Genomic DNA, 57,671 nt, shown 5'->3' with positions numbered 1-57,671 from the left:
GTGTCTAAAGGTACGCGATACCATTTCGGGTGTAATTGATCCATTGGACCTAAAACTAACTTAGCAATCCGAATATTGGAGATCACAATATCCCAAAGCACAACAAAAAATAGCTTAATTGCTGCCTTCCAATGAATATTAGGTGTCTGCTGAATAAAGGGTTGTACTAAGAGTGGAATAATCAAGGCAAGTAAACTTGCCATGACCAATGTTGCTGCATCTAAACTATGTGCCAGCATAATCCAAGTGATCGCAACCAAAACCGAAACAAAAGGATGAGGTAGCCATCGATTAAGGAAAGATTTTTTTTGCATCATTATGGCCCCACTGGTTTAAGTTGAGCATCATCAGGAATCAACATTTCATGTGTCTGTTGTTCTTGAATTTGACGTAACTTGTACGGTGAAATGTGCTCGCCAGACAAAGTATCTTCACTGATGGTATATGGAATAAGATGTGCATTAGGATCGAGTTCTTCACCACCGTATTTGGTTTCGGGTAAGTTTTCAGGATCAAAAGGCTGCACACTAATGACTTGATTCAGCTCATCCTTCTTCAATATAGTCGCTTCATACAAGGCATTATTTTGAATTTGTAATGCAGTATTCTGAGTATATTGCTGTATAGGTCCTGCCGCGACCATATAACAAATCAGACTAGCCAATAAGACATAGATGGCTATGTCGTTGCGTGGAGGAGCTTTTTCTGGAGTTGCTTGGTAAGCTGTATATTCTGCATCAATATGTGCAATTTCTTCAGGTTTGCTGGCACGCCAGAACAGAATAAAACCCACACGAGTAAATGCGAGAATACTGAGCAAACTTACAACCAGAATCACTGTAATCACAATACCTTGATAAGGTTCATTTACAGTGGCTTGAAGAATAAATACCTTGCCAAGAAAGCCACTGAAAGGGGGTAATCCCGCCATCATTAATGCAATAAGGAAATAGCAAATCGAAAGCACATGATGTTGTTTCATCTGTGGTGCGATTTTTAAATGATCCTTGTAGACACCACGTTGCGAGGTAATCCAGCCACAAAGCAGATAAAAAGCGGCTGCAATCAGCGTGCTATGTACCAGATAATACAGCGTTGCTGACCATGCTTGGGTATTAAACAAGGCAATAGCAGTGAGTAAGGTTCCAATGGAAGATAACACCATAAAACCGACAAAACGGCGTAAACGTTCCGCACCAATGGCACCAATCACACCATAGAGTGAGGTGATTAAACCGATAGGCAATAACCAGTTTTGTAGAATGGATTGACTTAAAGCATCATCAAATATGGTACCGTTAACCCGTAAAATGGCATAAATGCCGACTTTGGTCATGATGGTGAAAATGGCGGCAACAGGGGTGGTGGCTACGGCATAGGTTTTGGGTAACCAGAAGCCGACAGGTAACATTGCGGCTTTAATTCCAAATACCACAAATAATAATAGTCCACCTGCTACAGCTAATTTGTGCTCATCAGGTTGTAAGCTCGGTAGTAAGCGTGCGACATCTGCCATATTCAAACTGCCGACGCTACCATAAATCATGCCCAGACCAATCAGGAACAATGCAGAGGCCAAGAGGTTGATGGTGACGTAATGAATACCGAGCTGAAAGCGTGCTTTGCCTTGTCCATGCAAGAGCAACACATAAGATGCCATCAATAGAATTTCGAAGAACACAAACAGGTTAAACAAGTCGCCTGTGAGGAATGCTCCGCATAATCCCATTAATAAGAAATGGAACATGGTATGAAAATAACGACCACGGGTATCCCACTCACGGCTTGCAAACCACAAAACAGGCACTGCAAGTGCATAGGTTAAGACTAGCATTAAGGCAGAGAGTTGGTCTAAAACCAAAACGATCCCGAAAGGTGCCGTCCATTCACTCAGGTTATAGCTGCTGATTTGTCCATGACTGGCCACCATTAAATAGCAAATTGCAGTAGCGAGCCCTAAGAGTGCAGAAATCAGACTGATGCCACGACGCCAAGGTTGACGCCAGTCGTAGGCAAGTGAACCTGAACCTGGATTGCCCAGTAAAACCAGAATAAAGCCAGTAAATGCAGGAATGATGATGCTGAAAATTGGTGTATGCTCGGCCCAAAATTGGATGAAGTTATGCATTAAGGCTCATCCTCGCGTGGGTCAACAAGACTAATTTCTTCTTTTGAGTCAACGTGGTCGGTCCCTGATTCATAGCGGCTGCGTAAAGCCAGTTGTACAATAAAGGCTGTGGTGGCGAAACCAATCACAATGGCTGTAAGGACGAGCGCTTGTGGCAATGGGTCCGTGGACTTGGACGCTTCAGTCAATACTGCAGGCGAGTTGATTTGGACCCGCCCCATCGCAAACAGAAACACGTTTACCGCATAACCAATCATGGCTAAGCCAAGTACCACTGGAAAGGTACGCGCGCGCAGAATCAGATAGATGCCTGTTGAAACTAACAGTCCAATCGCAGAGGCAATAAGAAATTCTAGACTAATCATATTATTTCCCCTTTGGTAATGGACCAGACATGCTTGAGTGGCGCGAGTCACCCAGAACAGAAATCATGAGCATGGTTGCACCGACCACTGTGACATAGACCCCAACATCAAATGCAGCCGCAGAAGCCAAGTGCATTTCACCTAAAATTGGGGGTGAAACGTAGATGTGTGCACTGGTCAGAAACGGGCGTCCCCAGAACCATGCTGCAATAGCTGTTAGTCCTGCAATGCTTAGACCTGCACCAATCCAGATTTCGTATAGGCGTCCAGATTTGGCGCGAAGCAATTGTTCGGCTTGGTCTTGGCCTAATGCAATATATTGAATGATCAATGCCAAAGAGGTAATTAAGCCTGCAATAAAACCACCACCAGGTTCATTGTGTCCACGTAGGAAAATATACAAGCTGATGACCAAAGCCAGCGGTAAAATCCAAGAGGATGCGATACGGAGCATTAAAGGGGAGGGGTTAAAGCGATAAGTTAAACCTTGTGTGATGGTTGTACCATGTGTACGCATACCATCCATTAAACAGAGTGTGCCGATACCTGCAATACCCAATACCGTGATCTCACCGAAGGTATCGAAACCACGGAAATCGACTAGAATCACGTTAACAACGTTTGAACCACCGCCCAGAGGTATCGACTGTTGTAAGAAGAACCAAGAAATTGAATTATGGTCACGCGTCAGAATCAGCCAAGTGATCCAACCAATGCCAAGTCCACCGACAATAGAAAGAATGGCATCGCGCCAACGACGTGCTTGACTGGATTCATAAGGTGTAAGCTGAGGTAAGAGTGATAAGCTCATGAGCAGCAACACCGTGGTCACAACATCCACAGTAATTTGCGTTAGGGCCAAATCTGGTGCTGACAAAGTGACAAACACCATGGTCACAACTAAACCAATGGCACCACTAATCAGGACAGCTTTAATGCGTTCATGATGGAACCAGAGCATCATCCAGCAGGCAGAGAATAACAATAGCCATAGCACAATTGCGAGCATAGGAGCATGAGTCAGTTCACGTGTACCTGTGGTCAGCCCTTGACCCATCAGAGGAACAGCGACCAAGACAATACTAAACGCTACGATCCAGAGCAGGTAAGTTTGCAAGGAGCCTGTTTCTGTTTTACGTTTAATTTTTCGTGATTTAAGAAGCAAGTGTTTGAGTAGAGACTCAAAGATAAGTTTACCTTGAAAAGGTCCCAAGGCTGGGTCTAGGTCAATACTACGAATTTTACGGTTCTTTGCTAGAACGAAGTAAAAGCTTAAACCGCCAACTAGAGCAATTAAACTCATCACTAAAGGTAAATTAAAACCATGCCAGATGGCCAAATGTGTTCCCGAGAAGTCATGTAACTGCGTACTGGCGCGCGCCGTACTATTGACAATTTGCTCAACAGTGAGCGCAGGGAAAATGCCCACCACAATACATAGAATTGCCAAGAGAATTGCAGGCGCACGCATGCCAATAGGCGGTTCATGTCCATCTTTATTAGGAACTTGCTCACCAAGTGAACCATCAAAAAACACGCCATGCACTAAACGTACAGAATAAGCAACTGCAAAAATACCTGCCAAAGTCGCAATAGCTGCGGACAGCACCAGTACTGGGCCATTTAAGTTTGCCAATAACTCGGTAAAGAACATTTCTTTAGACAAGAAACCATTGGTCAGTGGAACACCTGCCATAGCCGCTGCGGTGACTATAGTCAGGGTGGCTGAGAACGGTAATAATTGCCATACGCCACTTAATTTACGTAAGTCACGCGTTCCTGTTTCGTGATCAACAATACCTGCAATCATAAACAGCGCCGCCTTAAAGGTGGCATGGTTGATGATGTGGAAAATGGCAGCAGCGACAGCCAATGGTGAACCAATCCCCAATAGGCAGACGATTAAACCCAGATGACTGATGGTCGAGTAGGCCAGAAGCCCTTTCAGATCTTCTTTGAAAATGGCAAAGAATGCCGCCATGCATAGGGTGAATAAGCCAACAAAAGTCACAATATTGTGATAAAGCGCAGCACCTGCAAAGATTGGGAGTAAGCGTGCCAGCAAGAAAATTCCCGCCTTCACCATGGTGGCCGAATGCAGATAAGCGGACACAGGTGTTGGTGCAGCCATGGCATTCGGGAGCCAGAAGTGGAAGGGGAACTGCGCACTTTTGGTAAAGGCACCGAGTAGAATCAGCAATAAGGTTGGGGTAAATAAGGCATGATTTTGAATATGTTCTGACATGGTCAGAATCTGGTCAATTTGATAGGTGCCTGTAATTTGCCCCAGTAAAATAAAGCCCCCCAGCATGGCCAAGCCACCCATTCCTGTAATGGTGAGTGCCATACGCGAGCCACGTTGTGCAACATCATAGTTGCTCCAGTAGCCGACCAAGAGGAAAGAAGAAATACTGGTCAGTTCCCAAAAAATTAACAGCAGAATTAAATTATTGGAAAGAGAGATACCCAACATTGCTGCCATAAACAACATGAGCAATAGATAGAGTTTGCTCAATGAGTTTTTTGGGCTGAGGTAATAATAGGCATAAATAAAAATGAGCGTGCCGATACCTGTGATCAGCAAAGAGAAAAGTAGACCTAAGGCGTCCAGACGGAAACTGAGATCAATGCCCAGTTGTGGTAACCAAGACCAACTTTGAGTAATGACTTCGCCATGAAAGACCTGCTTTGCTTGAGTCAGTAACAGAATTAAACTACTTAGACTGACTCCGATAGCCCCGAAAGCCGTTACCCCGCGCGAAAAATTTTTCAGCCACGAGACAAGGGTTGTGCCCAGTACTAACGGTAACAAGATAATAATTGGTAGCACACTTGTATCCATTGTCGTGATAGGTCGAAACCTATGGGTGAATCTTATCTTTCAAGGATTACAGGACAGCAAAGAGATATCCAAAAAATTCAATCTTGAAAGCCGTAAAGAAAATAAAAAAAGCGAAAAGCAAGCTGTGTTGCGCAACTTGAAAACTATAGCAAAACAAAATTTTACTATAAAAAAGCTGAATAAATCTGATCTTATTACATGAATAAAACAACATCAAACCTTTTCGTGCACACCGATTGAATTATCTGTTTTGAGGTCAAAATTGAACTTAAAGTAATTCTTTTCTTGCAAAAAAACTAGGACGACGGGTTCTGAAAAGAAGAATCGTGCTCTTGTTGCCACAGTTGCTGAAACTCAGCTTGTGCTTCTGGTGAGAGTTGTTGAATTTGTGCATACAATTGCTGAACCGCAGAAGTGGAGGGGGTATCAGATAACTGCTCGAGTTCAGTCGTGTCAGATAATGAAATTTGACTGAGTTCTGCATAAATTTGATCAAATTGTTGTTGTAGTGGTTGCAGTGCGATGTCTTGCACTCCCTGCGCAGAAAGTTGCAGGCATTGATAGGTGGCCGCATTTTCAAGGAGTTCTGTTCGGTTACCCGTTGCGATAATTTGTAACTGTGGAAAGGCTTGATGTAGCTGTTGCAAAATCTGGCTGCAATGTTGTTGATCTAGCTGCTCATCAATCGCATCGATGAGTAAGATCCCATCACCTTCTAAGCACGGATAGAGACTGAAAGGATTGAGCAAGCACATGCGTCGAACAATATCACCAATCAACGCTATCCAATTTTTTTGACTGCTGGAAAGCTGTTGAAATTGCATCGTTTTGCCTTGATAGCTCACCATTAATTGCAGTTTTGGTTGATATTGCACAAAAATATCATTCAGTTCAGGCAAGACGATGCGCAGACTATCTTTTAGGGCTTTTAAGCATGGCGCATGGAGTTGTGCATGGGCTTGAAATAAGGTGTTCGGAATATTTTCAGGTTGTAAGTGCTGACCTAAATGTAATTGATCACGCATTAACTGTTGAAACAGTTGAGCGGTCTGAGCATTTTCCAGATCACTAATTTCACGAAACCATTCAAAGAAACGACTAAAGGTTGTAAAAGGAATGGCAGCTACGTCATAGGCATATGCAGCTTGAAATACAATCGGATTGTTCTTGCTCAGTAAATTGATTTCATTGACAAAACGTTCAGCGGGGTAATAAGCAATCAGCGGTAAGCCTTGCATTGGGTCTTGTTGTAGGGCCCGATGGTAAAGTTGAACCAGTTGTTCAAGCTGATCGGTTTCAGCTTTACTCAGCCCAATGCCTTGCTGATTGAGGGTTTTATAGAGTTGCCAACTGCAATGATTCAACACTTCAGGTTGCGCTGTTTCAGACTCTGCGAGGGTGCCAATATCGGTAGGAATTTCGACACAAATCTGAACTTTGGACTGTAGGCGGCTATGCAGAATATCTTGATCTAACATGACCACACCCGCACTACGCAGGTCTTTATAACGGGCAGCAAACCAAGTTAAGGCTTGATAGGCATGCTTGAGAATGCTGGTTTTGCCTGTAGCTTGATCGCCTAAAATTAGGGTGATGGGTTGATCATGATAATGAAATTGAAGCTGTAAATTGGCAAACAGATTGGTGTGTTTGAGCTGTAACGATTCGATTTTCATATAAGCCCCGCATTCGTGCAATGGCTAGCCTGCCGCTTGGCGTAATGAGACAGGCATCCTATTTTTCAGTTGTTGCATCAAGTCGTAAATATGATGAATATTTAGACTTACTTTAGCACGAGTACAGGCGACGTACAGCAATCTTAACTCTTCGTCACTAATTTTATGATCTTGTTCCGTCAGCTTAAACTGATAGTCATCTTCGATGTGTACACGGTCCCATTCTAGTCCTTTGGCTTTGTGCGCCGTGGAAATAATATAATCGGCTTGTTCAATCGGAGTAATTTTGGCTAAAGCACGTTTAAGCGGATCAGTACCATGATCATCTACCAATTTCACCAAAGGTTTAATGTCGCTGCCTTCATTGGTTTCGCAATATTCATGTACATCATGCCAAGAATTAAACCACGCCAGTTCAGGCACATCAGTGACACGTTTGCCCTGTTTCAACATGCTGGCGGCATCGACAAAACGATTCAGTTTGACATGGTCGGCTTGTAGACTCACTTTATCGCCATGTACTAACCCTGAAAGCAACAGTTCCATGGCACGAGCATTGGTTCGACATAAAATTGCATCCCGCATTTTGGTGTGTGGTTTATTCACCACTTTGGAATTCAACAGTGGATTGCCTAGCAGAGGCACTTTTTCATTAAGCGCGCCCAAGATTGCATTGGCATTGTGCGCAATGCTTTCACCAAAGCGAAATGAAGTAGTGAGGCGAGATTCGGGTAAAGGAAGTTGCTGCATGGCATTGATGGCACCACGCCAAGCATAAATTTGCTGATGAGCATCACCGACATAAATTACTTGAGTATTTTTCTGACGCAATAAGATGCCCAACATTAAGGGGTCGGCGTCTTGTGCTTCATCAAATAGAACGTAATCGGCAGGAATATTCGGTTCAGATAGTGCCCAAAGTTTCAGATAAATATCATGCCCAATTCCTGCCTGATGATTGGGATCAATCGATTCTAGCCAACGACGTTCTACCGCAGGATAAAGATGCTTTTGTAAGGTATCGATATCGTCGGGATGCAACCAATTGGGTGCTTGCAGATGTCGCAGTGCAGGGTATTGCGAACTGGTTGAGCAAAAATAGCTCACCGCATTGGCGACCAAACTGGCAAGTCGACTCGGCATCAGCACATATTTTTCATAGCGTCCGCCCATCATACGTCTTAAGGTAATCGGTTCTAGCCGATATTCTTTGGCAATGAAGCTGGGGCTGAGTCGGGGTAATCGCAGTTTATCGGTGATTCCACGTGGAACACTACGGAATGCCAGTGAGTGAAAGGTGCGGCAATCCACATTGGAGTGAAACTTTTGCTGCGCTTCACTGGCGATGGCTTTGTTAAAGGCCAGATACATGCCACGTCGTTGTGGCATAGCATCACTGATCATTTGTAAGGTGGTGGTTTTACCTGTGCCAGCATAGGCAATCACTTTAAAGGATTGTCCTAGACGCGCATTATCAATGGCAGTCGCCTGCTCATAGGTTGCGCTCGGTTTTGGATGTTGATTTGACACAGGCAAACAGAGCTTTAGTGGCTACGGTTGGCTTTTTCGACCAAACCTGAGAGTCCTTGGCGTCGTGCCAATTCATTCAAAACCAGTTGTGGATCTAAGTCAAAATGACCCAACATCACAATGGTATGGAACCATAAATCTGCCACTTCATAAATCAAATCATTTTTATTGTCTTCATTGGCGATCAATTGAAATTCTTTTGCGGCAAGAATTGTTTCAATACTTTCTTCACCAATTTTTTCTAAAATTTTGTTCAAACCTTTGTGGTATAGCTTTGCCACATAAGAAGAGTCAGGATCTGCACCTTTACGTTCAGTCATCATTTGACCGAGGTAAGACAGCACTTCGACTTGCTCCGATTGTGCAGTAGATGCACTCATGGCAATAGTATGTGGATTGCTGGATTTTTCAGCCGCGTAAATCTGGCTCGGATCTTTCAGTTGTGCATCGACAATTTCCCAGCCTTGCGGGGTGAGTTTACGATAGAAACATGATTCACGACCCGTATGGCAGGCAATACCGCCGTGTTGTTCAATTTGTAGAACAATGACATCTGCATCGCAATCCAGACGAATTTCATGCACGGTTTGAAAGTGTCCAGACTCTTCCCCTTTGTGCCACAACTTGTTACGTGAACGGGAAAAATAAACTGCCTGATTTTTTTCAGCAGTGAGTGCCAAGGCTTCGCGGTTCATCCACGCCACCATAAGCACGCGTCCTGTTTGATGATGCTGTGCAATGGCAGGGACTAAACCTTGTTCGTTAAATTTTACTTCATCGAGCCAGCGCACGTTGTTCATAGGGACTTCACCAAAATCAGTTAATTGAAAAGAATATTCAAGTTGATGCGAAAAACATCAGGCTATAGTGTAGGGGATCGGGCTGGATTTGTGTTAATTATCTTTCATCAATTTACCCAGTCAGGATGTTGCAACATGAACTCGGCACCGTTCATTCATGTTGCAGATCTGAGGTTTAAAGCGCTTGCATGACCTCGGCAAATCGTTGCTTTTCGACCAGTTCCAAGAACTCATCGCCCAAACGTTGGCTTTCAGCCACACATTGTTTCCAGAGTTGGATGCGACGTTGTGGCTCCATGCCTTTGAGAGTGAAATCTTTACGATCAGGTAAACGTCCCAAAGGTAAGCTGGCCAGATATTCCTGCGAAGGTGAAATCAGCAGAGTGCGTGCTTGATTCGTCGGATTGGCTTTGCGCGATTTAAACATCTTGTCGAACCAACCCGGAGTAATGCTGTCGCTAAAATGTGGGTAGAGCACAATCCCTTGGCTTTCAAAGGGTAAATCGATGTGATAGTCAATCAAGCCCCCATCGCGATAAGCCCCTTGCGGGGCATCACTGATATTTTTGACCGCAGGCGTAACACCAGGAATTGAACCTGATGCCATGAGCCAGTCGGCAACATTGTCTGAATTGAAGTTCAGATAATGGGTTTTAAAACTATCGTCTTTAATTTTAAATTGTGGGAAATTTTTCGGTTGGCAGATGACCCGTTGCATAAAAAGGTTTAAATGCTGACGTGCAATGGCATTGCTGCCCACAATACCTAGCAAAGCGCCATACAGAGCCAATCGTTGATCACTTTGGAAGAGGTGTTCAGCTTTTGCGGCAATAATGGTGAGGTGATAATCGGGATGATCAACCAATTTTTGCGTTTGCTGATTCAGAATACCAGATAGCATGTCGCGTGAAATTTTTTCGATCTCGGCAATTTTCATCTTTTTATGAAAAGGAAGATGAATATACAGCTCCGCCAGTTTTTCAGGGCCGAGCTTTTCACCTTGCGCCAAAATTCCTGCAAAACGCCATGCACCAACTGAAGAACCGACTAAAAATCGGCGCTGTTTGGCTTGCGGCAGAAAACTGCCAAAGATGGCTTGATCAAGCCCAGTCAAACCAATGCCTTTGGGACCACCTGCTGCACCGGGTAAAATATCGACCTGTTTGGCATGGAAGCCTTCTTGTTGGATCAGTTGCCGAGCAAGATGACCAGCACGAATATTCAAGGCGGGAGAGCGCTTTTCAAGAATTTGAATCATGGTGCAATTATAAATATACAAATGTGCACTTAGTTTAAAAGTTCTGCCTACGGGCTCAATGGCGGGGAAAAACTTTAGGTGACTTGATAGTCACTTTAGAAGTGTGAGTTAAAAATACACAAAACTGTGGATAACTCTTGGGCTATCCACAGTATGTTTTATCGACAAAATTATTTAAACAGACGCCAAATTGACAATAGGCTGGCACAGGCAATTAAGATAATCGAGATGTACCATGGGGCAATAATGGCAATTGACAGGAAAATTGCCATTAAACTACCGAAAATCCAACTGCGTTTTTGTTGATGTTCCATCTGTAGACGCAGGCTTTGCAGTTCATTTAGCTGTTTCGCATTCCAAGCTGACTGATTTTTTAAGCCATTTAAGCTATCGACCAACAGAGTTGGAAAATCTTGTGCACCTAACAGTAAATCAGGGATTTTCTGCCCGAGTTCTTTGAGATTTTTCTGTGGGTTCATTTGGGCTTTGATCCAATCGGTGAGGATTGGTTTTGCCAAGCTCCAAATGTCTAATTCTGGATACAGGTCAGTACCTAAGCCTTCCACGTGGACCAATGTTTTCAGCAGTAACATCAATTGCGGTGGAATTTCCAAATGGAAACGACGAGCAATATCCATAACCTGAATCAGAATACCGGCAAAGTCCAATTCATGCATTGGTTTCGAGACCATAGGCCCGACCGTTCGGCGCATTTCACGCGCCAAGGCATCTTGGTCGGTACCCGGTGGAATCCAGCCTGCTTGATGCACAATTTGAATTAGTTGCATGAAGTCACTGTTCATGACCGCCAGTAACATGCGCGCAACAGTCATTTGGTCGTGTTTAGACAGCTCGCCCATAATCGCACAGTCCAGTGCAATAAAGCGTGGATTGCTTGGGTTGATGGTCTCGACAAACACGTTGCCTGGATGCATATCCGCATGGAAAAAGTTGTCGCGGAACACTTGGGTAAAGAAGATGGTCAACCCTTTCTCTGACAAATCTTTACGATCCATACCCAGACGGTCAAAAGTCGCCGTGTCAGAAATTGGCACGCCTGTAATGCGTTCGGCCACCATCACTTCTTTGCTGTCCATATAGACTTCAGGCACATACATCATGCTTGAACCCGTGAAGTAATGACGCATGCGACGGGTATTATCTGCTTCTAGAGTTAAATCCAGTTCATTCAGAATAATTTGACGATAATCCTGAATAATTTCAGATAAATGTAGTGCGCGTGCAGCTTCTAGGCGTTTTTCTAAAGTCGCACCGAGCCATTCCAGAATTTCAAAATCTTGTAGAATTTGACTACGGATATCGGGGCGGGTGACTTTGACCACCACTTCACGCCCATCATGCAGGGCAGCGGTATGGACTTGCGCAATCGAAGCAGCAGCAAGCGGTTGTTCATCAAAACGGCTGAACAAAGTGGCAACATCGGCTTTCAGCGATTGCTGAATGCGCGTTTTCGCGACATCGGTGCTGAACGGTTTCACTCGATCTTGTAATAACACCAGTTGCGCCAAGACTTCAGGTGGAATCAAGTCACGACGCGTCGAGAGTAACTGTCCCAGCTTAATCGCCAGTGGGCCCATGTCTTCAAGGGCTTGCTTGAGTTTAAGCGGATTTTTACGTTCTTTACTCGACCATGCCGCAGGGTGCATGCGAATGAAGGCGAGAGCATGACGTGCTTTCTCAGGTAATTCTTCCGCAGGAAACAACGTGTCGAGTCTATAGTGCGCAGCAATGCGCCAAAGTTCGAGTAAACGTGAAACGTGCGGAATCATAAAGTGTATTACCTAAATTTAAATAGAGTCTGGAAGTACGTCAATTTGACGTTGCAGTTGCTGGATTTTGGCTTCTGCACGATCAAGGTTTTGATTCAAAAGACGGGTGTTTTGTTGCAGGTCATCCATTTGCCAGCGTGCAGCAAACAAGCCTGAATCTTCTTTGAGTGCATCTTCGGCAAAGAATAAATGGCTGCGTAAAGAGCGCTTGAGATGCTTGGGTGCAAGTTGAATTTTACCCAGTTCATGTGCCAAAGCAGGGCCAATCCAAGGACTGAGATGCGCTGCTAAATCAGGTTCAGCCTGCTGCATAATTCTTTGAATATCTTGTAGTAAATGGTAGTCACCTTGTACAGGAATGGTGCCTACATCATCTGCCAAAAATAACTTCAGCAGTTCCACTACACTTTTAACCTGCAAGGTTGCTGTTGCTGCTGTCGTAGTTTGTTGCGGATCAAACGGGCGTTGTTCAAAAATGGACGGACGCTCCGCCTGACCTGTGACAGTCGGTTCAAGGCGAACTTTGTCTTGATCAAAGAATACATCGACCGAGAGTTGCGGAGAATCGAGTACCACACGCAACATTTTACCTTGCAGTTGATTGAGCTGAATGCGCGCGATGGCATCCAGATCAATCACATGGTGAATCAAGCGTTCAACTGCACCAAGTGCCAGAATTGACCACATAGCTTAACCTTCACCAGTCCGTTTAGAGTTTAAAACCACGGTGTACAGCCACGATACCGCCTGTCAGGTTATGGTAATCACAGTTCTGGAAGCCAGCCTGTTCCATCATACCTTTCAGGGTACGTTGGTCAGGATGCATACGGATCGATTCAGCTAAATATTTATAGCTTTCTGAGTCATTGGCAATAATTTTGCCCATGATTGGCAATGCAGTGAAAGAATACAAATCGTAGAGTTTTGAGAATGGCTCAAACACAGGTTTAGAGAATTCTAACACCAATAGGCGACCACCTGGCTTAAGTACACGGTACATGGCCGCCAGTGCAGCATCTTTATCAGTTACGTTTCGTAAACCAAAGCTGATGGTGAGCAGGTCAAAACTGTTATCGGCAAAAGGTTCAAGTGTTTCTGCATTTGCCAAAACAAAATCGACATTGGTACAGCCAGCATCAATCAGACGATCACGACCGACGTTTAACATCGATTCATTAATATCTGAAAGTACGACATGCCCAGTAGGACCAACTTCACGGCTAAAGACTTTAGCCAAGTCACCTGTACCACCTGCAATGTCTAATACGCGTTGACCACGACGTACACCCGACATGTTAATGGCAAAGCGTTTCCATAGACGATGAATACCAAAGGACATCAGGTCATTCATGATGTCGTATTTGCTCGCCACTGAATGGAATACTTCCGCAACTTTTTGTGCTTTATCTTCACTGTTAACGGTTTGGTAACCGAAGTGTGTAGTCGCACCAACATTGCCTGTATTGGCACCGCGAGGCAGGTTGTATTTTGGTACTGTGCCGTTCACAGGCGTATCGGTTAATTGTTGTTGTAATGACTGTTGTTGCCCTTGAGGAATACCCTCAGGAAGTGGGCTGTTTAGGAATGGGCTGACTTTGTCTGTTTGTTGAGCCGACTCAGGGGTAGGGGTAGGCGTTTGATTTTCATTAGACATTCAAGTCACTCCTAACATAAAAATAGGGTTAATGTTGCAGTGCAAGCATGATGACAGATTCTCAGCCGATGTACAGTAACCATCATGCAATTGTTATGAATAATATACAGAAAAAAATACGCGTGCTGTATCTACGCGCAAGATTTTATCTTGCTGTAGATGACCTTTTATTGGAAAGGATGCAGATCGCCGGCATGGACTTTGGCAATGATTTGACGTTCGATGGCAGTAAAGTCTTTGACAAACTGTTCAGCCGATTTTAAAGGTTTCATTGCTAAAAAACCATCCTGCATAAATTCATACATCACGTCAAAATGGTGTTTGTAAGCGACGCCTTTACACATTTTAAATGCCGTATAGACCATAAATGAACGCATATATTTGTCGAGACTGGCACCCAACTGATCAAGCAGTTCCAGTTGATGTAAACGTGATTGGCCTTGATCCAGTTTTAAATAACTCAGGCGCATCATTTCGTCTGTGAGGGGGGTATTCGGAGCATAGTCTTCGAGTAATTGCAGTGCAACGCGTTCATCTAACTGTACAGCGAGAATCGCTAACTCAACGCCTGCGGTGCCAGTTTTAATGGCATTTTCAGGAATGAGTTTCTCAGCTTTATGCACATATTTCATCAGGCGCGCAATTTGTTTGGCCAAAGCATCAAAATCGGGACCACCGTATAAACGGTTCAAAAAGTATTGTGCCATCAATTGATTATTTTTCACGGAAAAGTGCTGGTGATGCGTGCGCTGCATCCGCTGTTTTTGCCACATTTGTACATCTTGCAGACGTTGAAATAGCTCAGCATTATGATGGTATTGCAATTGATAATACTGTTCTAGTAGGTCATCTAGGACTGCAAGTTTAGACATGAGCGATCTCGATTTGAAACTTGTGCAAATCTTAGAACTTGTTGCAAGTTCCCGCTATGACAAAATGATCGAATTCGGCATAAAAAGCTGTCAATTTGTCATGAAATTATACAAAGATCTGCGAAAATGAGCTTTCAGCTTGTTTTATACTGAAGTAAAACAACGGCTTTAAAAAGATTAACTTTATTTTATTTAACTGATGGCGAGACAAAAATGGCGAAACAACAACTAGAACCAGCCTTGGTCGATGAAAGTCAATTGTCACTCGATTTAATTGATGCGCAATACGCCTTAAAAGACACCCAAGGTCAACCGAATGCCAAAAGTGTTTTGGTCTTGGTCAGTGGTATTGAATTGGCAGGTAAAGGTGAGTCGGTTAAACAGTTGCGTGAGTGGATGGATCCACGTTATTTGCGCGTCAAGGCTGATGCCCCTGTGATGTTTAATAATGTCCAAACCTTTTGGCAACCTTATGCGCGTTTTATTCCCGCAGAAGGGCAAATTGTGGTGATGTTTGGGAACTGGTATGGAGATCTGCTCAGTACTGCTCTACATGTTTCTCAGCCTTTAGATGAAACCTTATATGATGAATATTTGGACAATATGCGGGCTTATGAACAAGACCTGAAAAATAACCATGTCGATGTCATTAAAATCTGGTTTGATTTGTCGTGGAAATCGCTGCAAAAGCGGCTGGATGAGATGGATGCCAGTGAAATGCATTGGCATAAATTGCATGGTCTAAATTGGCGCAATAAAAAGCAATATGAACGATTGCAGAAATTGCGTCAGCGTTTTACCGAAGACTGGATCATTATTGATTGTGAAGATGAACAATTGCGTGATCAGCAGTTTGCACAACATGTATTAAGAGCCTTGCAGCATTGTCCTGAGCATGTGAAATCGGCACAGCATAAATGGAAACAAGCTGATATTCCCGCCGTATTGCAGCAGCCACCTGCGGAAAAAATTGATAAGAATGAATATAAGCTGGAACTGGATAAGCTCACCCGTAGAGTAGCAGATGCGTTACGTTTTGGAGAGCGCAATGTGATTATTGCCTTAGAAGGGATGGATGCAGCAGGTAAAGGTGGCGCGATTAAACGGATTGTAAAAAGTTTAGACCCACGTGAATATGAAATTTATAGCATTGCTGCGCCTGAAAAATATGAATTGCGGCATCCATATTTGTGGCGTTTCTGGAACAAAATACAACCCAATGAACGAATTAGCATTTTTGATCGGACGTGGTATGGGCGAGTTTTGGTAGAGCGGGTTGAAGGTTTTGCCAGTGATGTAGAGTGGCAACGGGCTTATGAAGAAATCAATCGCTTTGAAAAAGATTTGACGGATAGTCATACCGTAGTGGTAAAAATCTGGCTATCGATTAGTAAAGACGAGCAATATGCACGCTTTAAGGAACGTGAAGAAACGCCACACAAGCGCTTTAAAATCACGCCTGATGATTGGCGTAATCGTGAAAAATGGGATGAGTATTTACATGCTGCTGCAGATATGTTTGAACGAACCCATACCGACTATGCACCGTGGTACATCATTGCCAATGATGATAAATACGGCGCACGATTGGAAATTTTACGCAGTATTTTGAAGCAACTCAAAGCAGATTAGCCTGTGTTGAGTTGCTAGGTCGTTCAGGGGTATTAAGTTTTAAGCAGTGGCTTGCAGGTTTTGTTTTTGCTGGATGGATTTGGCGAGTTTGTAGCAATCCTCCACATGAGCCTCGGCCACTTTTTTCATGATGAAATAGCCAAGGCTTGCCGCCACCAATTGACCGCCTAAGGGAATGTATTTACTGACTTGTTTGGTAATCATTTTGGAGGCGAAATTGTGTATTGAGTTTTTCACAGCAGTTCGTGCCACGACTAAACCTGAAAACTCAAAGCCACGTTTACGCAATTCTTGCCAGTGAATCTGTTTGGTTTCCAAGTCAAACACGCTGATTTGCTCGGGTGCAAGCCCAAAGCGGGCATTAATTTCAGGAATCAGTTGTGACAAAATGCCGACATCAACCACCACATCCAAAAAAGGCACAGGGATGACGGCTACACCCGCAGAAACATAGGCACGCTTTTGAACCAATTCGAGACATTCTGCGCGGATTTGTTCTAGATTTAATGAGGCATCAATTGAATCGGGAATATTGTCTATTTTCATTGTCTAGTTTAAACCTTGTATCCATTTTTATATTGAAGCATCTTTAAGCATCGATTTTCAAAGTCATTTTTAAATCGATATTGTGCTATACCGTGACATAGACAGTACACCAAGTATAGTCAATAATCTTTATGCTTTTGTAGATTGTTTTCATTTATCGTTGGAGAAAAACCATTCATGGCCATTCATGTGATTCAGAGTCAACGGATTGATGTTTTGCTACAGGCCATGTTGAAAACGGTGAAATCACAAAGTCGCAATGCTTTGCAGGTGTTAAAACCCCAACATTTTATTGTGCCATCACCTGCGGTTGAAGCGTGGCTGACGCAGCAACTGGCAGAACAAAAAGGCATTAGTGCCAATACCCAGTTTCATCATCGCATTCGTGGTTTTCAATGGTCTGCCTATCAATGGGTATTGGATCAAGACAAAGAGCAGGTGCGTAAAGCCAATATTCCACGCATTATTATTAAATGGCGGGTCTATCAAGCCTTATTGGCTTATATTCAGCCAGAACAATCTACCTTGGATACAGCACATCCGTTAACGCCGATTGTGCAACGCATTTATGCCAGTGCTGATCAACTTGAACAGGGCATCGAAAAACAACAGAAAAAGCAGCGCATGCTGTATTGGGTGGCAGAACAGGTTTCTAAATTATTCAGCCATTACATGGAATATCGTGGACATTGTCAGAAAAACTGCCCCACCTACCAATGCACTTGTCCAACCAATTGGTTGCAACGTTGGGGAAGTAATCAGGCATTACCAATTGAGCAGATGTTCTTCCAGACCAATACTGAAATTTCGGCTTTTACCCTGAATCAGGCACATGAATTGGAAGCATGGCAGCGTTGGTTGTGGCAGGTGGTGTTTCATCAGGATTTTATGGAAATGCAGCAGATTGATGCGGCATTTTGGGAGATGCTGGGCAGTGCAGAAGCACCCAATGCGGCAGCATTAAAAAAACTGCCACAGCCTTTGGTGGTGTTTACCTTGCTGGATTTACCACCAAGTCAGTTACAGTTTTTACAGCGCTTAGGGCAATATGTTGATATTTATTTGCTGCACTATAACCCGTCTCAGGAGTATTGGGCAGACAGTGTCGATCCGAACTGGAAAGCACGCTATGACTTGCGAGTGAAAGAGCGTTTTATTGCCAAAAATCCGCAAGCCACAGATGAGCAAATTGAACAATTCTTTCAGGATTTCACTCTACATTTTAATGCCGAAATTCGTGAATCACGTCATCCCTTATTAACCCGTTTTGGCAAGCAAGCACGAGATCACTTTTCATTATTATCTGGGCTTTCTTCAGGGGAAGATGGGGTTTGGGCAGATGTGTTTGTGGATGAATATCAGCCGACCTTATTGGGTAAAGTCCAGTCGGATATTCTGTATTTGGTGGAGCCTGAACAACATCAATTTGCGCTGAATGCACAAGATGATTCCATTCAAATACATGTCTGCCACTCCAGTTTGCGTCAACTGGAAGTACTGAAAGAGCAATTGATTGCATGGTTGGCGCAAGGCAGCAAAGAGCAGCCGCGCCGTCCGAGTGATATTTTGGTGCTCAGTCCCAATTTAAAAGACATTGAGCCACATATTCGTAGCGTTTTCGCCCCGCCTGTTCGTGAACGGGAAGATGAGCGCACCATCTCGGGACGAATTAGCCAAGACAGTATTTATCTGCCCGTGAAAATTGCAGGCGTGACGCAACTGGATGCTGCCAATGCGTGGCGTGCGGTGTTGGGCCGGATCCAACTGGCACAAGGGCGTTTTCGTCTTGATGATTTTGCCGACTGGCTGAGTTTGGCGGCCACGCAACAATGTTATGGCTTAGACATGAATATGGTCGAACGCATGCTGGAACTGCTTGAACAAGCAGGCTTTAAGCGCGGCTTAGATGCGCAACATTTGGCATTGAGTCTATCTGAAGGTGATCAAGACTATCGCTTTAGCTTTAAATTTGCCTTAGACCGTTTAGCAATGGGTATCGCCATTCCTGAACATACCTTGTTTGATCAGATACTCAGTTTCGCTGAAGTCATGCCGAGTGATTTTGAACTGATTGCTAAACTCATTCAGATTTATCAAGATTTGGATGCACGCCGAGACTGGCTACTGGCACATGAACAGCAGCCTAAACAAGTCGAGCAATGGCTGAAAATCTTGATGCAGGAAGTGGCAGAATTTGAGCAAGCAGGCGTAGAGGTCTTGGCTACAGTTGCACAAATTATTAAAAAGCAAGAACGGATGCTGACGCTATCTAACTTCTATGAAGGGCAGGATCAATATGGCTTGGATCAGTTAAGTTTGCCTTTGGCATATTTACTAGATGAAATTCAAACCACCTTGGATGCACAGCTGGATCAGGCGGAACCGACAGGACAGATTACTTTTAGCCAGTTGGGGCAGATTCGTCCGATTCCGTATCGCCTGATTGTGATATTAAATTTGGACAGTGGCAAGTTCCCAAGTCGTAATCAGCATTTGCCTTTTGATTTGATGGATATCCTGAAACCGCAATTGGGTGATCGCTCTCGTTTAGAAGACGACCAAGGGGCGTTCTTGGATGCATTACTGTTGGCACAGCAGAATCTATGGCTATTTTATAATGGTTTTGATGTCAATGATGGTGAAGTGCGTGAGCCATCTACCGCTTTGCAAGAATTGATTCAGCATTTGGCTTTTATTACTCAGAAATCAGAGCGTATGGAAGAAGTCAGTCAGCAGTTACATGGTTTAGATGTGCCTGCACAATTACATGGACTGTATCAGATTCATCCCTTACAGCCTTTTGATGTTTCTGGCTTTACCCAGCCAAAACCGACACGCTTTCAAGATCATTGGTATCGGGTGGCACAGCAGATTGCAGCCCCAACTGGGCAACGTCAAGCATGGCAAGATACGGTTTATATGGTTGCATCCAATGATTTTATCAGTCTTCAAAGTCGACAATGGATTCAGGATGTTTGTTTCCCCGCACGTTTATATCTAAAAACGCTTGGCGTGGAAAACTTAAAACCTGAAAATTTACCTGATGAAGTTGAACCCTTGGTTTTAGATGGCTTAGGGCGTTATGCAGTGCGGCATTTCTTACAGCAGCAAGGGCAAACGAACCAGCCTGAATTGTTACTGGATCAATTGCCTGTAGGCAAAATGCAGCAAGCCGCATGGCAAATTAGTGTAATTGAACAGCAACAATTACAAGCACGCTTGCAACGTTATGCCGCAGAGGTCACGCCTGTGACACAGCAGCTCTGGAATATGAATGCAAATATCCAGTTCCAAATCACTGTTCCCTCTCAATCGACTCAGCAATGGGTAAGCTTAGAGGCATCCAGTGCGCGTGCCAAACGACGAGTGCAACTCTGGTTGGAATATTTGTTCTGGCTAACACATGAAAATCGGGGCGATGCAGGACAGGACTTGGCGCGGTTAGTGGTGTTTAGTGATCAAACAGTGCTGTGTAGTGGGGTATCTTCCAATCAGGCACGAGAGTATTTGACGGCGTGGTTTGAACTATGGCAACACGGGCAGATGCAGCCTGTCGTTTTACCCGCCGCTTTATTATTCAAAGTGGCAGAGAAAGGTAAACAACTGGAATGGCAACCTGACGAGCAGGGTCAACCGCAGATCAAAGACTGGGACGCTCTCGTCAAGGACTGGCAGGATGATGGACGTTTTGCAGGTTTTTCTGTGTTGGACAATGAAGCCAGTCAGCAGCATCGCGATTGGCAGTTTATCCTGCAACAACAAGATAGTACGGCTTTATTGGCTCAAGCCTGCCAACAGTATGCCTATGTGTTGTATGCACCGATTTTTCAATATCAACAGTTGATTCAGGAATAATGCAGATGACGAATTTAACTCCCCCTGCTGCAATTTCTTATCAGCCGATTGTCGATATGCAGTTTAAAGGGCTGCATTGGATTGAAGCATCCGCAGGCACAGGCAAAACTTACACGTTGTCGAGCTTAATGGTACGGATCTTTTTGAGTAATTATCTACCGAATCAGGTCATTGCGACCACCTTTACTCGCGCCGCAGCGGCGGAGCTGAAAGGGCGGATTCGTAGTCGTTTGGTCGATACTTTACGTTATTTTGAGACTTGCCAAATCTTAACCCAATCTGAGCTACAACAGAAGATTTCATTAGAATCAGACCCCTTATATCAAAAGGTGTTGCAAGATTTTGCACCACGTGTGGATTATGCTTGTGAACGGCTCAAATTGGTGATTGATCAACTGGATGAGCTTTTTGTCGGGACGCTGGATAGCTTTAGTCAAAAGTTGTTGCGTGAATTTGCCTTTGAAAGTGGCAAAATTGAACGCGCAGAAATTACCGATGATGCCAAACAATATACTCAGCAATTGATTCATGATGTACTGCGCGAATGGATTCAGCAGCAACCACAAAATATTTTGGACTATCTGCTACTGAATAAAAAATTAAAGTCGCAGCAGGCTTATGTGGCAGTAGTAGAAAACAGTTTGAATTTTGCTTCTGCGCATTTTCAGGCGGTGGCTGCTCCCGAAGTGGATGTAGAGGGCTTTAGCCAGCAAGTTGAACTTTTATTAGGGCTGGATTGGAGCCGTATCACTGAATTGGCAGATTATTATGCTGCCGATGGTGCACATTTTAAATTGCTGGCCAAGAAATGGCGCGACGACAACAAATTACAGCAACTCTTGACGGTTAAGTTGCCTGAACTGTTGGAGGTGTTAAAGCAGCAAGGCCCTTATGCCTTATTTGCACCTTTATACGCGGAAACGCTGAAACATCTGAGTGATGCTACTCACAAAGTTTTGAATAAATGCCCAGATGAAGTCTTGCAGGGATTTCAACAGCATGTGCTGATTGGTGAGTTGACGGCATTTATGCAAAGTCTGGACAAGCTCAGCTTTGATTTAGAAACACTGGATAGCTATTTGCAGTTTTATTTGGCTTCGGAAGTGAAAAAACGTTTGCCACAAGTCTTGCAGCAAAAGAGTGAAACTACCTTTGCGCAACAAATTCGTACCTTAGCCGATGCCTTGCAAGATGCGCAAGGCGCACGTTTTGCTCGTTTTGTTCAAGCCCGTTATCCCTTAATTTTGGTGGATGAATTTCAAGACACTAATCAGGATCAGGACAATATGTTGGCCCGCATTTGGCGCGATGCAGGCCATTATGCCAGAGGCTGCATGATTATGGTGGGTGATCCGAAACAAGCGATTTATGGTTTCCGTGGCGGTGACATGCTGACCTATAACAAAGCCCGTCTCGATGTGCTCAGCAAGCAAGGGCGATTATATAGCCTCAAATATAATCATCGTTCTGTGGCTGAACTGGTCACGGTGGTCGATGCTTTATTTCAGCGACAAATCCAATTTGGAGAAGAAGTTGAATATACCGCTGTTGAGGCAGGTCCACGATCACATCCAGTTTTAGCCGATGCACAAGGCAACAACCATCAGCCTTTACGCTGGCTAATGCTGCAAGACAAGAAAGATGAATTTATCCAAGTGGCATGGAAAATCCGTGACTTGCTCAATCAAGGTATTCAGCAACAGTTGTATTTGGCAGAGGCCACAGGCAACCGTGGCATTGATGAAAATGACATTGCGATTTTATCCAAAAACCATGATGGCTTAGATAAGGTGCAATATGAATTAGAACGTTTAGGGATTCGTGTTAATCGTCCTTCCAAGCGGAGTGTATTTGATAGTCCAATTGCACAGGACGTGGCAGCCATTTTGACCGCAATCATGCATCCTTACGATGAGGCCAAGGTCAAGCGAGCATTGCTGACACGCTTATTGAATTTTCAGCTCAGCCAGTTAATGCAACTGGAGCAACGTCCTGAGGGATTAAGCCAGTTTATTGAAGATTTTGATTACATTCGGGAAATGTGGTTTAACACGGGCTTTTTAAGCGCGTGGCAATATGCTTTAAACTTATTTAAGGCATGGTCAAATCTGGTGGCAAGCCAAAGCCGTGACAACGAACGCTGTGTGGTGAACTTACGTCATTTAACTGAATTGCTGAGTCAGCATAGTGAGCACTTTCAGGGGCCGCAGGCGTTATATCATTGGTATCTCAGACAAATACAAACGCCGAGTGAGCGTGAATGGGAACTGGAACGTAAGCTGTCGAATGAAGCTGGCGTACAGTTGATGACCATTCATCAATCCAAAGGTTTAGAGTTTAAAATCGTATTCTTGTTGGGGGCAGATAAAGATTTTCGGGAAATGAACAAAACCCTGAATTTCTCCACGCAACAGTTGCCTGATCCTGTTACAGGGCAGCTCGAGACGCAGCGCGTGATTGCGGTGAATGATAAGCACCTTTTGGATGAAGTTGCCGTTCAACAGCACAATGCACGGGCAGAAGCAGAACAGCATCGGCTGTGGTATGTAGCACTAACCCGCGCCAGTCATCGGGTTTATGCCATATTGCAAGATCAGGCAGGAAAATCGACCACGGGTTTGGCATTTTGGCGTGGACATGCTGAACAAGTTTTTCAGCATCCACATAGCGCAGATGAAGTGGTATTAACTGAATGTCCTGTTGCTTTGAAGCGTATACAAGATCAGCAGCAACCAGCGTTGTATGCGGTTGAGTTTCCAACGCAACGTTTTTATCCGCGTGCAAAAACCAGTTTTAGTGCCTTGGCACAGCATTTGAGTCGTCAGCAGGCACTAGATGCACTTGCGGTACAGCGTGAACAACTGCAAAGTGCGGCGGATGAAATTAATCTAGAGGTGTTAGAACAGCCTGAAGAGCTTGCACAACCGATCAGTTGGATTCAGCGCCAATTTCCAATGGGAACATTGGCGGGTAATTTTCTACATGAAATTTTTGAACATATTGATTTTCAACAGCAACAGGACTGGAAAATCGAAGTGCGCCGTCGCTTTAAAAATGATTATCCAAGTTTGTGGCAGGCATTGTGCGACAAATATCAGCAAGATTTTCAGCAGATGGATGAAGAACAACTGTTGGCATGGATGACCGAATGGCTAGCACAGGTGCTCTCCACACCGTTACATCAACAGTTTTGTTTAAATCAGTTGAGTGCAGAATCTCATCTGGCAGAATTTCCATTCTATTTGGCCTTGTCCAATCATGTCTTGGCGATTAAACGTATCCAGGACTTATATGTCGAATATGGTATTTTCATGCCTGAACTGAATGCTGCCCATTCTGCACGCTATTTAACAGGCTCTATCGACTTGGTTTATTTTGATGGACAGCGTTACCAGATTGCTGATTATAAGAGTAACTTCTTGGGTGCGGATATCGCAGATTACACCCCATTAAAATTACAGGAAAGCATGTCACAGGCCAGTTACTGGTTGCAGGCGGGGCTGTATTTGGTGGCGTTACATCGTTATTTACAAGTGCAGTTGGAAGATTACGACATTCAAAAACATTTGGGCGGTGCAAGTTATCTGTATTTGCGTGGTATGCATGGCGATGCACAATATGGAGTCAACTATTGGTGCCCTGATGCAGAATTTATACTGCGTCTGGATGCATTATTGGGCTATTTTGCTGAAGAGCATGTTCATAAAAGTGCATCATCATCTTCAGCTGTTATGTAAAACAATAAATTAGACTGTGGATAACTTTGAGGGTAACTGTGTGGAAAACAAGCAGGAACAGCAATTGAATGCTGAATGGATCAAGTCGTGGAGTCAATATCTTCAGCAGCCTCCTTTTTGTGCAACGCCAAACCCACAAACAGATGCAGTTATACAGTCCGTATTGGAAGCAATGTTACAGGGCAACAGTTGTGTACTGTTAGAACCTAATGCAGTAGGTAATTTAGGACATTTGGCCATCAGTGAAAATGAGGTGGCAAATCGTGTTGCGCCTTTTATTTATGACCCGCAGTATTTATATCTATATCGTTATTGGAAACAGGAAAATACTTTGGCACAGCACGTGGCGAGGTTAAAACAACAAATCGTTCCCGTCGTTGATCATCAGGGCTACTCCAGTTTGCTGAGTGATCCACATCAGCAGCAAGCATTAAGCATGGTGTGCCAGCAAGCCTTGAATATTATTACAGGTGGACCAGGGACAGGTAAAACTTATACTTTGGCACGTATTATTGCAGTATTAAACCAGTCTTTACCAAATTTACGCATTGCGATGGCAGCGCCAACAGGTAAGGCCGCGCAACGTATGAAAGAAGCCCTACAAAATGCATTAAATGATGAAATATTGCAGCCTCTGGTTACCCCCGCTTTAAAACAATTAAACCCCGTCACACTGCATCGCTTGTTGGGTTTAGGGCATTCCGCACGACCACGCTATGATGCCGAACAGCCATTACCCTATGATGTGATTGTGGTGGATGAAGCCTCGATGTTGGACTTAAATCTGGCGAGTATGTTGTTTGCTGCTGTACCCAATCAGGCTCGACTGATTTTATTGGGAGATGCCAATCAATTGGCTTCGGTAGATGTAGGGGCGGTATTGGCCGATTTACAGCAAGTGAATGCTTTGCAAGAGAATCGGGTACATTTGAAGACCAGTCGACGCTTTGATGGAGAAGCTTTAATTGGACAAATGGCTGCATTTATTCAGCAGCCACCAACAAGCATTTCACCTCAAGCATTACTAGAACAATTTCACCAACAGGTGGTTGCACCGACTGAAATTAAAGCTGTACCACTTTTAGCCAAGATGCCGAATGTATTGCAACTGGAATACTTTGCTCAAGCACATCCAACATCAGAGCAATATTATGATCAATTGATGCTGGGCTATCAGCATTATATTGAGATATTAAAAACACATTTGAGTTCGGAAGAGCCAGAGACTTCTATTCAGCATGTTATCCAGATTTTTGATGATTACCGTATTCTCACAGCCATTCGACATGGTGCGTTTGGTCTGAAACAGCTTAATCAACAAATTGAGCAACGTTTCTTGAGCAAACTCAGTCGCTATACCACAAAACAAGGTGACTGGTATGTCGGGCGTCCTGTAATGATGACTTACAATGACTATCAATTAGGGTTGTCTAATGGAGATATTGGCATTTGCTTTAAAAGGCAACGCCAAGGACAGTCTCAGCTTGAAGTGTATTTCCCAAGTTTAGAAAAATGGGTTCTGGCAACCCGTTTGCCTAAAAATATAGAAACGGCATTTGCACTGACCATTCATAAATCACAAGGTTCAGAGTTCACGCATACGGCTGTAGTTTTGGATGCGCAAGCACAAAACTTACTGAGTCAGGAATTGCTTTATACCGCAATTACCCGTGCTAAAACGGTGGTGAGTGTATTGGCAGATCCTCAGGCATTGGCACAAGCTTTGTCTAAAAAGACGACTCGGATGAGTGGGGTTTTAGAAAAAATAAAAGGTATCTTGGATTATTAATTTGTACTACATAATAAGCAGCTTTGTACGAAAAAGCTTACATTGATTCAAGATATTTGCGCATAGAGCTTTCTCATGGTTTCTGAGAAGATGAGTTCACATAAAGAGCACAACACGGAACGTTGAGCCATAATCGCAAAAGGATAATAACAAAGTCGGAATATGACAGCGAACTTACAGTGAAGTAGGTGAAAGAGGAAACTTACAGCCGCTAAGCCTTGTAGTTTTGGGAGAGACTACAGGGCTTTTTTATTGCCTAGAGTTTTGTCCTCAACCCCACATTTTTCTCTAGTACTTCATTGTTAATGATGTACACCAGTGTGCGTAAAAACGTACAGCAGGTTGGGAAAAATACCTCTAGTCTTTAAATTTTGTTGTGGCAAAATATTACACATAAGGACATGAAGTGGAAACAAGGACTGTTTGTCACAATAAGCGCATTATGCGCAATAACTAAAACAATTATAACAATAAATATAAGAACTACAGCGCAATGAAAAAAGCCTAAGCTCTGCTTGGGCTTTTTTCTTTCGAGTTGACTATTTTTTATGATTTGCAAAAAGTATCAAAATAATGAGTGTTAAAAATATGATGAAACTTCTATTAAACTGTATTTAACGAGAAGCAATGCGCATTATTTTGTGTATCTAAGCGTCATACGATACTTATTCTCTGTGGTACGGCTAAGAGTTCATTGGCATTTTATGATTTGCATAGATTTTAGCTGATGAAATGAATATTGAGCTGTGTATTTTGGCTTAAAAAATATCTTGCTGAGATTACACATTTTCCTTTGCTGATAAATGGCTATTTAATAGTCGAATTTCATTAAAAATGTGATTTAATATTCATTTTTTAACCTTTAATCTGTTAGATAATGATTTTTCATAATCAGAGAGAAGATTTAAAGACTGACATTTGGTTCTTTTTTGTTTAGTAAATTTTAATAGTGCGCATATTTTGCAATCATGACCATTTTCCCTTAAAATATCCGACTTGCTGTAGTGATGCACGGCAGTCAGTTGAGCAATCAATTGATTCGTATCAAATGTAACTTATTAAGCATCTCGGAGAAATCGAATGGCTTTAACAAACGCAGATCGCGCAGAAATCATCGCTAAATTTGCTCGTGCTGAAAACGACACTGGTTCACCAGAAGTTCAAGTAGCACTTTTAACTGCTCAAATCAATGACTTACAAGGTCACTTCAAAGAGCATAAACACGACCATCATAGCCGTCGCGGTCTTATCCGTATGGTTAACCAACGTCGTAAGTTACTTGACTACCTAAATGGTAAAGATCATGGCCGTTATGTTGCTTTGATCGGTGCTTTAGGTTTACGTCGTTAATTCGATTGAAACTTTTATTTTCGGATTATTGCATGTCAAATGCTGTATTACTGAAAACTAAAGTATATCTAGCTATGTCTAGATAATGGGGAAGGGGCGAATGTTTCGCTCCTTCTTTGTGTTTGAAAATAGTGTGTCTAGTGAGGTCGGCTTCTAAGCTTTGTCATTTGCGCAAGCTTTTGGTTGCGAATGCCAAACCTTAGGGGTCTCCACTAGAATAGCTGTTCACAAGAACTAGGAAAAAAATACATGTCTATGTTTAATATTATTCGTAAAGAATTCCAATACGGTCAGTACAATGTAGTACTTGAAACAGGTCGTGTTGCACGTCAAGCAAACACGGTTGTGATCACGATGGGTGGCGTAACTGTACTGGTTGCAGTTGTGGCTCAACCAACGGCTAAAGCGGGTCAAGACTTTTTCCCTTTAACTGTTAACTACCAAGAAAAACAATATGCTGCGGGTCGTATTCCAGGTGGTTATGGCAAGCGTGAAGGTCGAGCTTCTGAAGCTGAAACTTTAATTTCACGCTTAATTGACCGTCCAATTCGTCCATTGTTCCCAGAAGGTTACTACAACGAAATCCAAGTGACGGCAACAGTTGTGTCTTCTGACAAATCAATGGAAGCTGACATCGCTGCAATGCTAGGTACTTCTGCCGCGCTTGCAATTGCAGGTACACCGTTCCGTGGTCCAATTGGTGCTGCGCGTGTTGGTTTAATCAACGGTGAATATGTTCTTAACCCGAACTTTGAACAAATGGCGCAATCTGACCTTGACCTTGTGGTTGCTGGTACAGAATCTGCAGTGCTGATGGTTGAATCAGAAGCGAAAGAACTTTCTGAAGATCAAATGTTAGGTGCAGTGCTTTTCGGTCATGACGAAATGCAAATTGCTGTACAAGCAATTAAAGAATTTGCTGCTGCTGCGGGTGCAACAGAGTCTACTTGGACTGCACCAGCGAAAAATGAAGACCTTCGTACTAAATTGAAAGAAGCATTTGAAGCGAAAATTTCTGAAGCGTATACCATTGCGGTTAAGCAAGACCGTTATGCAGCATTAGACGCGATTCAAGCAGAAGCAGTAGCACAGTTCGTTCCTGAAAATGACGAAGCTGGTATTGCTGATGACTTGAACGAATTGTTCGAAGATTTGAAATATCGTACTGTACGTGACAACATCCTTTCTGGTAAGCCACGTATCGATGGTCGTGACACGAAAACTGTTCGTGCATTAGACGTACAAGTGGGTGTGTTAGATCGTGCGCATGGTTCTGCATTATTCACACGTGGTGAAACTCAAGCATTAGTGACAACGACACTGGGTAACACTCGTGATGCGTTAATGGTTGATACTTTAGCGGGTACTAAAACTGACAACTTCATGTTGCACTATAACTTCCCTGCATACTCTGTAGGTGAAACTGGTCGTGAATCTGGTCCTAAACGTCGTGAGATTGGTCATGGTCGTTTAGCACGTCGTGGTGTGCAAGCTGTTCTTCCAGCGGCTGATCGCTTCCCGTATGTGATTCGTATCGTATCTGACATTACTGAATCGAACGGTTCTTCTTCAATGGCTTCTGTTTGTGGTGCTTCATTATCACTTATGGATGCAGGTGTTCCATTGAAAGCACCAGTTGCAGGTATCGCAATGGGTCTTGTGAAAGAAGGTGAGCGTTTCGCAGTTCTTTCTGACATCTTGGGTGACGAAGACCACCTTGGCGACATGGACTTTAAAGTAGCAGGTTCTGCCAACGGTATTACTGCACTTCAAATGGACATCAAGATCGAAGGGATTACTGAAGAGATTATGGAAGTTGCGTTAAACCAAGCATATGCAGGTCGTATGCATATCTTGAACGCGATGAACCAAGTGATTTCACGTGCACGCCCTGAAATTTCAATGCATGCACCAACATTCCAAGTCATCAACATCAACCCAGACAAGATTCGTGATGTCATTGGTAAAGGTGGTGCAACCATCCGTGCGATTACTGAAGAAACTAAAGCAGCAATTGATATCGAAGATAACGGTACAGTTCGTGTATTTGGTGAAACTAAAGCGGCTGCACAAGCTGCAATTGCGAAAATCCAAGCACTGACTGCTGAAGTTGAACCAGGTACGATTTACACAGGTAAAGTCATTCGTATTGTTGAATTCGGTGCATTCGTAAATATCCTTCCAGGTACTGACGGTTTGCTTCACATTTCACAAATTTCAAATGAGCGTATTGCCAACGTTGCAGACGTATTATCTGAAGGTCAAGAAGTGAAAGTACAAGTTGCAGATGTCGACAACCGTGGTCGTATCAAGTTAACAATGAAAGATGTTGAACAAGCTTAATGCTTTAATCATCTTTTAATAAAAAGCCTGCTCTGCTGAGTGGGCTTTTTTTATGCCTCAGTATTTTATTGAATAACTGCATAAAGCGATAAAGTTTGTGGTGAAATTGCGATAAAAATGAATATCCTAAGCAGAATGCATTACACTCAACTTCACGAAATAAACAACAAGATTGACGGAATAGAGTGACTGGATAGATGCAAAGCTACTATTTTTATCAACATCCGACGGATGCTTATATTTACGTACAACAGCAGGCGTTGGACCATGTTGAGCCTGAATTCATCTGGATTGATAGTACCCGTGAAGATCTGGTCAATCATGCCGAACATTGGCAGCAGCAAATGTTTGAAATGACAGGGGTGAGCTTAAATGAATTTCATGTCAAAGATATTTTGAATTTGGAGCATCCATGTGCTTTTGATGCAATGGAAGATTACGACTTGCTCATTTTCCGTAAATTGATAACTCCAGATGACAAGATCCAGACAGGGGAGCAAGCATTAGAGCAACATGAGCGCTTCTTTGGACTCTCCACGACACCTATTAGTTTTGTTCTGACATCACAAGTCTTGATTACGGTGCGGGAGCAAGGAAATCAAATTATCGAGCAGTATATTGAACGGATAGATTCAATTGCAGCACGTACTATGGATGAGCAAAACAAGCCTCGTAAACTGTCACATAGCCCTTTAGATTTAGCATTGCGTTTATTGAATGCCATGGTCGATGGTTACTTGGATTTGCGAGTGCCTCTCACCCGACGTGTGGAATATTGGCAACAAGAGTTATTACAAGGACACCGCCGTTTTGCCAAATGGAATCAGTTACTACAGGAAAACATGGCATTTCAGCAAATTGAAAATCTGTGCGAAGAACAAATCGAGGTCTTACAAGAATTACGTGATGAAATCGTAGAAAACTATTCCCATTTAAAACCGAAAAAGCGCTCTGAAAAACGCGATATAGTGTTGGTGCGTACTGATGATTTGGTCAGTCATGTCGAGCGTATTCAAAAACATACGACGCGTTTACGGAGTGCCGTACAGGCAGCAATCGAATTACATTTTTCAGCGATTGCGAACCAAACCAATGAAAACATGCGAATTTTGGCGATTATTACCGCAATTTTTGCACCGTTAACCTTATTGACAGGGATATATGGAATGAACTTTGAGTTTATTCCAGGGCTGAAATCTCCAATTGGGTTCTGGTTAATGTTGATGGTGATGTTGATCACGACGGTCTGGTTGATTCTGTATTTCTATCGTCGCCACTTGGTGGGACGTGGTGAAAAAAGCGTGATTGATATGCTGGCGCAACAACACCAAGATCAGCATGTGGGTTTACTCTGGTTCCTAGATTACGAACCGATTAAGCAAGGGGTCAAAGTCACCTTGAAAGAAGTGGAAAAACTGACAAAATTAAAATAATCACGATCAAATACAAGAAGATGTCATGAAACTGACATCTTCATTTTCTATGCTCTATATAGGCAAAATAGCATGATCTGATTTTATGCTAATGCACGTATAAATAGATGAATAAAGCGCAGTACATGTTCCGAACTCACTTAGATTTGTGAATTGGTATGATCTTGTAGTAGGCGATAAATTTCATCCTTGAGACGAAGTTTTTTACGCTTTAAAGCTTCAATGTCATCATTGATACGAGAGACAGGATTAAGTTCGCGTCGACAGATTTCCTGATCTAGTTCGGCATGTTCTTCGAAAATTTTCGCAAAGTGCGGATTATCCTGACGTAGTTGAGGAATAACTTCGCGGTGTTCAGGGAACATGAGTTTCACTTTCTTGTTACATTCTTTTGTTTTCATGATAACCGTATTTCTCTCAAGTGAATGATAAAAGAACACTAACCCGCTCAATGATGAATTAAGTTCAAGGAACGGGCTGTATATCGGATTTATGAGTCTTGTATATGCGCATGCCGAACTTGGCGACGAAGTTGTTGTACTTCATCAATCAGATCCAACATCATGGCAACTGCTGAAAAACTGGCATCAAAATCACGTTGTAAACGATAGGCTTTACGAGCACGTGTGACATCTTCACCAAAGAATTGATGAATTCGTTCTTCTGGGCGTGTCGGTAAAATATCGTATTCCAACAGTTGTAAAACCCATTCTGGGCTTTGACCACAGGCTTCGGCAAAGTGTTTTAAATCGAAACTACGATGTTCATCGACGATCTCTGCGGTGCTATAACCGTCGCAAATAATTTCTCGATAATGAATGGTTGTCATAGCGTTCTCCTTAAAGTTGTCGAGGCTTAAACTGCTTAAAGGCTTCAGCAAAAGCTCGGTAAGCTTGTTCTTGCTCAGCGTTTTGTGCAGGTGGATTCACAATGTTTAGAATTAAGAATAAATGTCCTGCTGTTTTATTGGGAATTCCTTGATTTTTTAATCGTAATTGTTGTCCTGTTTTTGCATTCTTGGGTAGGTTTACCTGAACTTTCGTACCTGCTGGTGTGAGTAACTCAATTTGTTGTCCCAAGGCTGCTTCCCATGGCGTCACGGGAATGGTGTAATAAATATCGGCACCTTCAACGCGATACTGCGCAGTATCCTTATAATAAATTTCGATATACAGGTCGCCATTTTCGCCACCGCGTACACCGACTTGTCCCTGCCCAGTCAAACGAATTTGCTGTCCTTCTTTCATTCCTTTTGGAATTTTGACCTGTAAGGTCTTGCGCTGAACTTCTGGCTCTCCATACGCATTGATGGTTGGAATTTGCAGGGTAATCTGCTGTGAAGTGCCGTGGAAGGCAACATCTAAGTCGACTTCAAGCTTGGCGTGTTGATCTTCACCCCGAAAAGATTGCTGTCTCTGTTTATATTGATAATTCCCTCCTCCAAAACCTGTACCAAAGCGACCAAACAGGTCTTCAAAGCCTGAAAAATCGGATGAACTGCCTTGACTAAAGCCTTGTCGATAAAATTGAGCATCATCAAATCCAGACGCGCCTGCTTGTCCCCCAAACCCTGAAAAACCTTCAGGATGGTCTAAGATGAAGTCATATTCTTTTTTCTTCTCTTCATTGCTAAGTGTGTCGTACGCGACATTGACTTCTTGCATACGAGCTTCAGCATCACTTTCTTTACTGATATCGGGATGGTACTTTCGTGCCAGCTTTCGATAGGCTTTTTTTATTTGGTCAGGAGGAGCATCGCGTGGAACTCCCAGAATTTCATAATAGTTTTTAGACATACGTATTTAATAAAATTGATGGTATTTTAATCAATATTATGATGTCTTTGGGAAAGAGGGAAGTAGTGTAGAACTGTTCGTATTTGTTTCAAATTATAACAATAAGAAAAAGCCCACGGAGGGCTTTTTCCTAGTACGGTAGGGTTTTAATTTACTGGACTTTAATCCATGTCATCAGGCGGACATTCGAGGAGCCTGTCTCTTGAGCACGAACTTGCAGATATCTGGCTTCCTGAACTAAATGTGCTTCCGAAACATAGTGCTGTCCTGAAAGTGGATCAAGAAATTTACCTTCAATATATTCGTTGTGTTTTTCAGGATTTTTCTTTAACCCTGATAAAATAGTTAAGCCGATCATCGGTTGATTTTTTAAATGGCCTGTACATTTTTGGCAAGTGGTCAGTTTCTCTTTGCCAGACAATGAGCGTATTTCGATCACTTGTGCGCTGTAGACATTGTGCTGGTTTTTACTGATGATGACATCTGCCAGTGAGTGACCTGTACGATCATCCACGGTTTTCCATTTGCCAATCAGGGGGTCAGTGTTTGCTAAGCTGTAAGTACTGCACAGCAAAGTTGTAATGAAAACCGTACGGGAAAGAAAACGAATTCCCATGAAAAATTACCTCAGTGTATATCAGTTAAGTTTGAATGAATCACATATTAAAATGATGGATTTCTTATCATGAAGAGACGTAGTTCAACAAAAAAATTGTTATCTTCGTCACGCAATTTTAGCGTATCTTTTTATACGTTGAATATATCATATTGCTCCAAATGCACTGAAATCGGCGCTTTGGCATAGCAAGTGGACATGGAATGTTCTTAGAGCTTATCTATATTAAGGCGTAGAAAACTGCCTGTTGCATATCAATGGGCTGCATAACAACAGGCAGAGGCAAAGTTAACGAATGTTTAACTTAAATGTTCGCCGAATAAACCCAGAGCTTCTTCGGCTGTGAACTGATATTGGGTATTACAGAATTGGCAATCCATGGTAATTGGATTTTGATGTTCTAATGTTTCACGCACTGCTTCTACGCCAATTTGTTGTAAGGCATTAGCACAGCGATCTTTAGAACAGGTACAGCCAAATTTGAGTTGTTCAATTTCAGGTAGTCGCACATCTTCTTCATTGTATAGACGATACAGAATTTCATTGGCTGCTAATTCAGTGAGTTCATCAGCTTTTAAAGTTTCTGTGAGCATGGTCAGACGTGGCCATAAATCTTCATCAATCCGTTGCTGTTCTTCTTCACTAATGCGTGGTAGCAACTGAATGAGTAAACCACCTGAGCGTTGTGCTGTACTGGCCAAAACAATGCGGGTAGGAATTTGTGCAGAAAGATCATAATACTGCATCAAGCAGCCCGCTAGGGTCGTTTGATCAAGCGGTACAATCCCTTGATAACGCTCACCAAATTCAGGTTCAATGTTAATAAACAGAATAGGATTAGTCAGTGATTTTAGTACGGTGCTGCTGTCAGTTGCTGCTTGGAAACGAGGATCTTCTTCGTAGTCGGCTAAGGCACGAACTTCACCTAAATGGTTGCATTCCGCCATGGCCCATTTAAATGTTCCAGAGGCTTGAATTTGTAAGCTGATACGCCCTTTAATTTTTAGTGTACTGGCAAGCAAGGCCGTGGCACTGAGCATTTCACCCAGTAAAATTTGTACTGCTTGTGCGTAGTCACGTTGGGCAAGAATCGTTTGTAAGGTTGCTTCCAGATGAACGACTTCACCACGAACAGGGCAATCTTCAATATAAAAGCGTTGACGTATATCAGACATAATTTTCTCCAAAACCCTGCTTTAATGGTGGCAATATTGTAAAACACAAGTCAATTTGCTTCATCTCGTGTCACATCTATTCGGGTAGAATCTAAACCACGTTGTAAATTCACGCCTGTTTCGACTGCACGAATTTCTGTATCACGTTCAAACAAATGTTCCAGTTCAGCAAGGGCGTTTCGGTGCGACTCATATACCTTTTGTTCATCGGTATAGACGCGTTGTTGCTGTGCCAAGAGCTGTTCATCATAATCGCGAAATAACTCAATACTTTTTTGGGCATCAGTATCACTAATACCTAAGTCACGTAAGGCTTTATATGCCATCCCAAGTGATGATAAATAGGTTTCTCGCCAAATATGCTGCACACCCAAGTCACGTAATAAGTGTACATGATGTCGGTCTCGTGCTCTGACTAATAACTGTAACTCGGGGTAATTCAGGCGGATATGCCGTGCCACATTCATCGAGTCTTCAATGTCATCAATGGCAAGAATAAATACCTTGGCCTGTTCAATACCTGCGGCTCTTAAAATATCAGGGTGGGTGGCATCGCCATAATACAAATGACCCCCATAGTTACGTACAAAATCGACTTTTTCTAAATTACTGTCGATAGCGGTAAATTTTTGATGTTGTAAATGCGCGACACGGGCAATGATTTGTCCAAACCGACCAAAGCCGGCAATAATCATGGCGGAGTGTTGTTCAGGAATATCATCATATTCAGGGACGGTAACAGGCGTCAGACGCGGCACCACACCTTGACGAATCACCCAATACAAAATCGGAGTCAACATCATGGAGATAATCACGATGAGGGTGATGGGGGCAATGCTGGCAGCAGAAATGAGTTGTTCATCTTGCGCTACGCTGAACACCACAAAGGCAAACTCTCCACCCTGTGCCAAACAACTGGCAAGCAGCAAGCTGTTGGGCCAAGAGACCTGATAATAGCGAGCAATCGCCGTGAGTGTCGTAAACTTAACCAGTAAGAGGAGTACTGCGCCCGCCAGAATAAATACAGGTTGTTGCCATAAAATATGAATAGGGGTCAGCATGCCCACTGTCATAAAAAATAGACCCAGTAACAGTCCTTTAAACGGTGCAATACTGGCTTCCAGTTCATGTCGGAACTCGGAATCTGCCAGTAACACACCCGTCAAGAATGCACCTAGTGTGGTGCTAATATTGAGTAGATCCATCAACATCACCACGGCTAAAACAATAAATAAGCCCACTGCGGTGATCAGTTCATGCGCACCTGTTTTTGCTACAAAGCGAAAAAAAGGACGAATCAGATAGCGACTGAATAAAAACAGCCCCGTAAATGCTGCGATAATCGCAGCAAAATAGGCGATGCCATAATGCGTTGATTCCACACCTGCTAGAAGAGGAATCACGGCAATCAGAGGAATCGCTGCGATGTCTTGAAACAGTAAAATCGAGAAAGATTGCTGCCCATAACTGGTATTGAGTTGCTGCTTTTCTGTGAGCAGTTGTAATACGAAGGCGGTGGATGACAGCGCCAGTGCACTACCAATCACCAAACTGGCAGCAATGCCTTGTTGCAACACGAAAAACAGAATAGTGCCAATCACCACCGCAGTGATACCCACTTGCGCACTGCCCATCACAAAAATGGATTGACGCATCGTCCAAAGCCGTTGTGGTCGTAGCTCCAACCCAATTAAAAACATCAAAAGAATGACGCCAAATTCAGCAAGTTGTTGAATCGCTTCGGGATCATTGGCAATGTTCAGCACATGAGGTCCCAAAAGAATCCCTGTGATTAAATAACCCAAGACTGTAGCAATGCCGAATCGTTTCAGTAGTGGCACCACCATCAGCGCTGCACCTAAAAAAAGCGTGATTTGCAACAATAACGACATGCATCTGTCCTGAAATTAAAAAGTTGTGATGAATTGCTGAAGTACTGGTTTAGACTCAACTCAATTCCTGTGGGTCTATATCCAGACTGAGTTTCATGCTGGCAGGTTTGTGCTGCAACATGTTTTGCCACCATGCCCTCAAATAATAGTGCAAACGTGCTCGATCTTGGGAAAATAACACCATATGTGCTTGATAACGACCTGCTTTACGTTCCATCGGGGCGGGAATTGGTCCCCAGATATCGATGTTGAGTTCGGAAATCTGACGAAGTTGTTGTGCATGTTCAGTCAGATATTGCTGATTTTGTTCCTGACTTTTCGACTCACAGCGAATCAGCGCCGCATAACGATAGGGTGGGAACAATGCTTGTTGTCGTTCTTTCAACGTTTGACGGGCAAATTGTCGATAATCGCCATCCACTAAGGTGTGTAATAAAGGGTGTTCTGGGCGCAGGGTCTGTAAATAGACATCGCCTTTTTTCTCGCCACGTCCTGCACGTCCCGCCACTTGAACAATGAGTTGGGCAGTTCGTTCTGGTGCACGAAAATCGACACTAAGTAAGCCTGAATCAATATCTAAAATTGCCACCAAAGATACATAGGGAAAATGATGCCCTTTGGCGAGCATTTGTGTACCAAGTAAAATAATCGGTTCACTTTTTTGAATGCGATCATAAATTTTTTGCCAGCTACCGACACGACTGGTGGAGTCTCGATCGACCCGAATGACCTCAAATTCTGGAAAGAGTTCCTTTAAACTTTCTTCAACTTTGGCAGTCCCCATACCAATCGGTTTAAGTTCAGTATGATGACATTGCGGGCAATGATCTGGCATGCGATGAATGGTGCCGCAATGATGACAATGCAAATGCTGATAAGGTTGAGTATGCAAGGTGAAATTGGCGTCACAATGCGGACATTTCGCTTGCCAAGCACAACTTTCACAAATCAGCACGGGGGCATAGCCTCGTCGATTGAGAAAAATCAGTACCTGTTCTTTGCGCGCCAGACGCTTGTGCATTTCATCCAGTAAAAACTGACTAAAACCATGCTGTTTGCGCCCAACTTTTAAATCCAAGATGTGTAACTTAGGCAACAGTGCCGTGCCTGCACGTTCATTTAATTCTAGTCGGGTCAGTTTACCTTGGTCGGCCAGTGCATAGCTTTCCATACTTGGTGTTGCGGAACCCAAAATAATGGGACAGTTTTCCAAATGTGCGCGATAGAGCGCGACATCACGCGCATGATAACGAAAACCTTCTTGCTGCTTAAAAGAGAGATCATGCTCTTCATCTAAAATGATTAAGCCTAGATTATGCAATGGGGTATAAATGGCAGAACGTGTACCTAAAATAATCGAGGCTTTGCCCGTTTGCGCACTTTGCCATGCTTGCAAGCGTTTGGCATCGGTCAGTCCTGAGTGCAGCAGGGCAATATGACAGTGGAAACGCGATTGAAATCGGCTAATCGTTTGGGGGGTCAAACCAATTTCAGGTACCAACACCAACACTTGTTTGCCTTGCTTCAGGACTTCGTACATGATTTGCAAGTAAACTTCAGTTTTACCGCTACCTGTTAAACCATCCAGTAAATAGGCATGATAAGACGAGAGTGATTTCAGTACCTGCTGAATGGCATGCTTTTGATCGGGGTTGGCGGTCAGAGGCATTTGCGCCAAACTCAGGGCTTGTGGACTAAAATCTTTTTGTTCTAAATAAGCCTCACAGATGCCTTTCTTTTCCAAAGCTTTTAAAGTGGCGGTTTCAATGCCCGCTAAATTCAGAATATTTTCAGATGTACCTGTAGGATGTAGCTTTAAAATTTTATAAGCATGTTGTTGTTTCTCTGAGCGCTTAATTTTTTCATCTGCATTTTGATCTAGCAATCGCCACATATGTGCCAACAGATCATAGGGTTTACCTTGACGTAATAAGGTGGGCAAAGCACTGTGTACCACTTCACCAATCGGAAATTGATAATATTGTGCTGCCCATGTCAACAAAGTTAAAACTTTACTGTCTAGAATGGCATCGTCATCTAGCAAAGCTTGAATGGGTTTTAGCTTAAATTTGGGATTCTCAGGAGTATCAGGTGTGAGTTTTTGCATAATCACCCCAATTAAATTTCGAGACCCAAAGGGCACAGCAACACGCGCTCCGACTTTCGCCTGCGCATAATCCTCTGCGGAAATCTGATAGTCGAAGCAATCGTAAACATGGGCTGGAACGGCGACGCGAATCCGATAAGGCACGAAAGGGGGCGATACTGTGTTTGGCATAAAAGGGTCAAAGGTTCCAGCTGAATGTTCGTCGTGTGAAGTCTTGAGTTATGTTAGAGTGTGCAAATAAAATTTATATTGAAGAATATGAATGATTTTAGGGGTCAGACGCAACAGCGCTGAATGAAATTTCGGAAAATTAGAGCATTACAATGCCTGCATATCAATTTACCGCCATTGATGCTTTAGGGAAGCAGCAAAAAGGCGTGCTAGAAGGTGATTCGGCACGACAAATACGTCAGCAACTACGTGAGAAATCACTCATCCCGATTAGTGTCGATCCTGTAGAACACAAAACCAAACAGCAGGGATCACGCTGGTTTCAAAAAAAGATCACCGCCTATGATTTAGCGCTGTTTACCCGTCAATTGTCGGTGTTGGTCGCTGCGGCGATTCCTCTAGAGGAAGCTTTACGAGCGGTTGCCAAACAAAGTGAAAAAGCCCATGTGCAACAATTAATTGTGTCAGTTCGTTCCAAGGTTCTGGAAGGGCACTCTCTTGCCAATGCCTTGCAGCAATCTGGGCGTTTCCCCGAACTTTACCGCGCAACAATTGCGGCAGGTGAGCGTTCTGGACATCTGGATTTGATTTTGGAGCAATTGGCAGATTACACCGAGAATCGCTTTGCCATGCAAAAGAAAATTCAAGGTGCCATGATCTACCCAATTATTTTAATGTTGATGTCTTTTGCGATTGTGATGGGGCTGATGACCTACGTGGTTCCCGATATTGTCAAAACCTTCGATCAAAATAAAGATGCTTTGCCTTGGATTACAGTTGCGTTGATGAAAGCCAGTGCCTTTATTCGCGTGGCTTGGCCTTTTTTAATCATTGCAACGGTAGTGGCAATCATATTTCTGTTACGGTTTTTAAAGAGTACCGCAGGACATTATGCTTTTGATCGTTTAACACTCAAATTGCCATTATTTGGTAAGTTATCGCGTGGTATTAATTCTGCACGTCTTGCGAGTACTTTATCTATTTTGACCAAGTCAGGTGTACCGCTGGTAGATGCATTGCGTATTGGTGCTGCGGTCAGCAGTAACTGGGTGATTCGTGATTCGGTGGATTTGGCGGCTGAAAAAGTCACGGAAGGAGGCAACTTGGCCACTCAACTGGAGCGCAGTGGTTATTTTCCCCCGATGATGGTACAAATGATCAAAAGTGGTGAAGCCTCAGGTGAGTTAGATCGCATGTTGGAGCGCGCATCTACAATGCAAGATCGAGAAGTCACAACCCTAATTTCGACTTTATTGGCGTTACTTGAGCCGTTAATGTTAGTGCTCATGGCCAGTATCGTCTTGGTGATTGTGATTGCAGTGATGCTGCCGATCGTTAATATGAACAATATGATTTAAAGAATATAAAGATTGAAAAGTGAGTGGTTGAATGCAAGTGAATAAATATCAAACCAAACAATCCGGTTTTACTTTAATTGAAGTGATGGTAGTGATTGTGATTTTAGGGGTATTGGCTGCGCTGATTGTACCGAATGTCATGGGACGTGGTGAGAAAGCCAAAGTGGACACTACGGTGATTACCTTAAAAGGGGTTGCGGGTGCACTGGATCAATATAAATTAGACAACGGTAAATACCCATCAATGCAAGATGGCGGTTTAGATGCATTAGTGAACCAACCCGCATCGGTAAAGAACTGGATGCAAGGGGGCTATGTTAAAGGCGGCTATCCAAAAGACAGTTGGGAAAATGATATTCAGTATATTATTCCTGGTGCTGAAGGTCGCGCTTTTGATTTATATTCATTTGGTGCTGATGGTAAAGAAGGTGGTGCAGGGACGGATGCCGATATTTATTATCAACCTTAATCAATATCACCTGAATTAATCGATGAAAATTATCACTTTATTTTATTGAATGACTCAATTATAAATAAAGTGATAATCTTTCTTATTCATTTGTTTTAATATAAATATTTGAATTTTAATAATTAAATATAATAAATGGTTTTTGAGAGTTATAATAAGAATTATTCTTAACCGTAATGTTTACAAAAAATGTCAAGTATGTTGATAAATAAACTTTTTATTTAAAAAAAACCTAGCATAATGATTTTAAGAACAAAAATGTGATGGGGAATAGAATGAAAGCATTCGTTTTATCAGATGAAATCACCCAATTTCATTGGGCGATGCTGAAATCTGTTCTATTGATTTTAACAGTATTGCCGATGATGAATGGGGCAGTGACTTTATGGCAAGGTACCGAAGGCAGTAGCCAGATTATGATTGGCTTTTTTGCCTTGAGTGTTATGAGTGCTTGGTTAGTGGTATGTTTTATGACTGCACTAAAAGCAACTGTCTGGCAGGTGCAAAGTCTCCATTCTGTCGTTGAGCAGAAAATCTTTCAGGCCTATCGTTATGTGCCGATGCTGTTTTTATCTAGCTTGATCGCTTATTTCGCGACTCAGTTTGCTTCAATCTTTTAATTAATTCTAGATTCCTGCGGTTTGATTCAACATCAGAATAAAAAAGGGAGATTTCAAAATCTCCCTTTTTTATTAGCGTCTGCTTTTAAATGAAACATCAACTTTTCGTGGGCGGAAGAACCAACCCATAATTAAAAGTAGTGCTGAAAATCCGAGGATTGGCCAGTCGCTTAGACGATTGTAGAGGGTCTGACCTTGCATTGCAGGTAAGTCCCCGCGTAGTACTGTGCGTTGATCAATTGGCGCTTGGCGCACAATATGTCCTTGATGATCAATAAAGGCAGTTACACCAGTATTGGTGGCACGTATAAACCAACGACCATTTTCTTTGGCACGCATTTGTACCATTTGTAAATGTTGCCAAGGGCCTGCTGTACCTGTAAACCACGCATCATTGGAAACGGTCACAAGGAAGTCACTGTTACTGGCATTCCGTCGTGTCAGATTCGGATAAGCCACTTCATAGCAAATTGCTGCCGCTAAATTATGCTGTTTGATATGTAGGGGTTGCTGATTGGATGCACCACGTGAAAAACCACTCATCGCAGGGTCATTTTGTAAGGCAGGCAATACCCAACTCAGCATACCCGATAAGGGAATATATTCGCCAAACGGCACCAGACGTTGTTTTTTATACAGCCCTTCGGATTGGCTGCCCAAAGCCATGATGCTGTTATAGAACATCGGGCTACCTTGTTGTTGAGATGCTTTTAAATCCCAATAAGGAATTCCTGTGACCCATCCCGTCCCCGTTTTTTGCGCTTGGACTTTCATGGCATCTAAAAATGGCTGAATATCGGTTTGGAACATTGGAATAGATGATTCTGGCCAAACGATTAAATCACGTCCCCATTCACTCCGACTGAGTCCTGCATAAATCATTAAGGTTTGGGTTTGATATTCGGTGAGCCATTTCAAGTCTTGCGGAATATTACCCTGAATCAGAGAAACCGAAAGCGGTTTCTCATTCTTGGGTTGAACAAACTGAAGTTGTGCAGCCCCCCAAGCCCCGAGCAGTAAAATCAGGGAAGGAAACAACCAGAATAGACGTTTGTTGAGGATTTCCACCATCGCGCAGGCCAAGAGGATGACGACGAAAGACACCCCGAATACACCAAATAGTGGAGCATAGCCGTCGAGGAAACGTTCGGTAAATGCGTAGCCGACAAACAGCCATGGAAAGCCAGTAAAGACCCATGTTTTCGCCCATTCAAAAAACACCCAAAGCGGGGCAAAGGTGAGAGGTGTTTCTGGGAAAAAACGACGGTAAATCCAAGTTTGTAGTGCAGTAAACAGCCCCATTACGAGAGCCATAATAGCAATCATGAGTACACTGAGCACGGCACTGGTATCGCCGTAGACGTGAATAGAAGTATAAAGCCAAAAAGCGCCGACAAACCACAGTCCGAAGCCGTACCCCCAGCCAATAAAGAATGCTTGTTTGGCTGAACGCTGGCGTAAGCAGGCGTAGAGTAAGGCAGGGGAAAGTAGAGCAATCCACCAATAATAGTAAGGTGCCAAGGAAAAACTCAACATGGCACCCGAGCAAAGGGAAATAATAAAAGGTAAAATCATGGGTAGCTGTTTTTGTTGTTGTGAAGACTTCAACAGCGCATGAAAGTATGTTCTCATTTAAGGACAGCTCGAATCAGATGAATAGTACGTGCATCTGCTTCTACAATGGTAAATTCCCAATCTCCAATTTCAATCACTTGACCTTGTAAATCGCTCACTAAACCAATTTCTTGAAGCAACAAACCGCCCATAGTTTCTACTTCATCATCAGGAAAATCAGCATCTAAAAGATTGTTAAAGTGTTCAATTGGTGTAAGTGCTTGCACCAACCAAGTATTGGCAGTTTTCGGGTCATCATCAGGCACAATATAGGACGCTTCTTCATCCACTTTGTCGTGTTCATCCTCAATTTCACCGACAATCTCTTCCAGAATATCTTCGAGGGTAACTAGACCAGATGTCGTGCCATATTCGTCAATCACCACAGCAATATGGGTCTGGGTGTTTTTCAACATACGTAATACTTGGTCAGAGCGAGCACTTTCTGGCACAAACAAAGGCTGACGCATGAGCATGCGAATATCGACTTTGCTGGCTTTTTCGGTCAAGAAAGGCAATAAATCTTTCGCCAATAAAATACCGACTACGTTATCGGGTTGATCTGATGAAAAAACAGGAAAGCGCGAGTGTGCTGATTCAATCAAGACATGCAAAATATCGAGTAATTCATCATCTTCTTGCAGGCTAATCATGGCTGTGCGCGGTGTCATGACTTCGCGGATTTTTGTCGCTGGAAGATCGAATACGCCTTCAAGCATCGCAACCGTATCTGGCTCTAAAAAACGACGTGAATCTTGTACGAGTTTGAGCAATTCGTCGCGAGTTTCTGGTGCAATTCCTAACCATTTTCTTAAGCCACGCATACCCCACGACGGGCTTGATTCATCGTGCATGATCTTTCCTAAAGATGCTAAATATCAAAAAATTATTTTCATCATACCTTAGAAAATGCAGATGTCTATGCAAAAAGTACAGCAAAATATGAATGTTATCGTCATCTTTTACTGAATTAAATAGACCTAAACTTTAAACGTCACACGTTTGCTTGCTCAACAGATAAGCAGGGTAAGTGCTGCTGTGTCATTTCGAGTTTATGTTAGAATAACGCTGAAAATGTATGAAGAGTTCCTTGATGTCTGAATCCTCTGTAACCCCGACCCTGCAATTAAATACCCGTGGATTACGTTGCCCTGAACCAGTAATGATGTTGCATCAAGCTATCCGTAAATCTAAATCTGGAGATGTGGTTGAGGTCTTCGCAACAGACAATTCAACTTCGTGGGATATTCCTAAATTTTGTATGCATTTAGGCCATGAGTTGTTGTTGCAAGAAGAACGCTTAGATGAAAATGGTAATAAAGAATTTCATTACTTGGTGAAAAAGGGCTAAAGCAAATGTCTTAAGCTTTAGTACATGGGTTTGAGTCGAATAACAACTAAAACAATTAATACAGCTCATTTTAGGACATAAAGATGAAAAGTATTCCTCTATGCTTAGGGTTTGCTATTTTTGCCTTATTTGGTTCAACTGCATGGGCAAAACCCTGTGAAATTCCAGTACAAACCATGAATGTTGCGGGTTTAAAGGTCGGGCAGAGTATCCGAGAGTTTCAAAAGCTTCACCCTACAGCAAAATCTGTGGTTTTAGGGGGGAATAATTACCAGTTAGAGTTTACGGATGGGACTGATGCTCAGATTAAAAAAACAGGCGTGAGTTCAGTTCAACATATTCGTTATGATCCAGATACTAAAGTCATCACTTCATTCAGTTTAAGTTTTCTGGATGGTTCTATGGCAAATTATGAGACGGATTTGGATCTTTTTAAAAGCAGAATTCTTAAAAAATTTAAAGTGGCCCAGAAAGGTTGGGTGCAAGAGAAGAATAAATACACCTATCAATGTGATGATTATCGAATAGAGATTCATCAGGACTACGGTGCCGAGCATACAGCGATTGGGCCAACAGTCATGGTGTTTGGGCAAAAATCGACGATGTTTTAATAAAAAACTCCCCTCAAATGGAAGGGAGTTTTGATGAAGAAATTATTTTGATTGAACAGCAGTGTCGAGACGAGCTCGACACTTTTTACTGATCTTACATATTAGGGTAGTTTGGACCACCGCCACCTTCTGGTGTTACCCATGTAATGTTCTGTGATGGATCTTTAATGTCACAGGTCTTACAGTGAACACAGTTCGCTGCGTTAATCTGGAAGCGTTTTGAACCATCATCATTTTCCATGATTTCATAAACACCCGCAGGGCAGTAGCGCTGTGCAGGTTCATCCCATTTTGGTAAGTTCACGTTCACTGGAATTGAAGCATCAGTGAGTTTCAAATGTGCAGGTTGGTTTTCTTCATGCACGGTGTTCGAAACAAAAACAGAAGACAAACGGTCAAAGGTCAATTTACCATCTGGTTTTGGATAGTTTGGTTTAAATGTTGCTGCATCTACTGTTTTTAATGCACTAAAGTCAGGCACAAGGTCATGTAGTGTAAACGGCACTTTAAACACGTTCTGGTCGATGAAATTGAATGCACCACCCATCCATTGACCGAATTTGTGCATCGCAGGGCCAAAGTTGCGGGCGTTATATAACTCTTCTTTTAACCAACTGTTATTGAATTTTTCAGTATAAGCCGTGAGTTCTTTCGCGAAGAGGTCTTCACCTTCGGTTACACGGGCAATCGCCAGATCACCACCTTTTTCAACACCCGCTTGAATCGCTTCAAATACAGCTTCACCACAGAGCATGCCAGATTTCATGGCCGTGTGAGAGCCTTTGATTTTCGCGAAGTTCAGGAAACCTGCATCATCACCAATTAAAGAACCACCAGGGAAAGTGAATTTAGGCAGTGAGTTGAAACCACCTTTTACCACGGCACGCGCACCATAAGAAATACGCTTGCCGCCTTCTAGGTACTGTTTCACCAGCGGGTGAGTTTTCCAGCGTTGCATTTCTGCAAATGGGTACATGTGTGGGTTTTCGTAAGATAAGTCCACGATCATACCCAAAGTCACTTGGTTGTTTTCAGCGTGATATAACCACCAACCGCCAGAAGAACCTGTTTCGCTTAAAGGCCAACCAGCACCGTGCATCACCAAACCTGGTTTGTGTTTTGCCGGATCGATTTCCCAAAGTTCTTTAATTCCGATACCGTAGTGCTGTGGGTCTGCATCTTTGTCCAAATTAAATTTGGCAATCAGACGCTTACCTAAATGACCACGACAGCCTTCTGCAAAAATGGTGTATTTGGCATGCAATTCATAACCTGGGGTGAAGTTATGCGTAGGTTCGCCATCTTTACCAATCCCCATGTCACCTGTTTGAATCCCTTTTACAGTACCATCTTCATGGTAAAGTACTTCGGCTGCAGCAAAGCCTGGGAAAATCGAAACTTCAAGCTCTTCCGCTTTTTGACCTAACCAACGTACCACGTTACCTAACGAAATCACGTAGTTGCCATCATTGTGCATGGTTTTAGGTACCATCCAATGAGGTGCTTCCTGTGCTTTTTCAGGCGACATCAAGAAATAGGTTTTATCTTCCGTTACAGGAACATTTAAAGGCGCACCTTCTTCTTTCCAGTTTGGGAATAATTCGTTAATCGCACGTGGTTCTAGTACAGCACCAGAAAGAATATGTGCACCGACTTCGGAGCCCTTTTCTACCACACAAACGGATAAATCAGATAAATTGTTTTCAATCGCAAGTTGACGAATTTTGATCGCAGCAGAAAGACCTGCAGGGCCTGCGCCTACGATAACGACGTCAAACTCCATCGATTCACGTTCGATGTGTTCCATGTAGGACTCCTCATATTACTTAAAGGTGGCAACTGTATGACTCTTTACAGTGCTGCCATGAGTGTTCTTAAATAGTCGGCACAAATGGATTATCATGCCTTTTATATTGTGGGCTAGTATAGTTTTAAACCGTGGTCTAGCCAATTGGCTGAATCATAATATTTTTACGTCATGTAGGCATTAATTCATGGTAAATCAAACTAATTCCAACAATGCGACGAATAATACAGCGAAAAATGATGATAAAAACATAATGAGTATTGCACAATACTTAAAAAGTGCACAGAGCGGTCACAAAAGGTCAATTCCCCCTATGGCGCAATGGCAGCCAAAGCATTGTGGCAAAATGGATTTGAAGGTTTTGGCTAACGGAGAATGGTGGCACGAAGGTCAATTGATTAAGCGCCAGTCTTTATTAGACCTGTTTTCAAGTGTGCTTTGGAAAGAAGAAGGGCGGTTTTATTTAAGGACACCTGTAGAGCAAATTGAAATCGAGGTTGAAGATGAACCTTTGTTCGTCAATCAAGTTGACTCTACGGTCATTGCAGACAAAAAATATATTCAATTCACCACAACCAATGCTGATCTAATTATTGTGGATGCTGAACATCCAATTTTCATGCGTGAATTTGCTGGAGAGTTACGTCCTTATGTGCATGTGCGCTTTGGAATAAATGCCTTAATTCAGCGTTCCGCTTTTTTTCATCTCATTGAAATGGGCGAGTTGGTTGAAAATAAGCAAGGCGATACCATTTTAAGCCTACAAAGTGGTGATTTTCACTTGCAATTGGGCACCTGAGGTTTAAGCTTTATTCATTCTGATCTTTCATCGTCAATAGTGTGTTATGACAGCCATTCATCCGATTTACCCCTTAGTTGATCCCATGCCTAAAGCGCAATCGGATGCACCCATTGGAATTTTTGATTCAGGTATTGGCGGGTTATCAGTGGCGCAGGAAATTGCACATTATTTGCCGAATGAACGCATCGTTTATTTTGCAGATACAGCGAATGTGCCTTATGGTCCACGTGAGGATCAGGAAATTCGTGAACTGACGGCACGTGCCATAGAGTGGTTATACCGACAAGGCTGTAAAGTCGCTGTGGTTGCATGTAATACAGCCTCAGCTTTTAGTCTGGATTATTTACGTGAACATTACGGAGAAAATTTCCCGATTATTGGCTTAGTGCCTGCGTTAAAGCCAGCCGTACTGCAAAGTCAAAGCAAAACGGTTGCAGTATTAGCAACACCTGCGACATTTCGTGGAAAGTTGATTAATGAAGTGATACAGCGTTTTGCTATTCCTTCTCAGGTAAAAGTATTGGCAGTGACGTGTTTGGAACTGGTACCTTTTGTCGAAAGTGGTCAGCAAATGAGTACAGCCTGCCTAGGTACCTTAAAACGCATTTTACAACCCGTAGTCGATCAGGGTGCGGACTATTTGGTACTAGGATGTACGCATTATCCGTTCTTAAAACCTGCAATTGAATCAATTTTTGGGCAAAAAATGACATTAATTGACTCTGGATATGCCGTTGCTCGTCAAACTTCCCGTATTTTGTTAAAAAATGAGTTATTATTTGAACAGAGACGGAAGGATGGTTTACCACGGATAGCATGTTATGTCAGTGGAAATAATGCCAAGCATTTAGAATCGATTGTGCAACATCTCATTCCACCTGATTTGAGTTGGAGTATTGCGAATATTGTCATGAAATAAATGCAGAACAATAATCCGTCTTAAAACTTGAGTATCAATATTAAAAATTGGGGTTGTCATACTGTAAGACTTTGATTGCGGTATGCAAAAGAAAAGGTGAGGATAACCAATGATCGATAAGCGTTATCAGATATTTATTTCGACCTCTGGAGCAGATATGCAGCCAGAGCGCATGATTTTGTCTCAAACCTTAGTGGGCATGGGATTTTTTTCGTGGGGACTGGAACAAAGAACACCATTAAGCACCGCTTTTGCACGCCGCCAAATTGATGATTGTGACTATGTGATTATACTTTTGGGTAGCCAATATGGCGAACAGTCGGTTTCTGGTGTGGGTTATATGCATCTGGAATATATTTATGCTGTGACCAAGCAAAAACCCATTATCGTATTTATGCATGAAGATCCTGCCTCACGTGATCCTGCCTTACATGACCAGAAACCAGAGCTGAAAGAAAAATTTAGCGAGTTTCGGAAACTGTTACAGCAAGAAGTTGATCAGGTTTTTACCTACCGAACCTTGCGTGATTTAGAAATGGCTGTGCGTTTAAATATGACGCAAATGTTGGAGCGTTATCCAACTACAGGTTGGGTGCGACCTCAAAATGCACAAAAGTTACATGATGAAATTGACCGTTTGAAGGCTAAAATTAATCAGCTAGAACAAGATTTAGGCACACGTGAAATCGACCCATTTTTAACCTTACCGAAAGTGGCAATGAATGAAGCCTTTGGTTTTGAATATCGTGTACATGCTTATCAGGATGGTAATTTTAAAGAACTGAAGATTCAGAAGACTTTAACTTGGTCGCAGCTCTTGGCGGTATTGGGCAGTACTTTTTTAAATCCAACACCCGAAGAATATTTTTCTAAACGCATGAATGAATATTTAAATGAAATTGGATTGGCCGATGCGCGCATCGAAATGCCTCGGGCACATGCGGTTGCTCGTGCACAAATCAATATTCGCGCCTTACACAATATTAAAATGCAGATGCGTCAAAATGAATGGATTAGTCCTGCTGGGCGGGATGACCGTCAACGCATGTTATGGAAATTAACCCAGAAAGGGCATAATTTACTCGAAAGTCATTTGCTTTCGGATAATCGTGTTTCTCTATAGAGCGAATTGTATTTATTCATATTTCATTTCATTAAAAACTTGTTAAAGTGAGTGGGTTAAATTGGAAATAAAGGTCAACTTATGCCTGCGGAAAAAGCAAAAATCACCGTTATTTTAGCCAATTTAGGCACACCTGATGCACCCACAGCACCTGCGGTCAGAAAATTTTTAAAACAGTTTCTTTCCGATCAACGTGTCATTGAAATTCCAAAGCCGTTATGGCAAATCATTTTACGTTTATTTATTTTACCGTTTCGTCCGAAACGTGTCGCACATGCTTATGCCAGTGTATGGTCAGTAGATTCTCCCATGCGTGAAATTTTATTGGCGCAGGTGGAGCAAGTTCGAGCAGCTTTAACAAAAGCGTATCCAGAGTTTGAGTTAAACGTGGTTCCTGCCATGACCTATGGTCAACCTGGAATGAGTACAGTCCTTGAGCAAATGACTCAAAATCCGCAAGATCATATTCTTTTACTGCCACTTTTTCCGCAGTATTCGGCGACTTCGACAGCCCCTTTATATGATCTATTGGCACAGTGGATGCAAAAGCAGCGTAATTTGCCTGGACTTTCGATTGTCCGTGATTATTATCAGCATCCTTTGTATATTCAGTCTTTGGCCCAGAGTGTAAAAGAGTATTGGGCGGAACATGGTCGCGCGGAAAAGCTTTTGATGTCATTTCATGGCATTCCACAGCCTTATGCTGATAAGGGAGATCCTTATGCAGACCGTTGTCGTAAAACAGCTCAATTGTTGGCTCAAGCTCTGGATTTAAATGATGAAGAATGGGCCATTAGCTTCCAGTCACGTTTTGGTAAGCAGGAATGGGTCAAGCCTTATACGGACCAATTATTGCAAGATTGGGCAGTACAAGGGATTAAGTCGGTTCAAATCATGAGTCCTGCATTTTCTGCTGATTGTTTAGAAACTTTAGAAGAACTTGCTATTCAGAATGCCGAATTATTTTTATCATCGGGCGGTGAGCAATATGTGTATATTCCTGCCTTGAATGCACGTGAAGACCATCTGCAATTGCTCTTGTGCTTATTGCAAGCTAATCTGGATGGTTTGAAACAAACATTAGCATCTGCCTAAGAGAGACCAGCGACTATGCTTCAAGTGAAAATTGTACCTGTAACTGCATTTCAGCAGAACTGTTCTATTGTTTGGGATTCTGAAAGTAAAGAAGCAGTACTGATTGATGCAGGGGGTGAGCCTGAGAAATTACAGGCTGAAGTTGAAGCATTGGGGTTAACGGTAAAAGCACTGTGGTTAACGCATGGGCATTTAGACCATGCAGGTGCAGTAGGTACTTTAAGTCGCATTTGGAATATCCCCGTCATTGGCCCACATAAGGAAGATCAATTTTGGCTGGATATGCTGCAAGAGGTATCCGAGCGTTATGGCTTTCCAATCCCAGAAAAAGTTCAAGTGACGCAGTGGCTTGAAGGTGGTGAAACATTACACTTAGGTGAACAAAGCTTTGAAGTCCGTTTTGCACCTGGTCATACACCAGGGCATGTCATGTTCTATAACGCAGACTATGGTTTGTTATGGACTGGAGATGTGCTGTTCAAAGGTTCAATTGGGCGTACCGATTTTCCTCGCGGGAATCATCAACAATTGATCGACTCAATTCAGCGTGAATGTTTTAGCTTACCTGATGAAACGCAATTTATTTCTGGACATGGACCACTCAGCACAATCGGTTTCGAAAAACAGCACAATCCTTTTGTGGCCAGTAAAGTGGGTTAGTTCTGTGTCAGAGGACGAGTCGCAAAGTAAACAGAAAACAAGCGTAAAATGAAATGTTGTTGAATAGCATATTGATTCAATTTTTTTGATGAAAAATGGGAGCTTTGAGCTCCCATTTTTTATGCGTTAATCAAATTGATGAGTATTAGTTTCTAAAGGGATCTGCCTTGTGTTGTTTTTTTTCAAGCCCAAGTAAAAGTGTAGCCACCGCCAATAGAATACCTACACCCATGATCATCATGTCGTGAGTGAATAGACTCAGAGTAACAGCGCATAAGGTTAAAACAATCAGCAGATAGAAAGAGAACTTTAGAACTAATTCTTTCATAGGAGATTCCATGTATTGGCATAAAGGTACGCATTTAACAATTTGTTACTTGATGCGTAAAATTTTATGCATTATATGGAGGTTTTTATTAAAATCTACATAAATGTTGAAAAAATGATAACTGGTTTAGGTTTTTATGGTGAAGTGCTATGGAGATATAGTATTTGTCGAAAACATTTGTAGGTTTATTTCTTCAGTAAAGTCAATTTTTTCTGTTCCTACTGAGTCCTTAAAATAAAGGTCGATCAAAAAATTGAAAAACAACGGTCTAACATTTATGAGATGTAGGCAGTGACTTATGTTTAGTTTTGAATCGTCCGACCTTTACAAATGTGGATTATTTTCGGAATGGGTTTGCCAAAAATTGCTTACTTTCTAAACCTAATAATACCGCTGCAATTGCTAATAAAACTCCAATTCCTGCGAACATCAGATCCTGAGCATAAACGGCCAAAATAAAACTACAGAAAGTGAGGGCAATAGAAAGGTAGAAGAATATTTTTAAGATTAATTCTTTCATGGGAAATTCTCAAAATAGAACACAGCACAATAAAATCAAAGAATAGAATGATTCTCATTAGATATATTATGGTGCCCAAAAGTCATCTGTGCAAATAATAATCATGTATAAAATAATTAATGATTTGTATGTCGATATGATGAATTGTAAAAGTAAAGCGCTATTCTTCTGAATTTTCTGCTTGAGGCGCATCTTGCGTAGGAAGTTTGTATTCATCATTTGCCCAAGCACCTAAATCGATCAATTTACAACGCTCAGAGCAAAATGGTCGATATGGATTGCCTTCCCAAGTTGAAGGTTTGCCACAACGTGGGCAAGCAAAGGTCTTCGGCATAAGAGGCTCCTGATAGCGGGGAAGATATTTGGTCAAAGCTTGGTGCAGTGTTAGACTTGCGCAGATTTTATTTAGTTTGATCTGATTATGCCGATTCGTCAATTTCAAGCACAGCACATGCATGCTCCTCGTGATTTTATTATGATCGATTCAGCCCCGATTTGTGTGGAAATTGGTGCGGGTAAAGGCAAGCATGCTTTGTTGTTTACTCGTGAGCATCCAGAAAGCAAGTTAATTGCCATAGAACGAACCCGCGAGAAGTTTGTGGCGATGCAAAAACAGCATCAATTAGAAGGGCAAACAAATTTACAAACTGTGCATGCTGATGCTTTGCCGTGGATTGTCCATGCTTTGGCACCTCAACAAGTTCAGCAATTTTTCATTTTATATCCGAATCCAGAGCCACATAATCCTGCGCAGCGCTGGTTGAACATGCCATTCTTCGAGTTTTTATTGTCTAGATTGCAAGTCGGTGGTCAGATTACGCTAGCCAGTAATATTCCAGAATACATCGCCGAAGCAGAACAACAACTACAAGAGATTTGGAAGCTACCTTATGTAAAAGAGGTAATTGCTTCTGATTCAGCACGTACTCATTTTGAGATTAAATATTTGGAGCGTGGAGAATTATGTCAGCAATTACTGATTCAAAAACCTGAGAATTACACCACGCGCTTTGATGATTTTCAGGCATTGGCAGGGGTAAATATACCTAAATCGGATTCTGCACAAAGCGATGCATAAGCCATGAAAAAAAGAATTGCGATTATCGGTGCAGGTCCTGCGGGTTTAATGGCAGCTGAGGTGTTAAGCCAGTGGGATTATGATGTACATGTATATGAACAGAAACCGTCTGCTGCGCGCAAGTTTTTAATGGCAGGGAAGACGGGGCTGAATATTTCACATGCTGAACCGTTTGAGCAATTTATTCAGCGTTATGATCGGGCCGATTGGCTTTCCGATTGGATCCGCCGTTGGGATGCGACATGGATTCAAAACTGGATGCAGGGCTTGGGTATTGAGTCTTATGTGGGATCGTCAGGGCGTATTTTCCCCGTCGAGATGAAAGCCGCACCATTACTCCGCGCGTGGCTCAAACGTTTAACCGAGCAGGGCATACAATTTCATTATCGACATGCATGCTTAGGGATTCAGTCCAATACTGTAAAAATTCAAGATTTAGTTCAGCAACGCGAATTTAGTGAAGACTTTGATGCCATTGTACTGGCGTGTGGTGCAGTTTCTTGGCCACAATTGGGCAGTGATGGTCAGTGGCAACAATGGTTAGCAGCAGACCTATTAAATCCATTTCAAGCCAGTAACGCTGGGGTTGAACGGGAATGGTCTACCTTTATGCAAGCAGTATTTGGACAACCGCTAAAGCGAGTTGTGGCTTGGGTTGATGTAAAGGAAAAGAGTCAGGGCGATATTGTGATCACCCATTATGGCTTGGAAAGTGGTTTGATTTATAAACTGGGGCGAGCTTTAAGACAACAGTCAGAAATGCAGCTAATGCTCGATTTGTTGCCTGAGCTGAGCCATGCGCAATTGGTACAAAAATTACAACCGAGCAAGAAACAGTCTTTGAGTAATTTATGGCGTAAAGCCGGTCTAGATGCAGCAAAAGCCAGTTTGGTTCGTGAGTTGATACCGAAAGCTGACTGGAATAACCCTGAAAAATTGGCACAGCAAATTAAACAATTGCGAATTGAATTAAAAGGTTTTCGCCCAATCGAAGAAGCGATTAGCTGTGCGGGTGGCGTGAAACGAGAGGTCTTAACGGCTCATTTGCAGTTGCAGCAACACCCACAGATTTTTTGTTGTGGTGAGATGCTAGATTGGGATGCACCCACAGGGGGCTATCTTTTAACCGCATGTTTTGCGACGGGGCGTGCTGCGGGTGAAGGGGTGCATGAATATTTGGTTTCTCACTAAAAAGCGGTGTAAAGCCAAAGTTAGACATGTTAGTTTAAAACTCTTTCATTCAGAGGGCTGAACTGATGTCACAACAATACTATGCGGGAAGCTGTTTATGTGGTGCACTTCGTTATGAAGTGCACGGTGAAATTGGTGATGTTGTGCAGTGTCACTGCCAGCGTTGTCGTAAAGCCAATGGCACAGCCTTTGCTACCAATGCCCCGATTAAGAAAACAGATTTTCATATCGTGCAAGGTGAACAATTCCTGAAAGCTTACCAGTCCACTGAGACCACGCAGCGTTGCTTTTGTAGTGAATGCGGTTCGCCGATTATGAGTATTAAAACGGATACACCAGAATATTATCGGTTACGCCTTGGCACTTTAGATACCACGTTAACGCAAAAACCGACGATGCATATTTTTGTTGACTCCAAAGCAGAGTGGGACAGCATTCAGGATGGGTTGCCACAATACAGTGAACGTCCTTAAGTTCATTTGTAGGGCTATAAAAAACCAGATGGCAATAAGATTGCATCTGGTTTTTGAGTTTAAAGCCTTCACTTTCTGGGTGATGAGTCTGTATTAAGACTTACTTTTCTCAGCAGGTTCATATTGTGCTTCCCAATGATCCAGTTGTTCTTGTGCATGTAAGAATTCACCTAACCCTTTAATATTGTCGGGTGTTGAGTTAGGAATATCTTGCGAAGCTTTACTGTTTTGATTTAATAATAACTTGGCTTGGTTTTCCCAATATTGCGCCATTAATCCTTGAATATAGCGACCTTGTTCGGTTTTTAAATCTAGTGCTTTCAACATGGTTAGAGCTGATTGGATATTGTCTTGTTTGCGACTACGGGCAAATTCATCGGTCAGACTGCCGTTGTCCCTCATCTTAATCAGTTCATCTTCCATTTCATCACTCATCTCGCTAAAACGATGGTCATAGTCGACCAAAAGCGTAATGTCGTGTTGATCATTTGCAGTTTTTGGAAATTCTTTGACTGGTGAAGACTCCAGTTCCTGCATCATCCGATCTTGAGAGGGATCAGGGGCGTCAGCTTCGTTGTTTTTACTACAGCCAGTGAACAGCAGAGAGCTGCAGAGTAGCGGTAGTAAATAGGCTTTAAAGTTATGCATCGTGGTTATCCTAAAGAATATTTATGTTGTTTTCTTAAAATTATACGCGTAGGTCACATAAGGGAAAGCAATTTCATCATGTGCTGCTTTGCCTGTGTAATCGGCAACAATCTGCTCAAACTGCAGTTTTAACAGTTGTTGTTGCTTTGCTGGCATTGCGGCAATAAAACTAGTGGAGAGCAAGCGCTTGGACACCACTTCATCGACACGCCCGATATGCACATGTGGGAAGGTTTTGATCTGATCCAGTTCGAATAAAAATTGCTGTTCAAAGGCTTGTTGCCATTGTCCGCTATGAAATCGTGGGGTATCACCTTCGAGGGGTTCGAGCACATCTGCCAATGCTTTGACCCAATCCACCTGAATATCACGTTGATTCCAGACCAAACCCAGTTGTCCATGAGGTTTTAAGATTTGATGGATTTCGTTCAGGCTTTCAATATTGGCAAACCAGTGGAAAGATTGGGCACAAATCACGGCATCAATACTTTCCGAGGCTAGCGATAACCGATCACTACTGGCTTGTAGGGTAGAAATTTGTGGATAGGCTTGCTGTAATTGTGTCAGCATTTCTACAATCGGCTCAACGGCAATGATATGAGATGTTACCTGTTGCAGATAAGGAAGAAATTTTCCTGTGCCCGAGCCTAAATCGACCACTGTCGATTGCTCATCTAAATTTAATTGTTGTTGTAACCACGTCACGATCTGCTGTGGATAATTTGGACGAACCTGTTGATAAAGTTCAGCGGCAGAACTGAAGCCTTGTTGTGCGGCAGGATGAAGTGATTGTGTCATATTTTGCGCTTTTTTATCTGCTGAGCATCTATAAAATAACATAGTCCTTGTTACGTGAAATAAGCAAGCTTCGACAGGACATGTTTTTCTTATACATACATCGGTTCAAGCTTACGTTAAAATGCTGCCACGGCGATGTAATGCTGTAGTTTTAAATTGTTGTTGATTGTGATTGAGATGACATCGACACATTCTCCTACATAGACAGCGTGATAGGCTGCTGATCTATGAATTTTATTGATACAAAAAATTAGGGCCGATTTGTTTCGGTGTGGACATGGATAAACACATTATTTTTGAAGACGAACAAATTCGCGCTATTTTTTTAAAAGGTTCGTCTGACGAGTTAGTTTTTTCTTTTGGTGACTTAATTACTCGCGCTAAAGGACTTGCAATCAACGCAGAAAAATCATTAGCCAAATTTGAGTTTAATGTCATTGGCATTATGCCCAAAGAAAAATCATGGTTTCCTGCGGAGTCCATGCACAACTTGTTCAAAGCCATTGAAGACTTGATTGCACCCTTTCAAAAACGCATTGGTTACGGCGGTTCAATGGGTGGTTATGCCGCGATTAAATACTCAAAGTTATTAGGTTTAAGTCGTGTGGTATCTTTGGTTCCGCAGTTTTCAATTGACCCAGAAGTGGTGGAAGACAGCCGCTATAACATGTTTTACCATGCTGAACTCAATGCGAATATGCAGGTACAAACACAGGATATTGCGGTGAACTGTGAATACATCGTGGTCTATGACCCTTATTGTGCTGAAGACCGCGCGCATTTTGTTAAATTGGAACAGGTCATCCCAGATATTAAAGTGTTGAACTTGCCCTTTACAGGACATGATGC

The 57,671-nt window shown here is 42.7% G+C and carries 49 protein-coding genes (2 of these 49 running past the window's edge); 21 read left to right on the top strand and 28 right to left on the bottom strand.

Annotated features, from left to right (window positions below; translation table 11 throughout):
- The 12 genes from MP622_RS12475 to MP622_RS12420 form a co-directional block, all read right to left on the bottom strand.
- Window positions 1–314: the 5' portion of a Na+/H+ antiporter subunit E gene (locus MP622_RS12475; RefSeq protein ID WP_243793529.1), read on the bottom strand. It extends 208 nt beyond the left edge of the window; 314 of the gene's 522 nt are visible here — the first part of the coding sequence; the start codon lies at window positions 312–314; its stop codon lies beyond the left edge, outside the window.
- A gap of 2 nt (window positions 315–316) precedes the next feature.
- On the bottom strand, window positions 317–2,128 hold the full coding sequence (locus MP622_RS12470; protein WP_243791218.1) for a monovalent cation/H+ antiporter subunit D: 1,812 nt from the start codon (window positions 2,126–2,128) through the stop codon (window positions 317–319).
- On the bottom strand, window positions 2,128–2,493 hold the full coding sequence (locus tag MP622_RS12465) for a Na+/H+ antiporter subunit C (protein ID WP_016168388.1): 366 nt from the start codon (window positions 2,491–2,493) through the stop codon (window positions 2,128–2,130). Before MP622_RS12465 ends, MP622_RS12470 begins: the two co-directional genes overlap by 1 nt.
- 1 nt (window position 2,494) lies before the next feature.
- Complete coding sequence (locus MP622_RS12460; RefSeq protein WP_243791216.1) at window positions 2,495–5,335, bottom strand: monovalent cation/H+ antiporter subunit A; 2,841 nt, start codon at window positions 5,333–5,335, stop codon at window positions 2,495–2,497.
- A 296-nt stretch (window positions 5,336–5,631) separates the two neighbouring features.
- Window positions 5,632–7,011: an AAA family ATPase gene (locus MP622_RS12455; protein WP_243791214.1), complete on the bottom strand. Its 1,380-nt coding sequence runs from the start codon at window positions 7,009–7,011 to the stop codon at window positions 5,632–5,634.
- Between the two features lie 24 nt (window positions 7,012–7,035).
- Window positions 7,036–8,541 (bottom strand): UvrD-helicase domain-containing protein, encoded by a 1,506-nt coding sequence (locus MP622_RS12450; protein ID WP_243791212.1) that lies wholly within the window; start codon window positions 8,539–8,541, stop codon window positions 7,036–7,038.
- 14 nt (window positions 8,542–8,555) lie between these two features.
- Entirely contained in the window at window positions 8,556–9,341 is a 786-nt protein-coding gene (gene hisIE, locus MP622_RS12445) for a bifunctional phosphoribosyl-AMP cyclohydrolase/phosphoribosyl-ATP diphosphatase HisIE (RefSeq protein WP_243791210.1), read from the bottom strand.
- Between the two features lie 175 nt (window positions 9,342–9,516).
- Complete coding sequence (locus MP622_RS12440; protein WP_243791208.1) at window positions 9,517–10,599, bottom strand: patatin-like phospholipase family protein; 1,083 nt, start codon at window positions 10,597–10,599, stop codon at window positions 9,517–9,519.
- 170 nt (window positions 10,600–10,769) lie between these two features.
- On the bottom strand, window positions 10,770–12,389 hold the full coding sequence (locus MP622_RS12435) for an AarF/UbiB family protein (RefSeq protein WP_044740587.1): 1,620 nt from the start codon (window positions 12,387–12,389) through the stop codon (window positions 10,770–10,772).
- Window positions 12,390–12,407: 18 nt separating this feature from the next.
- Window positions 12,408–13,076, bottom strand: a complete 669-nt coding sequence (locus MP622_RS12430) for a hypothetical protein (protein WP_243791206.1) — start codon at window positions 13,074–13,076, stop codon at window positions 12,408–12,410.
- A 22-nt stretch (window positions 13,077–13,098) separates the two neighbouring features.
- Window positions 13,099–14,043 (bottom strand): bifunctional demethylmenaquinone methyltransferase/2-methoxy-6-polyprenyl-1,4-benzoquinol methylase UbiE, encoded by a 945-nt coding sequence (ubiE, locus tag MP622_RS12425; protein WP_016168380.1) that lies wholly within the window; start codon window positions 14,041–14,043, stop codon window positions 13,099–13,101.
- Between the two features lie 167 nt (window positions 14,044–14,210).
- Window positions 14,211–14,915 carry a hypothetical protein gene (locus tag MP622_RS12420; RefSeq protein WP_016168379.1) on the bottom strand — a complete coding sequence of 235 codons (705 nt, stop codon included), beginning with the start codon at window positions 14,913–14,915 and terminating at the stop codon, window positions 14,211–14,213.
- Between the two features lie 213 nt (window positions 14,916–15,128).
- On the opposite strand from MP622_RS12420, the gene MP622_RS12415 reads away from it, so the two are divergent.
- Window positions 15,129–16,547, top strand: coding sequence for a phosphate--AMP phosphotransferase (locus tag MP622_RS12415; RefSeq protein ID WP_243791205.1), 1,419 nt, complete (start codon window positions 15,129–15,131; stop codon window positions 16,545–16,547).
- A 39-nt stretch (window positions 16,548–16,586) separates the two neighbouring features.
- Here MP622_RS12415 and MP622_RS12410 read toward each other — a convergent pair whose 3' ends face one another.
- The gene (locus MP622_RS12410; protein ID WP_243791203.1) at window positions 16,587–17,093 is read right to left on the bottom strand and encodes a hypothetical protein; all 507 of its coding nucleotides are present in this window, start codon (window positions 17,091–17,093) and stop codon (window positions 16,587–16,589) included.
- A gap of 177 nt (window positions 17,094–17,270) precedes the next feature.
- Here MP622_RS12410 and MP622_RS12405 point away from each other — a divergent pair, with 177 nt between their 5' ends.
- The 6 genes from MP622_RS12405 to MP622_RS12380 all read left to right on the top strand — a co-directional run bounded on the left by MP622_RS12405 (window position 17,271) and on the right by MP622_RS12380 (window position 31,600).
- The gene (locus MP622_RS12405; protein WP_243791201.1) at window positions 17,271–20,948 is read left to right on the top strand and encodes an exodeoxyribonuclease V subunit gamma; all 3,678 of its coding nucleotides are present in this window, start codon (window positions 17,271–17,273) and stop codon (window positions 20,946–20,948) included.
- 5 nt (window positions 20,949–20,953) lie between these two features.
- A complete protein-coding gene (locus MP622_RS12400) occupies window positions 20,954–24,685 on the top strand; it encodes a UvrD-helicase domain-containing protein (protein WP_243791200.1) in 3,732 nt (1,243 codons plus the stop codon).
- Window positions 24,686–24,725: 40 nt separating this feature from the next.
- Entirely contained in the window at window positions 24,726–26,474 is a 1,749-nt protein-coding gene (gene recD, locus MP622_RS12395; RefSeq protein ID WP_243791198.1) for an exodeoxyribonuclease V subunit alpha, read from the top strand.
- A 1,080-nt stretch (window positions 26,475–27,554) separates the two neighbouring features.
- Window positions 27,555–27,824, top strand: a complete 270-nt coding sequence (gene rpsO / locus MP622_RS12390) for a 30S ribosomal protein S15 (RefSeq protein WP_004637724.1) — start codon at window positions 27,555–27,557, stop codon at window positions 27,822–27,824.
- Between the two features lie 255 nt (window positions 27,825–28,079).
- The gene (gene pnp / locus MP622_RS12385) at window positions 28,080–30,167 is read left to right on the top strand and encodes a polyribonucleotide nucleotidyltransferase (protein ID WP_171069608.1); all 2,088 of its coding nucleotides are present in this window, start codon (window positions 28,080–28,082) and stop codon (window positions 30,165–30,167) included.
- A gap of 197 nt (window positions 30,168–30,364) precedes the next feature.
- A complete protein-coding gene (locus tag MP622_RS12380; protein WP_016168372.1) occupies window positions 30,365–31,600 on the top strand; it encodes a magnesium transporter CorA family protein in 1,236 nt (411 codons plus the stop codon).
- A 140-nt stretch (window positions 31,601–31,740) separates the two neighbouring features.
- Here the strand turns inward: MP622_RS12380 and MP622_RS12375 are convergent, their stop codons facing one another.
- The 7 genes from MP622_RS12375 to MP622_RS12345 form a co-directional block, all read right to left on the bottom strand.
- The gene (locus tag MP622_RS12375; RefSeq protein WP_016168371.1) at window positions 31,741–32,001 is read right to left on the bottom strand and encodes a YdcH family protein; all 261 of its coding nucleotides are present in this window, start codon (window positions 31,999–32,001) and stop codon (window positions 31,741–31,743) included.
- Window positions 32,002–32,090: 89 nt separating this feature from the next.
- Complete coding sequence (locus MP622_RS12370; protein WP_016168370.1) at window positions 32,091–32,429, bottom strand: chaperone modulator CbpM; 339 nt, start codon at window positions 32,427–32,429, stop codon at window positions 32,091–32,093.
- A 10-nt stretch (window positions 32,430–32,439) separates the two neighbouring features.
- On the bottom strand, window positions 32,440–33,396 hold the full coding sequence (locus MP622_RS12365; RefSeq protein ID WP_243791196.1) for a DnaJ C-terminal domain-containing protein: 957 nt from the start codon (window positions 33,394–33,396) through the stop codon (window positions 32,440–32,442).
- Window positions 33,397–33,547: 151 nt separating this feature from the next.
- Window positions 33,548–34,012 carry a DUF2147 domain-containing protein gene (locus MP622_RS12360; RefSeq protein WP_104441177.1) on the bottom strand — a complete coding sequence of 155 codons (465 nt, stop codon included), beginning with the start codon at window positions 34,010–34,012 and terminating at the stop codon, window positions 33,548–33,550.
- Window positions 34,013–34,311: 299 nt separating this feature from the next.
- On the bottom strand, window positions 34,312–35,187 hold the full coding sequence (locus MP622_RS12355; protein ID WP_016168367.1) for an Hsp33 family molecular chaperone HslO: 876 nt from the start codon (window positions 35,185–35,187) through the stop codon (window positions 34,312–34,314).
- Between the two features lie 50 nt (window positions 35,188–35,237).
- Entirely contained in the window at window positions 35,238–37,079 is a 1,842-nt protein-coding gene (locus MP622_RS12350) for a monovalent cation:proton antiporter-2 (CPA2) family protein (RefSeq protein WP_243791194.1), read from the bottom strand.
- A 55-nt stretch (window positions 37,080–37,134) separates the two neighbouring features.
- Window positions 37,135–39,357 (bottom strand): primosomal protein N', encoded by a 2,223-nt coding sequence (locus MP622_RS12345; protein ID WP_243791192.1) that lies wholly within the window; start codon window positions 39,355–39,357, stop codon window positions 37,135–37,137.
- A gap of 152 nt (window positions 39,358–39,509) precedes the next feature.
- Here MP622_RS12345 and gspF point away from each other — a divergent pair, with 152 nt between their 5' ends.
- The 3 genes from gspF to MP622_RS12330 all read left to right on the top strand — a co-directional run bounded on the left by gspF (window position 39,510) and on the right by MP622_RS12330 (window position 41,804).
- Entirely contained in the window at window positions 39,510–40,715 is a 1,206-nt protein-coding gene (gene gspF / locus MP622_RS12340; protein ID WP_243791190.1) for a type II secretion system inner membrane protein GspF, read from the top strand.
- A gap of 31 nt (window positions 40,716–40,746) precedes the next feature.
- The gene (gene gspG / locus MP622_RS12335) at window positions 40,747–41,184 is read left to right on the top strand and encodes a type II secretion system major pseudopilin GspG (RefSeq protein ID WP_243791189.1); all 438 of its coding nucleotides are present in this window, start codon (window positions 40,747–40,749) and stop codon (window positions 41,182–41,184) included.
- A gap of 275 nt (window positions 41,185–41,459) precedes the next feature.
- Window positions 41,460–41,804 (top strand): hypothetical protein, encoded by a 345-nt coding sequence (locus MP622_RS12330; RefSeq protein WP_243791187.1) that lies wholly within the window; start codon window positions 41,460–41,462, stop codon window positions 41,802–41,804.
- A gap of 72 nt (window positions 41,805–41,876) precedes the next feature.
- Here MP622_RS12330 and lnt read toward each other — a convergent pair whose 3' ends face one another.
- Entirely contained in the window at window positions 41,877–43,436 is a 1,560-nt protein-coding gene (lnt, locus tag MP622_RS12325) for an apolipoprotein N-acyltransferase (protein WP_243791185.1), read from the bottom strand.
- A complete protein-coding gene (locus MP622_RS12320; protein ID WP_044740572.1) occupies window positions 43,433–44,272 on the bottom strand; it encodes a CBS domain-containing protein in 840 nt (279 codons plus the stop codon). The genes lnt and MP622_RS12320 overlap by 4 nt, the downstream gene beginning before the upstream one ends.
- 239 nt (window positions 44,273–44,511) lie before the next feature.
- Here MP622_RS12320 and tusA point away from each other — a divergent pair, with 239 nt between their 5' ends.
- Entirely contained in the window at window positions 44,512–44,769 is a 258-nt protein-coding gene (tusA, locus tag MP622_RS12315; RefSeq protein ID WP_016168359.1) for a sulfurtransferase TusA, read from the top strand.
- An 83-nt stretch (window positions 44,770–44,852) separates the two neighbouring features.
- Window positions 44,853–45,380 (top strand): hypothetical protein, encoded by a 528-nt coding sequence (locus tag MP622_RS12310; protein ID WP_243791183.1) that lies wholly within the window; start codon window positions 44,853–44,855, stop codon window positions 45,378–45,380.
- 94 nt (window positions 45,381–45,474) lie between these two features.
- Here MP622_RS12310 and MP622_RS12305 read toward each other — a convergent pair whose 3' ends face one another.
- On the bottom strand, window positions 45,475–47,187 hold the full coding sequence (locus MP622_RS12305) for an electron transfer flavoprotein-ubiquinone oxidoreductase (RefSeq protein WP_243791182.1): 1,713 nt from the start codon (window positions 47,185–47,187) through the stop codon (window positions 45,475–45,477).
- Between the two features lie 187 nt (window positions 47,188–47,374).
- Between MP622_RS12305 and MP622_RS12300 the strand changes: the two genes are divergently transcribed.
- The 5 genes from MP622_RS12300 (at window position 47,375) to MP622_RS12280 (ending at window position 51,786) form a co-directional block, all read left to right on the top strand.
- On the top strand, window positions 47,375–47,986 hold the full coding sequence (locus tag MP622_RS12300; RefSeq protein WP_243791180.1) for a DUF1285 domain-containing protein: 612 nt from the start codon (window positions 47,375–47,377) through the stop codon (window positions 47,984–47,986).
- 46 nt (window positions 47,987–48,032) lie between these two features.
- Window positions 48,033–48,908, top strand: coding sequence for a glutamate racemase (gene murI, locus MP622_RS12295; RefSeq protein WP_243791178.1), 876 nt, complete (start codon window positions 48,033–48,035; stop codon window positions 48,906–48,908).
- A gap of 109 nt (window positions 48,909–49,017) precedes the next feature.
- Window positions 49,018–50,031 carry a DUF4062 domain-containing protein gene (locus MP622_RS12290; protein WP_016168354.1) on the top strand — a complete coding sequence of 338 codons (1,014 nt, stop codon included), beginning with the start codon at window positions 49,018–49,020 and terminating at the stop codon, window positions 50,029–50,031.
- An 81-nt stretch (window positions 50,032–50,112) separates the two neighbouring features.
- Window positions 50,113–51,126 (top strand): ferrochelatase, encoded by a 1,014-nt coding sequence (hemH, locus tag MP622_RS12285; protein ID WP_016168353.1) that lies wholly within the window; start codon window positions 50,113–50,115, stop codon window positions 51,124–51,126.
- A 15-nt stretch (window positions 51,127–51,141) separates the two neighbouring features.
- Complete coding sequence (locus MP622_RS12280) at window positions 51,142–51,786, top strand: MBL fold metallo-hydrolase (RefSeq protein ID WP_243791176.1); 645 nt, start codon at window positions 51,142–51,144, stop codon at window positions 51,784–51,786.
- 145 nt (window positions 51,787–51,931) lie between these two features.
- Here the strand turns inward: MP622_RS12280 and MP622_RS12275 are convergent, their stop codons facing one another.
- The 3 genes from MP622_RS12275 to MP622_RS12265 all read right to left on the bottom strand — a co-directional run bounded on the left by MP622_RS12275 (window position 51,932) and on the right by MP622_RS12265 (window position 52,968).
- Complete coding sequence (locus MP622_RS12275; protein WP_044740566.1) at window positions 51,932–52,114, bottom strand: hypothetical protein; 183 nt, start codon at window positions 52,112–52,114, stop codon at window positions 51,932–51,934.
- Window positions 52,115–52,451: 337 nt separating this feature from the next.
- The gene (locus tag MP622_RS12270; RefSeq protein ID WP_016168350.1) at window positions 52,452–52,634 is read right to left on the bottom strand and encodes a hypothetical protein; all 183 of its coding nucleotides are present in this window, start codon (window positions 52,632–52,634) and stop codon (window positions 52,452–52,454) included.
- A 160-nt stretch (window positions 52,635–52,794) separates the two neighbouring features.
- Complete coding sequence (locus MP622_RS12265) at window positions 52,795–52,968, bottom strand: DNA gyrase inhibitor YacG (RefSeq protein WP_016168349.1); 174 nt, start codon at window positions 52,966–52,968, stop codon at window positions 52,795–52,797.
- 81 nt (window positions 52,969–53,049) lie between these two features.
- Between MP622_RS12265 and MP622_RS12260 the strand changes: the two genes are divergently transcribed.
- The 3 genes from MP622_RS12260 to MP622_RS12250 all read left to right on the top strand — a co-directional run bounded on the left by MP622_RS12260 (window position 53,050) and on the right by MP622_RS12250 (window position 55,376).
- Window positions 53,050–53,712, top strand: coding sequence for an SAM-dependent methyltransferase (locus tag MP622_RS12260; RefSeq protein WP_171069606.1), 663 nt, complete (start codon window positions 53,050–53,052; stop codon window positions 53,710–53,712).
- A gap of 3 nt (window positions 53,713–53,715) precedes the next feature.
- Window positions 53,716–54,903 (top strand): TIGR03862 family flavoprotein, encoded by a 1,188-nt coding sequence (locus MP622_RS12255; protein WP_104441168.1) that lies wholly within the window; start codon window positions 53,716–53,718, stop codon window positions 54,901–54,903.
- A gap of 65 nt (window positions 54,904–54,968) precedes the next feature.
- Entirely contained in the window at window positions 54,969–55,376 is a 408-nt protein-coding gene (locus MP622_RS12250) for a GFA family protein (protein WP_243791174.1), read from the top strand.
- Window positions 55,377–55,469: 93 nt separating this feature from the next.
- On the opposite strand, the gene MP622_RS12245 is transcribed toward MP622_RS12250, so the two are convergent.
- Both MP622_RS12245 and MP622_RS12240 read right to left on the bottom strand, forming a co-directional pair.
- The gene (locus MP622_RS12245) at window positions 55,470–56,024 is read right to left on the bottom strand and encodes a hypothetical protein (RefSeq protein ID WP_243791173.1); all 555 of its coding nucleotides are present in this window, start codon (window positions 56,022–56,024) and stop codon (window positions 55,470–55,472) included.
- Window positions 56,025–56,045: 21 nt separating this feature from the next.
- On the bottom strand, window positions 56,046–56,822 hold the full coding sequence (locus MP622_RS12240) for a class I SAM-dependent methyltransferase (protein WP_104442292.1): 777 nt from the start codon (window positions 56,820–56,822) through the stop codon (window positions 56,046–56,048).
- A 277-nt stretch (window positions 56,823–57,099) separates the two neighbouring features.
- Here MP622_RS12240 and MP622_RS12235 point away from each other — a divergent pair, with 277 nt between their 5' ends.
- On the top strand, window positions 57,100–57,671 hold the start of the coding sequence (locus MP622_RS12235; RefSeq protein WP_243791171.1) for a hypothetical protein. Its footprint extends 712 nt past the window's final position; the window shows 572 of its 1,284 coding nt (coding positions 1–572); its start codon is at window positions 57,100–57,102; the stop codon falls past the right edge of the window.

The sequence above is a fragment of the Acinetobacter sp. PK01 genome (assembly GCF_022819285.1).
Taxonomy (GTDB): domain Bacteria; phylum Pseudomonadota; class Gammaproteobacteria; order Pseudomonadales; family Moraxellaceae; genus Acinetobacter; species Acinetobacter tandoii.
Note: the sequence above shows the minus strand (reverse complement) of the source record. Positions and strands in the feature narration are given on the sequence as shown.

What these genes read in the sequence shown, in the direction of transcription:
- MP622_RS12470 (WP_243791218.1), bottom strand. Translation starts at nt 2,128, where the DNA reads ATGCATAACTTCATCCAATTTTGGGCCGAGCATACACCAATTTTCAGC.
- MP622_RS12465 (WP_016168388.1), bottom strand. Translation starts at nt 2,493, where the DNA reads ATGATTAGTCTAGAATTTCTTATTGCCTCTGCGATTGGACTGTTAGTT.
- MP622_RS12460 (WP_243791216.1), bottom strand. Translation starts at nt 5,335, where the DNA reads ATGGATACAAGTGTGCTACCAATTATTATCTTGTTACCGTTAGTACTG.
- MP622_RS12455 (WP_243791214.1), bottom strand. Translation starts at nt 7,011, where the DNA reads ATGAAAATCGAATCGTTACAGCTCAAACACACCAATCTGTTTGCCAAT.
- hisIE (WP_243791210.1), bottom strand. Translation starts at nt 9,341, where the DNA reads ATGAACAACGTGCGCTGGCTCGATGAAGTAAAATTTAACGAACAAGGT.
- MP622_RS12440 (WP_243791208.1), bottom strand. Translation starts at nt 10,599, where the DNA reads ATGATTCAAATTCTTGAAAAGCGCTCTCCCGCCTTGAATATTCGTGCT.
- MP622_RS12435 (WP_044740587.1), bottom strand. Translation starts at nt 12,389, where the DNA reads ATGATTCCGCACGTTTCACGTTTACTCGAACTTTGGCGCATTGCTGCG.
- MP622_RS12430 (WP_243791206.1), bottom strand. Translation starts at nt 13,076, where the DNA reads ATGTGGTCAATTCTGGCACTTGGTGCAGTTGAACGCTTGATTCACCAT.
- ubiE (WP_016168380.1), bottom strand. Translation starts at nt 14,043, where the DNA reads ATGTCTAATGAAAATCAAACGCCTACCCCTACCCCTGAGTCGGCTCAA.
- MP622_RS12420 (WP_016168379.1), bottom strand. Translation starts at nt 14,915, where the DNA reads ATGTCTAAACTTGCAGTCCTAGATGACCTACTAGAACAGTATTATCAA.
- MP622_RS12415 (WP_243791205.1), top strand. Translation starts at nt 15,129, where the DNA reads ATGGCGAAACAACAACTAGAACCAGCCTTGGTCGATGAAAGTCAATTG.
- MP622_RS12410 (WP_243791203.1), bottom strand. Translation starts at nt 17,093, where the DNA reads ATGAAAATAGACAATATTCCCGATTCAATTGATGCCTCATTAAATCTA.
- MP622_RS12405 (WP_243791201.1), top strand. Translation starts at nt 17,271, where the DNA reads ATGGCCATTCATGTGATTCAGAGTCAACGGATTGATGTTTTGCTACAG.
- MP622_RS12400 (WP_243791200.1), top strand. Translation starts at nt 20,954, where the DNA reads ATGACGAATTTAACTCCCCCTGCTGCAATTTCTTATCAGCCGATTGTC.
- rpsO (WP_004637724.1), top strand. Translation starts at nt 27,555, where the DNA reads ATGGCTTTAACAAACGCAGATCGCGCAGAAATCATCGCTAAATTTGCT.
- pnp (WP_171069608.1), top strand. Translation starts at nt 28,080, where the DNA reads ATGTTTAATATTATTCGTAAAGAATTCCAATACGGTCAGTACAATGTA.
- MP622_RS12380 (WP_016168372.1), top strand. Translation starts at nt 30,365, where the DNA reads ATGCAAAGCTACTATTTTTATCAACATCCGACGGATGCTTATATTTAC.
- MP622_RS12375 (WP_016168371.1), bottom strand. Translation starts at nt 32,001, where the DNA reads ATGAAAACAAAAGAATGTAACAAGAAAGTGAAACTCATGTTCCCTGAA.
- MP622_RS12370 (WP_016168370.1), bottom strand. Translation starts at nt 32,429, where the DNA reads ATGACAACCATTCATTATCGAGAAATTATTTGCGACGGTTATAGCACC.
- MP622_RS12365 (WP_243791196.1), bottom strand. Translation starts at nt 33,396, where the DNA reads ATGTCTAAAAACTATTATGAAATTCTGGGAGTTCCACGCGATGCTCCT.
- MP622_RS12360 (WP_104441177.1), bottom strand. Translation starts at nt 34,012, where the DNA reads ATGGGAATTCGTTTTCTTTCCCGTACGGTTTTCATTACAACTTTGCTG.
- MP622_RS12355 (WP_016168367.1), bottom strand. Translation starts at nt 35,187, where the DNA reads ATGTCTGATATACGTCAACGCTTTTATATTGAAGATTGCCCTGTTCGT.
- MP622_RS12350 (WP_243791194.1), bottom strand. Translation starts at nt 37,079, where the DNA reads ATGTCGTTATTGTTGCAAATCACGCTTTTTTTAGGTGCAGCGCTGATG.
- MP622_RS12345 (WP_243791192.1), bottom strand. Translation starts at nt 39,357, where the DNA reads ATGCCAAACACAGTATCGCCCCCTTTCGTGCCTTATCGGATTCGCGTC.
- gspF (WP_243791190.1), top strand. Translation starts at nt 39,510, where the DNA reads ATGCCTGCATATCAATTTACCGCCATTGATGCTTTAGGGAAGCAGCAA.
- gspG (WP_243791189.1), top strand. Translation starts at nt 40,747, where the DNA reads ATGCAAGTGAATAAATATCAAACCAAACAATCCGGTTTTACTTTAATT.
- MP622_RS12330 (WP_243791187.1), top strand. Translation starts at nt 41,460, where the DNA reads ATGAAAGCATTCGTTTTATCAGATGAAATCACCCAATTTCATTGGGCG.
- lnt (WP_243791185.1), bottom strand. Translation starts at nt 43,436, where the DNA reads ATGAGAACATACTTTCATGCGCTGTTGAAGTCTTCACAACAACAAAAA.
- MP622_RS12320 (WP_044740572.1), bottom strand. Translation starts at nt 44,272, where the DNA reads ATGCACGATGAATCAAGCCCGTCGTGGGGTATGCGTGGCTTAAGAAAA.
- tusA (WP_016168359.1), top strand. Translation starts at nt 44,512, where the DNA reads ATGTCTGAATCCTCTGTAACCCCGACCCTGCAATTAAATACCCGTGGA.
- MP622_RS12310 (WP_243791183.1), top strand. Translation starts at nt 44,853, where the DNA reads ATGAAAAGTATTCCTCTATGCTTAGGGTTTGCTATTTTTGCCTTATTT.
- MP622_RS12305 (WP_243791182.1), bottom strand. Translation starts at nt 47,187, where the DNA reads ATGGAACACATCGAACGTGAATCGATGGAGTTTGACGTCGTTATCGTA.
- MP622_RS12300 (WP_243791180.1), top strand. Translation starts at nt 47,375, where the DNA reads ATGGTAAATCAAACTAATTCCAACAATGCGACGAATAATACAGCGAAA.
- murI (WP_243791178.1), top strand. Translation starts at nt 48,033, where the DNA reads ATGACAGCCATTCATCCGATTTACCCCTTAGTTGATCCCATGCCTAAA.
- MP622_RS12290 (WP_016168354.1), top strand. Translation starts at nt 49,018, where the DNA reads ATGATCGATAAGCGTTATCAGATATTTATTTCGACCTCTGGAGCAGAT.
- hemH (WP_016168353.1), top strand. Translation starts at nt 50,113, where the DNA reads ATGCCTGCGGAAAAAGCAAAAATCACCGTTATTTTAGCCAATTTAGGC.
- MP622_RS12280 (WP_243791176.1), top strand. Translation starts at nt 51,142, where the DNA reads ATGCTTCAAGTGAAAATTGTACCTGTAACTGCATTTCAGCAGAACTGT.
- MP622_RS12275 (WP_044740566.1), bottom strand. Translation starts at nt 52,114, where the DNA reads ATGAAAGAATTAGTTCTAAAGTTCTCTTTCTATCTGCTGATTGTTTTA.
- MP622_RS12270 (WP_016168350.1), bottom strand. Translation starts at nt 52,634, where the DNA reads ATGAAAGAATTAATCTTAAAAATATTCTTCTACCTTTCTATTGCCCTC.
- MP622_RS12265 (WP_016168349.1), bottom strand. Translation starts at nt 52,968, where the DNA reads ATGCCGAAGACCTTTGCTTGCCCACGTTGTGGCAAACCTTCAACTTGG.
- MP622_RS12255 (WP_104441168.1), top strand. Translation starts at nt 53,716, where the DNA reads ATGAAAAAAAGAATTGCGATTATCGGTGCAGGTCCTGCGGGTTTAATG.
- MP622_RS12250 (WP_243791174.1), top strand. Translation starts at nt 54,969, where the DNA reads ATGTCACAACAATACTATGCGGGAAGCTGTTTATGTGGTGCACTTCGT.
- MP622_RS12245 (WP_243791173.1), bottom strand. Translation starts at nt 56,024, where the DNA reads ATGCATAACTTTAAAGCCTATTTACTACCGCTACTCTGCAGCTCTCTG.
- MP622_RS12240 (WP_104442292.1), bottom strand. Translation starts at nt 56,822, where the DNA reads ATGACACAATCACTTCATCCTGCCGCACAACAAGGCTTCAGTTCTGCC.